General features: G+C 69.4%; 35 protein-coding genes and 2 pseudogenes. 9 read left to right on the top strand and 28 right to left on the bottom strand.

Annotated features, from left to right (window positions below; genetic code table 11):
* The coding region (locus tag FFS10_RS16560; protein WP_137895578.1) for a sigma-54-dependent Fis family transcriptional regulator at positions 1-1,838 on the bottom strand (1,838 nt) is incomplete at its 3' end.
* 283 nt (positions 1,839-2,121) lie between these two features.
* Here FFS10_RS16560 and pedF point away from each other — a divergent pair.
* Positions 2,122-2,601 (top strand): cytochrome c-550 PedF, encoded by a 480-nt coding sequence (pedF, locus tag FFS10_RS16555; protein ID WP_137895577.1) that lies wholly within the window; start codon positions 2,122-2,124, stop codon positions 2,599-2,601.
* 51 nt (positions 2,602-2,652) lie between these two features.
* Positions 2,653-3,537: a substrate-binding periplasmic protein gene (locus FFS10_RS16550; RefSeq protein ID WP_137895576.1), complete on the top strand. Its 885-nt coding sequence runs from the start codon at positions 2,653-2,655 to the stop codon at positions 3,535-3,537.
* A gap of 12 nt (positions 3,538-3,549) precedes the next feature.
* On the opposite strand, the gene FFS10_RS16545 is transcribed toward FFS10_RS16550, so the two are convergent.
* The 3 genes from FFS10_RS16545 to mutS all read right to left on the bottom strand — a co-directional run bounded on the left by FFS10_RS16545 (position 3,550) and on the right by mutS (position 8,023).
* On the bottom strand, positions 3,550-4,353 hold the full coding sequence (locus tag FFS10_RS16545; RefSeq protein WP_137895575.1) for an alpha/beta hydrolase: 804 nt from the start codon (positions 4,351-4,353) through the stop codon (positions 3,550-3,552).
* A 185-nt stretch (positions 4,354-4,538) separates the two neighbouring features.
* Entirely contained in the window at positions 4,539-5,366 is an 828-nt protein-coding gene (locus tag FFS10_RS16540) for a proteasome-type protease (protein ID WP_137895574.1), read from the bottom strand.
* A 5-nt stretch (positions 5,367-5,371) separates the two neighbouring features.
* Positions 5,372-8,023 (bottom strand): DNA mismatch repair protein MutS, encoded by a 2,652-nt coding sequence (gene mutS / locus FFS10_RS16535; RefSeq protein WP_249931325.1) that lies wholly within the window; start codon positions 8,021-8,023, stop codon positions 5,372-5,374.
* A gap of 169 nt (positions 8,024-8,192) precedes the next feature.
* Here mutS and FFS10_RS23865 point away from each other — a divergent pair.
* Together FFS10_RS23865 and FFS10_RS16515 are read left to right on the top strand one after the other, a co-directional pair.
* Positions 8,193-10,127: pseudogene (locus tag FFS10_RS23865) on the top strand (MASE4 domain-containing protein); the annotation flags it as partial.
* A 133-nt stretch (positions 10,128-10,260) separates the two neighbouring features.
* Positions 10,261-11,304 carry a response regulator gene (locus FFS10_RS16515; RefSeq protein WP_137895573.1) on the top strand — a complete coding sequence of 348 codons (1,044 nt, stop codon included), beginning with the start codon at positions 10,261-10,263 and terminating at the stop codon, positions 11,302-11,304.
* Positions 11,305-11,321: 17 nt separating this feature from the next.
* Here FFS10_RS16515 and FFS10_RS16510 read toward each other — a convergent pair whose 3' ends face one another.
* Positions 11,322-12,215 carry an inositol monophosphatase family protein gene (locus FFS10_RS16510; protein WP_137895572.1) on the bottom strand — a complete coding sequence of 298 codons (894 nt, stop codon included), beginning with the start codon at positions 12,213-12,215 and terminating at the stop codon, positions 11,322-11,324.
* Between the two features lie 108 nt (positions 12,216-12,323).
* Between FFS10_RS16510 and FFS10_RS16505 the strand changes: the two are divergent.
* Both FFS10_RS16505 and cysE read left to right on the top strand, forming a co-directional pair.
* Positions 12,324-13,047, top strand: a pseudogene (locus tag FFS10_RS16505) (RNA methyltransferase).
* A 31-nt stretch (positions 13,048-13,078) separates the two neighbouring features.
* Complete coding sequence (gene cysE / locus FFS10_RS16500) at positions 13,079-13,852, top strand: serine O-acetyltransferase (RefSeq protein WP_137895571.1); 774 nt, start codon at positions 13,079-13,081, stop codon at positions 13,850-13,852.
* 29 nt (positions 13,853-13,881) lie between these two features.
* On the opposite strand, the gene mog is transcribed toward cysE, so the two are convergent.
* Positions 13,882-14,487 (bottom strand): molybdopterin adenylyltransferase, encoded by a 606-nt coding sequence (gene mog / locus FFS10_RS16495; protein ID WP_137895570.1) that lies wholly within the window; start codon positions 14,485-14,487, stop codon positions 13,882-13,884.
* Entirely contained in the window at positions 14,480-15,136 is a 657-nt protein-coding gene (yjgA, locus tag FFS10_RS16490; RefSeq protein ID WP_137895569.1) for a ribosome biogenesis factor YjgA, read from the bottom strand. The genes mog and yjgA overlap by 8 nt, the downstream gene beginning before the upstream one ends.
* 53 nt (positions 15,137-15,189) lie before the next feature.
* Here yjgA and pmbA point away from each other — a divergent pair, with 53 nt between their 5' ends.
* Positions 15,190-16,560, top strand: coding sequence for a metalloprotease PmbA (gene pmbA, locus FFS10_RS16485; protein WP_137895568.1), 1,371 nt, complete (start codon positions 15,190-15,192; stop codon positions 16,558-16,560).
* 33 nt (positions 16,561-16,593) lie between these two features.
* Here pmbA and FFS10_RS16480 read toward each other — a convergent pair whose 3' ends face one another.
* The 12 genes from FFS10_RS16480 to nirB all read right to left on the bottom strand — a co-directional run bounded on the left by FFS10_RS16480 (position 16,594) and on the right by nirB (position 32,052).
* Positions 16,594-17,055 (bottom strand): GatB/YqeY domain-containing protein, encoded by a 462-nt coding sequence (locus FFS10_RS16480; RefSeq protein ID WP_137895567.1) that lies wholly within the window; start codon positions 17,053-17,055, stop codon positions 16,594-16,596.
* 92 nt (positions 17,056-17,147) lie between these two features.
* Positions 17,148-17,360 carry a 30S ribosomal protein S21 gene (gene rpsU / locus FFS10_RS16475; RefSeq protein WP_007833691.1) on the bottom strand — a complete coding sequence of 71 codons (213 nt, stop codon included), beginning with the start codon at positions 17,358-17,360 and terminating at the stop codon, positions 17,148-17,150.
* 181 nt (positions 17,361-17,541) lie between these two features.
* Complete coding sequence (locus FFS10_RS16470) at positions 17,542-18,774, bottom strand: BaiN/RdsA family NAD(P)/FAD-dependent oxidoreductase (RefSeq protein WP_137895566.1); 1,233 nt, start codon at positions 18,772-18,774, stop codon at positions 17,542-17,544.
* Positions 18,775-18,840: 66 nt separating this feature from the next.
* Positions 18,841-19,527, bottom strand: a complete 687-nt coding sequence (locus FFS10_RS16465; protein ID WP_137895565.1) for a methyl-accepting chemotaxis protein — start codon at positions 19,525-19,527, stop codon at positions 18,841-18,843.
* Positions 19,528-19,615: 88 nt separating this feature from the next.
* Positions 19,616-20,410: a uroporphyrinogen-III C-methyltransferase gene (cobA, locus tag FFS10_RS16460; RefSeq protein ID WP_171016139.1), complete on the bottom strand. Its 795-nt coding sequence runs from the start codon at positions 20,408-20,410 to the stop codon at positions 19,616-19,618.
* Complete coding sequence (ybiB, locus tag FFS10_RS16455; protein WP_137895564.1) at positions 20,407-21,312, bottom strand: DNA-binding protein YbiB; 906 nt, start codon at positions 21,310-21,312, stop codon at positions 20,407-20,409. The genes cobA and ybiB overlap by 4 nt, the downstream gene beginning before the upstream one ends.
* Before the next feature lie 74 nt (positions 21,313-21,386).
* Positions 21,387-21,716 (bottom strand): thioredoxin family protein, encoded by a 330-nt coding sequence (locus FFS10_RS16450; RefSeq protein ID WP_171016138.1) that lies wholly within the window; start codon positions 21,714-21,716, stop codon positions 21,387-21,389.
* Between the two features lie 74 nt (positions 21,717-21,790).
* Complete coding sequence (locus tag FFS10_RS16445; RefSeq protein ID WP_137895562.1) at positions 21,791-24,682, bottom strand: nitrate reductase; 2,892 nt, start codon at positions 24,680-24,682, stop codon at positions 21,791-21,793.
* A 182-nt stretch (positions 24,683-24,864) separates the two neighbouring features.
* Entirely contained in the window at positions 24,865-26,868 is a 2,004-nt protein-coding gene (locus tag FFS10_RS16440) for a DmsC/YnfH family molybdoenzyme membrane anchor subunit (protein WP_137895561.1), read from the bottom strand.
* 11 nt (positions 26,869-26,879) lie between these two features.
* On the bottom strand, positions 26,880-29,126 hold the full coding sequence (locus tag FFS10_RS16435; protein WP_137895560.1) for a molybdopterin oxidoreductase family protein: 2,247 nt from the start codon (positions 29,124-29,126) through the stop codon (positions 26,880-26,882).
* A 28-nt stretch (positions 29,127-29,154) separates the two neighbouring features.
* Positions 29,155-29,532 (bottom strand): nitrite reductase small subunit NirD, encoded by a 378-nt coding sequence (gene nirD / locus FFS10_RS16430; RefSeq protein WP_137895559.1) that lies wholly within the window; start codon positions 29,530-29,532, stop codon positions 29,155-29,157.
* Positions 29,533-29,592: 60 nt separating this feature from the next.
* A complete protein-coding gene (nirB, locus tag FFS10_RS16425) occupies positions 29,593-32,052 on the bottom strand; it encodes a nitrite reductase large subunit NirB (protein WP_137895558.1) in 2,460 nt (819 codons plus the stop codon).
* A 237-nt stretch (positions 32,053-32,289) separates the two neighbouring features.
* Here nirB and FFS10_RS16420 point away from each other — a divergent pair, with 237 nt between their 5' ends.
* Positions 32,290-34,056: a bifunctional protein-serine/threonine kinase/phosphatase gene (locus FFS10_RS16420; RefSeq protein WP_137895557.1), complete on the top strand. Its 1,767-nt coding sequence runs from the start codon at positions 32,290-32,292 to the stop codon at positions 34,054-34,056.
* Positions 34,057-34,069: 13 nt separating this feature from the next.
* Here FFS10_RS16420 and FFS10_RS16415 read toward each other — a convergent pair whose 3' ends face one another.
* Genes FFS10_RS16415 through FFS10_RS16400 form a run of 4 tightly spaced genes read right to left on the bottom strand, consistent with a single transcriptional unit; the run spans position 34,070 to position 37,439 of the window.
* Positions 34,070-35,089: a TRAP transporter substrate-binding protein gene (locus FFS10_RS16415; protein WP_137895556.1), complete on the bottom strand. Its 1,020-nt coding sequence runs from the start codon at positions 35,087-35,089 to the stop codon at positions 34,070-34,072.
* 48 nt (positions 35,090-35,137) lie between these two features.
* Positions 35,138-36,430: a TRAP transporter large permease gene (locus FFS10_RS16410; RefSeq protein ID WP_137895555.1), complete on the bottom strand. Its 1,293-nt coding sequence runs from the start codon at positions 36,428-36,430 to the stop codon at positions 35,138-35,140.
* A 5-nt stretch (positions 36,431-36,435) separates the two neighbouring features.
* Positions 36,436-36,936, bottom strand: a complete 501-nt coding sequence (locus FFS10_RS16405; protein ID WP_137895554.1) for a TRAP transporter small permease subunit — start codon at positions 36,934-36,936, stop codon at positions 36,436-36,438.
* On the bottom strand, positions 36,933-37,439 hold the full coding sequence (locus FFS10_RS16400) for a gluconokinase (protein WP_137895553.1): 507 nt from the start codon (positions 37,437-37,439) through the stop codon (positions 36,933-36,935). The genes FFS10_RS16405 and FFS10_RS16400 overlap by 4 nt, the downstream gene beginning before the upstream one ends.
* 175 nt (positions 37,440-37,614) lie before the next feature.
* Between FFS10_RS16400 and gntR the strand changes: the two genes are divergently transcribed.
* The gene (gene gntR, locus FFS10_RS16395; RefSeq protein ID WP_137895552.1) at positions 37,615-38,640 is read left to right on the top strand and encodes an HTH-type transcriptional regulator GntR; all 1,026 of its coding nucleotides are present in this window, start codon (positions 37,615-37,617) and stop codon (positions 38,638-38,640) included.
* A 68-nt stretch (positions 38,641-38,708) separates the two neighbouring features.
* Here gntR and FFS10_RS16390 read toward each other — a convergent pair whose 3' ends face one another.
* From FFS10_RS16390 to FFS10_RS23695, 5 genes are all read right to left on the bottom strand, one after another.
* Positions 38,709-39,959, bottom strand: a complete 1,251-nt coding sequence (locus tag FFS10_RS16390; protein WP_137895551.1) for an MFS transporter — start codon at positions 39,957-39,959, stop codon at positions 38,709-38,711.
* Between the two features lie 85 nt (positions 39,960-40,044).
* Entirely contained in the window at positions 40,045-41,313 is a 1,269-nt protein-coding gene (locus tag FFS10_RS16385; RefSeq protein ID WP_137895550.1) for an MFS transporter, read from the bottom strand.
* A 148-nt stretch (positions 41,314-41,461) separates the two neighbouring features.
* Positions 41,462-41,920, bottom strand: a complete 459-nt coding sequence (locus FFS10_RS16380) for a chemotaxis protein CheX (protein WP_137895549.1) — start codon at positions 41,918-41,920, stop codon at positions 41,462-41,464.
* Positions 41,921-42,013: 93 nt separating this feature from the next.
* Positions 42,014-42,385: a response regulator transcription factor gene (locus tag FFS10_RS16375; protein ID WP_137895548.1), complete on the bottom strand. Its 372-nt coding sequence runs from the start codon at positions 42,383-42,385 to the stop codon at positions 42,014-42,016.
* A gap of 23 nt (positions 42,386-42,408) precedes the next feature.
* Positions 42,409-44,517, bottom strand: a 2,109-nt coding sequence (locus FFS10_RS23695; RefSeq protein WP_137895547.1) for an ATP-binding protein, incomplete at its 5' end; no start/stop codon positions are given.

The following is a 44,517-nucleotide window of genomic DNA, read 5'->3' as shown; positions in this document are numbered from 1 at the left end:
GGCGCCGCGGGTGCGGAGGGCGCCTGGGCCGGGCGGGCCGGTTCGGCCTGCAGGTCGGCCATCTCGACGAAGTCGTCGGGCAGGTGCTCGAGCCGGATCAGGGCTTCGTTGCCCGAGAGCACGCAGGCCGTACGCAGCACATTGCTCAGCTGGCGCACGTTGCCGGGCCAGGGGTAGCACGCGAACAGGCGCTGCACCTCCTCGGACAGGCGCTTGCCGGCGCCGCCCTCGCAGCCCGAGCTCATCACATGCTTGACGATGGCGTCCAGGTCCGTGCGCTCGCGCAGCGCGGGCAGGCGCACCGCCAGGCCGTTGAGGCGGTAATAGAGGTCCTCGCGGAACTGGCCCGCGGCGATCATCTGCCGCAGGTTGCGGTGGGTGGCGCTGATCAGGGCGAAGTTGACCGGGATGCTGCGGTTGGAGCCCAGCGGCGAGATCACGCGCTCCTGCAGCGCGCGCAGCAGGCGGGTCTGCAGCGTCAGCGGCATGTCGCCGATCTCGTCGAGGAACAGCGTGCCGCCGTTGGCCATCTGCACCTTGCCCGCGGCGCCCTTGCGCCGGGCGCCGGTGAACGCGCCTTCCTCGTAGCCGAACAGCTCGGCCTCGATCAGGTTCTCGGGGATGGAGGCGCAGTTCACCGCGACGAAGGGGTGGCGCGCGCGGGCGGAGTCGTTGTGGATGGCCTTGGCCAGCAGCTCCTTGCCGACACCGGTCTCGCCGAGGATCAGGATGGGAATGTCGCAGCCCTGCACGCGGCGCAGCTTCTGCAGCGTCGCGGCCACCTGCGGATCGCCGGTGTCGAGGTAGCGCAGGCTGGACATCTGCTCGCGCCGCTGCGCGGCAACCGACGACGCGGAGGCGGCGTCCGCCGTCGGCGCCGACGGGTTCTGGCCGGGGCCGGAGGACAGGCCTTGCACCTGCCACAGCAGCTGCGGCCGGATGTCGGCGCGTGCGCGCACCGTGACACCGTTGGGCAGCGCCAGCGACAGCAGTTGCGGCGAGGCGGAGCGGCAACGGTCGATCAGCTCGTCCATCGACATGCCGAACAGCGAGGACAGGCTGTGGCGCTGCAGGCCCGCGGGGTCCTGGCCCAGCTGGAACAGCGCGCCCCGGTTCGCCGCCAGAAAGCGCCCGCCCTGGGAAAAGGCCACCAGCCCCTCGAACAGCGTGCCTATGAATTCCGGCCGCGAATGGAAATGCAGGCGCACGGTGTCCTGGAAGGTCTCGGAGAAGATCTGGTTCTCGATGATCTGGGCCGACATGCGGGCCAGCGCCATGGTGTGGCGGTGGTAGCCGCGCGCGTCGCCGGTCACGTCGAGCACGCCGACGATGGTGCCGCGGGGGCTGAAGATGGGCGTGCTGGAGCAGGTCAGGAAGTGGTTGGCCTTGAGGTAATGCTGGTCGGCATGGACGGTCACCGGGCTGCCCAGTGCGATCGCCGTGCCGATGGCGTTCGTGCCCTTGGCGGCCTCGGACCAGTCCACGCCCGGCTTGAGCGCCACCTTCTCGGCCTGGGCGAGGAAGCTGTCGTCGCCCAGCGAATGCAGGATGCGGCCCTCGCCATCGGTCAGCACCACCATGCTGTGGGTGTTGGCGATCTGCTCGTACAGCGCCTCCAGCACGGGGTAGGCCAGGGTGCCGAGTTGGTGGCTCTCGTCCAGCAGCGACTTCACGTGGCTGGGGCTGGCGCCCGTGAAGTCGGGGTCCATGCCGGGCTGCAGGCCGGCCTTGCGCGAGCGCTGCCAGGAGGCCTCGATCAGTCCCTGGTGCTCGTCCGAAACCGGCTCGGCCGCAGGCCAGGCGGCCCGCTCACCGATGGCTTTCGGTGTCTCTATCATGTCGTCTCCTCTGGTCGCCCCCTGCTCGCCGTCCGCCAGCCAGTCGGGCAACTGCAGGCGTTCGTTGAGCGGTGCTTGGGTCCATTCGGACGCCAACGGCGACGGTGATGCATCCCCTGGGGTGGAACCCGTGTCATTGCTCATTTTTGCATCACATGTTAAGTCGTATGTCACAGACGGAGCAATATCTTTGCCAGCCGGCGGGGCATTGCGCGCCGGGCAGCGCGGGCACGGCAATTGCAGAGAAGGGGCATCTGTGTCAACTCTCAACATACGGTGCCCCATGTCCCAGACCTCAACCAAGCGCCTTCATCGACTGCTGACCGCCCTGGTCCTCGCCGCGCCCCTGCTCGCGCAGGCCCACGGCGATGTCACGCCACAAGCGGTGGACACCCACACGCTGCCGCAGTTGGGCAGCCAGTGGCGCGAGAGCAACCCTTATGCGGAAGGCCCGGCCCAGGCGGAAGCCAGGCGCATCGGGTCCTCGGCCTACAACCAGAACTGCGCGCGCTGCCACGGCCTGGAAGCGATATCGGGCGGTGTCGCGCCCGACCTGCGCAAGTTCGACACGGATTGCGTGGGCATGGCCGACGCGGCCAAGAAGAAGGCCTGCTACGCCGAGATGCAGGACTACTTCGCGGCCACGGTGCGCCATGGGCGCACGCGCGACGGCCGGGTCTACATGCCGCCTTTCGACGGCGTGCTGTCGCAGGAGGCCGTGTGGGCCATCAAGACCTACCTCGAATCGCGCCGCGAGCCCTGAACCTGCCCGGGCTGCGCAGACCCTGAAGACAAGACCAGCGAAGGAGACGACATGAAGCCATCGATACAGACCACCGGCACGCTGCCGCGCGCGGCGGGGCTGGCGCGCCGGCAGCTGCTGCTGGCCGGCGCCGCAGCGGCCTTGACCGCGGGCCGGGCCAGGGCCGAACTGCCCGAGGTCCGCGAGCGCGGCAGCCTCAAGGTCGCGCTGTACCGCCACCACGCGCCGTTCTCGGACGGTGGCGCGCAGGGCGTGCGCGGCATCGACGCGGCCCTGGCCCAGGCCCTGGCCGAGCGCATGCGCCTGTCCGTGCAGTGGCTGCCCTTCGATGCCGGGGAGAACATGGGCGACGACCTGCGCAACATGGTCTGGCGCGGCCACTACCTCGGCTACGGACCGGCCGACCTGATGATGCAGGTGCCGATCGATCGCCAGCTGATCGCGCAGACGCGGCAGGTCGAGTTCCTGATGCCTTACTACCGCCACCGGCTGGTGTGGCTCAGCCGTGGCACGCCCTCGCGTGCCGATCTCGGCGCCATGGCGCTGGACGGGCTGCCCCTGGCTGCCGAGACCGGCACTGCCGCGGCGGGCGCGCTGCTCGGCTACGGCGGCGGGCGCTTTCGCGCCGCGGTCCGGCTCCTGCCCTCGGGCCTGGAGGCGGCGCGCGGCGTGGTCGCCGGCAGCTGGCCGGCGGCCTACGTGACCCAGGCCCAGGCCGAGTTCGCGCTCAAGGGCCTGGCTGACGCCGGCGACTACCTGGTCGAGCCCGCCGCGCTGCCCGGCACCCCGCCCAAGGGCTGGGCCGTGGGCCTGGCCATCAAGTCCGGCCAGCCCCAGCTCTCGCAGGCCCTGGCGCTGGCGATGAAGGGCTTGCAGGAGGACGGCACCCTGGCCGGCATCTGGCGCGAACACGGGCTCACGCCGCTCGCGCCCTGAGCCCGGAGCCGCTCAGGCCCCGAGGTTGCGCAGCGCTGCCTCGATCGCGGCTGCGGTGGCCAGCGGCTGCTCCATGGGGAACAGGTGGCTGCCGTCGAGCATGCTGATGCGGCCCTGCGTGATCTTCTGGGTCATCGCCATGCCGACCTGCCCGATTTCCGCCGACTGCAGTCCGCCGATGAAGGCCGCCGGGCACTTGAGCGGATGGCGGGCGAGCAGGCGGTCCAGGTTGTGCGGCAGGCTGTTGTAGATCGCGGTCTCTATGTCGCGGTCGAAGCTCAGCACGCGCCGGCCGTCGGCGTCGTGCGTGCCGTGCGCTATGTAGTCGGCCAGCACCTGCGGGTCCCAGCGCGCGAAGGCCTTCTTGTGGCGGAAATGCTCGAGTGCGGCCTCGGCGCTGGGCCAGGCGTTCCTGCGCTTGCGGCTCACCGCGCCGGGCGAGAGCGCGCCCACCAGCTGGGTGCGCTTGGCCATGCCGAGCGCCGTGGCGCGCCAGCCGCCCAGCAGCGGCGAGTCGATCAGCAGCACGCCGCGCGCCAGGGCCGGGTGGCGCGCCGCGCACATCAGGCTCAGGAAGCCGCCCAGCGAATGACCGACCAGGAAGGCCGGCTCGCCGGCGCGCGCGGTCTCGCGCTCGGCGAACTCGGCCAGCTGCTGCACCAGTTGCGGCCAGTTGCTGGTGACGGGCAGGCGAGGATCGTGGCCGAACTTGTCCAGCGCGCGCAGCTGGAAGCCGCGCCTCCTCAGCTGCTCGAACAGGACGCGGTAGGTGCCGGCGGGGAAGCTGTTGGCGTGCGAGAAGACGATCAGGGCCATGGGGTTGAGCGCCGCCGGGCCGCCCGTAGCCGTTGGTCTGCGAAGCGAACCAGGCGAAGGGCGGCATTGACGCTGCTGCACTGTACAGCTGCGCGCACCACGCTGCGCAGCGTCGCCCCAAGGTGCGAAGGCCCCCTAGGGGGGCAGCGAGGACACGAACGTGCCGAGCGTGGGGGCGACATGCGTCAGATCAGTTTTTCTTTGGGGTTGGTGATCTTCTTCAGCGGCCGGCAGGCCGGCGAGTCGATGCACAGCGGCACCTGGGTCGCGCCGCCTTCCCAGGCCGGGTCCTCGATGCTGTCGAAGACCTCGCGCAGCCGGCGTCCCCAGCTGTTGCGCAGCATCTGGAAATAGGGGTTGTCGTGGTCTATGCAGACCACGCGGTCGGTCTGCAGGCGGTCGGCCTCGTAGACCACCAGGTCCAGCGGCAGGCCGACCGAGAGGTTGGACTTGAGCGTGGAGTCCATCGACACCAGGGCGCATTTGGCGGCCTCGTCCAGCGGCGTGTCGGGCGTGATCACGCGGTCCAGCACCGGCTTGCCGTACTTGGACTCGCCGATCTGGAAGTAGGGCGTCTCGGAGGTGGCCTCGATGAAGTTGCCGGCCGAGTAGACCTGGAACAGGCGCATGCCCTCGCCCTGGATCTGGCCGCCGAAGATCAGCGAGACATTGAACTCCACGCCCGACTGCTTGAGCGCGGCGGCGTCGCGGTGGTGCACATGGCGCACGGCGGCGCCGAGCACGCGCGCCGCGTCGAACATGCTCCTGGCGTTCCAGATCGTGATCGGCTCGCCGCTCTCGGGGTCCTTGACCTGCTCGACCTGCAGGATCTCGCGCACCGACTGCGAGATCGAGAGGTTGCCGGCCGACAGCAGCACCATGAAGCGGTCGCCCGGCTTCTCGTAGACGATCATCTTGCGGAAGGTGTTGATCTGGTCCAGGCCCGCGTTGGTGCGCGAGTCGGACAGGAACACCAGGCCGGCGTTGAGCTTGATGGCGACGCAGTAGGTCATGGCTTTCAGGAGCGCGGGCCCTGGCTGGCCAGCAGTTTCTTCAGGGTGTAGAGGGCGTCCAGCGCGTCGCGCGGACTCAGGGCGTCGGGGTCGATGCCTTCGAGCGCCGATTCTACGAGGCTCGGCCCCGCGCCCTCGGCGGCGGGCGGGGCGGCGAACAGGTCGACCTGGGCCCGGCTCTGGCTGGCGCCGGCTTCCAGCGCGCCGAGCGCGTGGCGCGCATGGTTCAGCACGGCGGCCGGCATGCCGGCCAGGCGCGCCACCTGGATGCCGTAGCTGCGGCTCGCCGGGCCGGGCTGGATCTCGTGCAGGAACACGATGTCGTGGCCCGATTCGGCCGCGCTCACGTGCACGTTCACCGCGGCATGGTGGCTGGCCGGGAACTCGGTGAGCTCGAAGTAGTGGGTGGCGAACAGCGTGAAGGCCTGGGTCCTGTCGTGCAGCTGGGCCGCGATGCCGCTGGCCAGCGCCAGGCCGTCGAAGGTCGAGGTGCCGCGCCCGATCTCGTCCATCAGCACCAGCGAGTGCGGGGTGGCGCCGTGCAGGATCTGCGCGGCCTCGGTCATCTCGAGCATGAAGGTGGACTGCGCATTCGCCAGGTCGTCGGCCGCGCCGATGCGCGTGTGGATGGCGTCGATCGGACCCAGGCGGCAGCTCGCGGCCGGCACGTAGGAGCCGATCGAGGCCAGCAGCACGATCAGCGCGACCTGGCGCATGTAGGTCGACTTGCCGCCCATGTTGGGGCCGGTGATGACCTGCATGCGCTGCCGCTGCCCCAGCACGCAGTCGTTGGCGATGAAGCTGCCGCCCGAGGTCTCGGCCAGGCGCGCCTCGACCACCGGGTGGCGGCCCTGGCGGATCTCGATGCAGGGCTCCAGGGCGAACTGCGGCGCGCACCAGTTGAGCGTCAGCGAACGCTCGGCCAGGGCGCTGAGCGCGTCCAGCGCGGCCAGCGCGCGCGCCAGCTGAGTGAGCCGGGGCACGAAGGGCTGCAGCTGGTCGAGCAGCTGCTCGTACAGCCATTTCTCGCGCGCCAGGGCGCGCTCCTGGGCGGAGAGCGCCTTGTCCTCGAAGGCCTTGAGCTCGGGCGTGATGAAGCGCTCGGCGTTCTTCAGCGTCTGGCGGCGCCGGTAGTCGCCGGGCACCTTGTCGAGCTGGCCCTGGGTGACCTCGATGTAGAAGCCGTGCACTTTGTTGAACTGCACGCGCAGGTTGGCTATTGCCGTGCGCGCCTTCTCGCGCGTCTCCAGGTCGAGCAGGAAGGCGTCGCAGTTGGTCTGGATGGCGCGCAGCTCGTCGAGCTCGGCATCCAGTCCCAGGGCGATCACGCCGCCGTCGCGGACCAGGGCCGCGGGCTCCTCCATGATGGCGCGCTGCAGCAGGGCGGCGCAGCCGGCGGGTGGCTCGAGCTGGCGCGCCAGCTCGCCGAGCAGTCCCTCGGGCCCGGGCAGCTGGGGGGCTAGCTGCTCGGCCCTGAGCAGCGACAGCTGCAGCGCCACGAGCTCGCGCGGCCGCACCTGGCGCAGCGCAATGCGCGCCGTGATGCGCTCCACGTCGCTGCTGCCCTTGAGCTGGCTGCGCAGCCGGTGCCAGGGCCCTGCCCCGCTGTCGCCGCGCAGCGCGGCAATGGCCTGCAGGCGCTGGCGGGCCTGGCTGCGGTCGCGCTGCGGCGCCAGCAGCCAGGCCTTGAGAGCGCGGCTGCCCATGCCGGTCATGCAGCTGTCCAGCAGCGAGAACAGCGTGGGCGCGTCCTCGCCGCGCAGGGTCTGCACCAGCTCCAGGTTGCGCCGCGTGGCCGGCGGCAGCTCGATCAGCTCGTCGCTGCGCTGCACGCGCAGCTGGCGCACATGCGAGAGGGCGCGGCCCTGGGTGTGTTCGGCATAGGCCAGCAGGGCGGCCGCTGCCGCATGGGCCTGCGGCAGGGCCTCGGCGTCCCAGGCGGCCAGGCTGGCGGCCTGCAGCTGTTCGAGCAGCTTGCGCTGGCCCAGGGCTGCGTCGAACTGCCACTCGGGGCGCTGCGTCAGCGCCAGGCCCGCCGCGCGCGAGGAAACACGCAGCGCCTTCAGGCGCTGCTCGAAGGCCGGCGTGACCTCGCTGCTCGCTAGCAGCTCGCTGGGCGCGATGCGCTCGATCCAGTCGGCCAGCTCGTCGGGCGCGCATTCGGCCAGCTGCAGCTCGCCCTGGGTGACGCTGAGCCAGGCCAGGCCGCAGGCGTTGCGCGGTCCCTGGTGCACGGCCAGCAGGATGGACTCGGTCTTGTCGCCGAGCAGCTCGCTGTCGGTCAGCGTGCCGGGCGTGACCACGCGCACCACCTTGCGCTCGACCGGCCCCTTGGCGGTGGCGACATCGCCGACCTGCTCGCAGATCGCGACCGACTCGCCATGCTTGATCAGGCGGGCCAGGTAGCCCTCCATCGAATGGAAGGGCACGCCGGCCATGACCACCGGCTGGCCGGCCGACTGGCCGCGCCGCGTCAGCGTGATGTCCAGCAGCTCGGCGGCTTTTTCTGCGTCGGCGTAGAACAGCTCGTAGAAATCGCCCATGCGGTAGAACAGCAGGGTGTCGGGGTGCCCGGCTTTCAGGGCCAGGTACTGCTGCATCATGGGCGTATGGTCTTTGAGCGATTCAGTCACGGGAGGGGCAAGGTCGGAACGCATGCGGCTATTGTCCCAAAGCCGGCGCGGCGCACCCGGCATCCGTGGCCCTGTTCTTGCGCCGTCCCGGGAAACCCGTTAAATTGTTACAAAACAAGGCCCATCTTGCGGGCAAGAACAAGGGGTACAGGGCGTGACGAGTGAACCGGCGGCCGAACCGGCGCGTGCATCCATGGCATTTTTGTCCACGCTGCCAGCCAGTCCCGGCGTGCGGCGTCTGGCCCTGGCGGTGGTCCTGGTCTCGGCGGCCTTGTTCCTGCTGGCCGTGCCTTTCGCCAAGCTCCCCCTGCTGCCGGTGCCGGCCTTCATCCCCATCTACCAGTCGGCCCTGGTCATCAACGACCTGATCACCGCCGTGCTGCTGTTCGGGCAGTTCGCCATCCTGCGTTCGCGCGCCCTGGTGGTGCTGGCTGCGGCCTACCTGTTCAGTGCGCTGATGGCCGTGGCCCATACGCTGAGCTTTCCTGGCCTGTTCGCGCCGCAGGGCCTGTTGACCGGAGGCCCGCAGACCACGGCCTGGCTGTACTACCTATGGCATGGCGGCTTCCCCGTCCTGGTGATCGGCTACGCCCTGCTCAGCGGCCCCTGGCGCCTGCCCCTGCTCGCGGGGCGGCCTGTGGTCAGCCGGATGTCCACGCGCACCGTGGTGGTCGCGACGGTGGCGACCGTCGCGACCGCGGTCGCAGCGCTGGCCCTGCTGACCACGGCCGGGCACGACGCGCTGCCGGTCATCATGCAGGGCCAGCGCTATGCACCCGGCAAGCTGGTCGTGCAGACCGGCTCCTGGCTGATGGGCGTGCTGGCCCTGTGGCTGCTGTGGCGCCGGCGCGGGCTTTCGGTGCTCGACCTGTGGCTGATGGTCACGCTGTGCGCCTGGACCTTCGACATCGCCCTGGCCGCCGTGCTCAACGGTGGCCGTTTCGACCTGGGGTTCTACGCCGGACGGGCCTATGGACTGGTGGCGGCCAGCCTGGTGCTGGTCGTGCTGCTGCTAGAGAACGGGCGCCTGTACGCAGGGCTCGTGGCGGCGAACGAGAGCGAGCAGCGCGCCAAGCGTGCCGCGCAGGACGCCACGCGCATGAAATCGGAGTTCCTGGCCAACATGAGCCACGAGATACGCACCCCGATGAACGCGCTGTTCGGCATGGCCCAGCTGGTGGCCAAGAGCGCTCTGGACGCGCGCCAGCGCGACTACCTGGACAAGATGCTGCGCGCCGGCCGCCACCTGCTGGGCATCCTGGACGACGTGCTGGACTTCTCCAAGATCGAGGCCGGCAAGCTCAATATAGAGGCGATCGACTTCGAGCTCGAGCAGGTGCTGGCCGGCATCACCGACATGGTCCAGGAAAAGGCCTCGGCCAAGGGTCTGGAGCTGGTGGTCGACGTGGAGGACGCGGTGCCCAAGCGGATGGTCGGTGACCCGCTGCGGCTCGGTCAGATCCTGGTCAACTTTGCCAACAACGCGGTCAAGTTCACCGAGCACGGCGAGATCTCGATCAGCGTGTGCGTGCTGGAGCAGGGGCCGAGCGATGTGCTGCTGCGCTGCGCCGTGCGCGACACCGGCATCGGCTTGTCGACGCAGCAAGTCGCCAGCCTGTTCCATTCGTTCCAGCAGGCCGACAGCTCGACCACGCGCCGCTACGGGGGCACGGGCCTGGGGCTCGCGATTTCCAAGCGCCTGGCGGAGCTGATGGGCGGCAGCGTCGGGGTCGAAAGCACCCCGGGCCAGGGCGCCACCTTCTGGCTCACGCTGCGCCTGCAGAAGTCGACGCGCCAGCCGCGCGCGCTGCTGCCCGCCGCACATCTGCGCGGCAAGCGGGTGCTGGTGGTCGACGACAACGAGCACGCGCGCGCTGCGATCGCCCGCGCGCTGGCGGGCATGAGTTTCCGGGTCGCCGAGGCCGATTGCGGGCCCGTGGCGCTCAATACCTTACGCCGGGCCGACGACGCGGGCCAGGGCTTTGACGCGGTGACGCTGGACTGGCAGATGCCCGAGATGGACGGCATCGAGGTGGCCAGGCGCATCAACGCGATGGCGCTGCGCATCTGGCCCAGGCTGGTGCTGATCACCGGCCGCAGTCGCGAGGACGCGCTGCGCAGCGCCCAGGCGGTGGGCATGTGTCATGTGCTGATCAAACCGGTCAGCCCGTCCATCCTGTTCGACGCCCTGGTCGAGGCACTGAGCCAGCGCAACGGGGGGGGGACCGGCGAATGCGCTGGGGCCGGGCGGCACGCCCACCGTGGACGAATCTGCACGCTTCGCCGGCCTGCGCCTGCTGCTGGTGGAGGACAACGAGCTGAACCAGACCATCGCCAGCGGGCTGCTGGAGGCCGGTGGCGTGGCGGTGGATGTGGCGCCCGATGGCGCCGTGGCGCTGGACATGCTCGACGCGTCGGCCAACGGCTTCTATGCCGCGGTGCTGATGGACATGCAGATGCCGGTGATGGACGGGCTGGCGGCCACGCGCGCGCTGCGGCGCAATCCACGCTTTGCCAAGCTGCCGGTGATCGCCATGACCGCCAACGCGATGCAACACGACCGCGACGCCTGCCTGGCCGCCGGCATGAACGACCACGTCGCCAAGCCGATCGAGGAGGCCGTGCTCTGGGCGACCCTGGGGCGCCATGTCGGCGCGCCGGCGCCACGGCCGTCGCCCCTGGCGGACAAGGGTGCGGCCGACGACGCGGACGTGCTGCCCGAGCTCGGCGGCGTCGACATGGCCGCAGGCTTGCGGCGCTGCCTGGGCAACCGGCAGCGCTACCGACTGCTGCTGCAGCAGTTCGCGCAGACGCAGCGCGGGGTGCCGGACGCCGTGGTGGCGGCGCTCGGGCAGGGCGATGCGGCGGGCGCCGAGCGGGCTGCGCACACCCTCAGGGGGCTGGCGGCCACGATAGGCGCGCCGCAACTCGAGCAGCATGCCCAGGCCGTGGAGACGCTGATCCGCCAGGGACAGTCGCAAGCCGTGCTGCAGCTGCCCCTGGCAGCGCTGCGCGTCACCCTGGGCGAGCTGGTGGCGCAGATCGACGCGGCGATGGCACCTTCGGCCGCCGCGCCCCTCGATCCGTCTCGCGTGGCTTCGCTACAGGCCGCCTGCCGTCGGCTGATGGCGCTGCTGCGCGCAGGCGACACCGATGCGGTGCTGGCCTTCGAGCGCTTCGCGGCGCTGGCTGGCCCGGCCGCGCCGCGCCGGATGCAGGCGCTGGCTGCGGCGGTGCAGGCCCCCGACCATGCCACGGCGGTCAGGCTGCTCGGGGAACTGGCTGGGGAACTGTTTCCGGATTGAGGTCCGGCGGGCGGCGCTCAGGCGTCGCTGCCGTACTCCGGGCCTTCCTCGTCGTCCGCTTCCGTCTCCGCGGCCTGGCGCACGGCGGCCTTGTCGCCGGCGCTGGCGAACTTGCTGTACTTGCCCAGGATGCTCACGAGCTGGCCATAGACGCGCGGATTGCCGGCCAGGCATTCCTTCTGCTCGAGGAAGTCGGCCTCGCCGGTGAAGTTGCCGATCAGGCCGCCGGCCTCGGTGACCAGGAGCGAGCCGGCGGCCACGTCCCAGGGCTGCAGGCCGGTCTCGAAGAAGCCGTCGGTGAAGCCGGCCGCCACATAGGCCAGGTCCAGCGCGGCCGAGCCCGGGCGGCGCAGGCCGGCGGTGCGCTGCATCACGTCGGCCATCATGCGCAGGTAGAGCTTGAAGTTGTCGCCCTTGCGGAACGGGAAGCCCGTGGAGACCAGGCTCTCGTTCAGCTGGGTGCGCTTGCTCACACGGATGCGCCGCTCGTTGAGGTAGGCGCCGCGGCCCTTGGTCGCGGTGAACAGGTCGTTGCGGCTGGGGTCGTAGATCACGGCCTGCTCGATCTTGCCGCGCACGGCCAGCGCGATGCTCACGCAGTAGACCGGGAAGCCGTGGATGAAGTTGGTCGTGCCGTCCAGCGGGTCGATGATCCAGACATGGTCGGACTTGGGGTCGCCGTGGGTGCGACCCGACTCCTCGGCATGGATGCCATGGCCGGGGTAGGCGGTGAGCAGGGTCTCGATGATGGTCTGCTCGCTCGCGTGGTCCACCTCGGTGACGAAATCGTTGACCTGCTTCTGCGACACGCGCACGGCCTCCACGTCCAGCGCGGCGCGGTTGATGATGGCGCCGGCGGCGCGGGCGGCCTTGATGGCCACGTTGAGCATGGGGTGCAGATTGGACGACATTTTGTAGGGAAGAGCAGGCCGCAGGGTTCGGGGGCCGTCCCGGCGATGCGGGCGGCGACAATCGGGGGATTTTACCCGCCCGGCCTTCCTTGTGGCCCATTCAGACCGATGCAGACCCGCTTCATCCTGATCAACACCAGCCATGCCGGCAACGTGGGCGCCGCCGCGCGCGCCATGAAGGTCATGGGTTTCGACGACCTGGTGCTGGTGGCGCCGCGCTGGCCCGACGTGCTGACGCGTGAGGAGACCATGCAGCGCGCCAGCGGCGCCGAGGACCTGCTGGCGCGCGCGCGTGGTCGCGACCCTGGACGAGGCGCTGGACGGCGTCACCCACCTGTGCGCCACGGCCATGACGCCGCGCGACTTCGGCCCGCCCACGGTGGCGCCGCGCCCGCATTTCGAGGCGCTGGCCGCAGGCGAACACTCGGTGGCCTTCCTGTTCGGTTCGGAGCGCTTCGGCATGGCCAACGAGGACGTCTACCGCTGCCATGTGGCGCTCAGCATCCCGACCCATCCCCAGTTTGGCTCGCTGAACCTGGGCGCGGCGATCCAGGTGATCGCCTACGAATGGCGCATGGCGCTGGGCGGTTTCGCCGTGCAGCCGGCCAGGGCCGTGCCGCGGCTGGCCGACGCCCAGCAGCTGGCCGGCATGCTGGCGCACTGGGAGAGCGCGCTGACCGAGATCGGTTTTCTCGATCCGGCGGCGCCCAAGAAGCTGATGCCGCGGCTGAACCAGCTGTTCAACCGCGCCCAGCTCACGCAGGAGGAAATCCACATCCTCAGAGGTGTCGCCAAGGCCATGAGCGAGGCGGCCCGGCGGCCAAACCGATAGACTGCAGCCCCAGCAGATACAAGAAGCAACCATGTTCGCCCGCCTCCGCTCCGACATCCAGTGCATCCTCGACCGCGACCCCGCCGCGCGCAGCGCCTGGGAGGTGGTCACCTGTTACCCGGGGCTGCACGCGATCTGGTTGCACCGGCCGGCGCACTGGTGCTGGACGCACGGCCTCAAATGGCTGGGGCGATTCATCTCCCATGTCTCGCGCTGGCTCACCGGCATCGAGCTGCACCCCGGCGCGAAGATCGGCGAGCGCGTGTTCTTCGACCACGCCATGGGCGTGGTGGTCGGCGAAACGGCCGAGATCGGCGACGGCTGCACCATCTACCAGGGCGTCACGCTGGGCGGTACCTCGCTCTACAAGGGCGCCAAGCGCCACCCGACCCTGGGCCGCGACGTGGTGATTGGAGCCGGCGCCAAGGTGCTGGGCGGCTTCACCGTGGGCGACGGGGCCAAGGTCGGCTCCAATGCGGTCGTGACCAAACCGGTGCCGGCCGGCGCCACGGCGGTGGGCAATCCGGCGCGCATCATCGAGGCCGAAGCCGACGCCAAGCGCGAGGTTGCGGCCTCGCGCATGGGCTTCTCGGCCTATGGCGTGACGCAGAACGACGACCCGCTGTCCCAGGCCATGCGCGGCCTGATCGACAACGCGGCCAGCCAGGAGCACCAGATCGCATTGCTGTGGCAGGCCATAGAGAAGCTGTCGACGGGTCAGCCGCAGGCGGAATGCGTGCCGCGCGACGCGGCGCGCGAGGAGCATTTCGAGGCCGCCAAGCTGAACCAGCTGGTCGGCAAGTAGGCCGGCGGGCGCGCCGGTCCCTGGCGCTCTCAGCTGGACTTGGGCGCGCGCACGGCGCTCTTGGGCCGGAAGGCCTGGCAGACCGCGTCGTGGGTCTCCAGGTAGGGCCCGCCTATCAGGTCGATGCAGTAGGGCACGGCGGCGAAGATGCCGTGCACCAGGGGCTGGCCCGCGGCGTCCTTCAGGCCCTCCAGCGTCTCGGCGATGGACTTGGGCTGGCCGGGCAGGTTGATGATCAGGCTCTTGTCCCGGATCACCGCCACCTGGCGCGACAGGATGGCCGAGGGCACGAAGCGCAGGCTGATCTGGCGCATCTGCTCACCGAAGCCCGGCATTTCCTTGTGCGCCACGGCCAGCGTGGCCTCGGGCGTCACGTCGCGCGGCGCCGGGCCGGTGCCGCCGGTGGTCAGCACCAGGGCGCAGCCGGCGTCCACCAGCTCGATCAGCGTGGCGCTGATGCGCCCCTGCTCGTCGGGGATCAGGCGCGGCTCGAACTGGATCGGGTTCTTGAGCGCGCGCGTGAGCCAGTCCTGCAACGCGGGCAGGCCCTGGTCGGGGTAGATACCGCTGGAGGCGCGGTCGCTGATCGAGACGATGCCGATCTTGACCGCATCGAAGCTCGTGGTCTCATTCATCGCTGGGCTCCTGGTCGTCGTTCGCGGTGCTGCCCGTTGCGCCGAGCTGCGCCTTGACCAGCTGGAACAACTCGCGGTAGGCGCGGCCCTGGCGCGGCGCCAGGCCCTTGGATTCGGCCGCCCGGTCGGGTGCCGGCGCGTCCTTGCGCGCCTGGCGGACCAGGGCGCGCAGCTGCTGGCTGTCGGTGCCGGGGAAGGCCTGCATCCAATCGCTGAAGGCCTCCTCCTGCGCGATCAGGCGGTCGCGCCACTGCTCGGCCTGGTGCAGGGCCAGGGTATCGCGTGCCGAGCCCAGGCGCTGCTCGTCGAGCGCGGCGCGCACCGCGGCGATGGCCTCGGGATCGAGCTGGCGCATCAGCTTGCCGATGAACTGCATCTGGCGGCGCTTGCCCTCGAAGTTGCTGATGCGCCGCGCCTCGGCCAGGGCCTCGGTCAGCTTGTCGGAAAGTTGAAGCCGCGCCATCAGGTCGGCGCGCAGGGCCAGCAGCTCCTCGCCCAGCGCCTGCAGCTCGGCGCTCTCGCGCTTGAGGTCGGTCTTGCTGGGCTCGTCGCTGCCCTTGAGCTCGCGCTTGAGCTCCAGGTCGAGTTCACTGCCCTCGGCCACGAAGTGGCCTCGGACGTAATAGCCTTTTTTGGGTTTTCGGGACATGGAGATGGTCGGGGCAGACGGGTCGCGGGACGGCAAGTATCATAGCCGGCACCATGACGCAAATTGCCTCCCGTGCCCAAAGCGGCTTCAGCTACAGCCGCGCCTTTTTCGAAGACCTGGTCGACCGCGCGCTCGCGCATGCGAAGAAGCTGGGCGCGAGCGACGCCGGCGCCGAGGCCTCCGAGGGCTGCGGCCTCTCGGTCAGCGTGCGCTGCGGCGAGCTCGAGACGGTGGAGCGCAACCGCGACAAGTCGCTGGGCGTGACGGTCTACCTGGGCCAGCGCCGCGGCAATGCCAGCACCTCCGATTTCTCGCGCGCCGCGATCGAGCAGACCGTGCAGGCGGCCTACGACATCGCGCGCTTCACTGCCGAAGACCCGGTGGCCGGCCTGCCCGAGGCCGAGGACATCGCGACCGAGCACCAAGACCTGGACCTGTTCCACCCCTGGCCGATCACCAGCGAGGAGGCGGCGCGCCTGGCCAAGACCTGCGAGGCCGCGGCCTTCGCCACCGACCGGCGCATCACCAACAGCGAGGGCGCGGGCGTCTCGGCCCAGCAAAGCCATTTCTTCAGCGCCCACACCCGCGGTTTCCGCGGCGGCTACGCGAGCTCGCGCCACAGCCTGTCGGTGGCGCCGATCGCGGGCAAGGGCGAGGACATGCAGCGCGACGCCTGGTACAGCTCGATGCGCAGCGCCGACGAGCTGGCCTCGGCCGAGGCCGTGGGCCGCTACGCGGCCGAGCGCGCGCTCAGTCGCCTCAAGAGCCGCAAGATTCCCACCACCGAATGCCCGGTGCTGTTCGAGTCGCCGCTGGCCGCCGGCCTGCTGGGCGGCTTCGTGCAGGCCACCAGTGGCGGCGCGCTCTACCGCAAGAGCAGCTTCCTGCTCGATTCGCTGGGCAAGCAGGTCTTTCCCAAGCACATCGACATTGCCGAGGACCCGTTCGTCAAGCGCGGCAAGGGCAGCTCCCCGTTCGACGAGGAAGGCGTGCGCACGCGCGCGCGCAAGGTGGTCGAGGCCGGCCGGGTGGAAGGCTACTTCCTGTCCAGCTATTCGGCGCGCAAGCTCGGCATGAAGACCACGGGCAATGCCGGCGGATCGCACAACCTCACACTGCGCTCGCGCCTGACCCGCGCCGGCGACAACCTGGACGAGATGCTGAAGAAGCTAGGCACCGGCCTGTTCGTGATCGAGCTCATGGGCCAGGGCGTCAATTACGTGACCGGCGACTACTCGCGCGGCGCGAGCGGCTTCTGGGTCGAGAACGGCCGCATTGCCTACCCGGTGCACGAGATCACCATCGCCGGCAACCTCAAGGCCATGTTCAAGGGCATAGCGGCCGTCGGCGCAGACGCCTACAACTACGGCGCCAAGACCGTGGGCTCGGTGCTGGTCAACCGCATGACGGTCGCCGGCAGCTGAGGTCCCGGGGGCAAGTCAGGCCCGCAGGCGGGTTCAGCCGGCGAGCGCGGCCTTGACGGCGGCCGAGACCTGGCCCATGTCGGCCTTGCCCGCCAGGCGGGTCTTGACCAGGCCCATGACCTTGCCCATGTCGCCCGGTCCGGCCGTGCGTCCCAGCTCAGCGCCGAGCTCGGCCACGATGGCCTTGACCTCGGCTGCCACTTCCTCGGCCGACAGGCGCGCGGGCAGGTAGGCCTGCAGCACCGCGAGCTCGGCGCCTTCCTTGTCGGCCAGGTCCTGGCGGCCGGCCTGGGTGAAGGCGGCGATGCTGTCCTTGCGCTGCTTGATCAGCTTGTCGACCACGGCGACCACGGCGGCATCGTCGAGTGTGATGCGTTCGTCGACTTCCTTCTGCTTGATCGCCGCCTGCAGCAGGCGGATGGTGCCCAGGCGCTCGCTGTCCTTGGCGCGCATCGCGGCTTTCATGTCTTCGGTGATCTGGTCCTTGAGGCTCATGGCTTGCTCCTTGGGGGCGTTGGAGGGCAGGAAAAAACAAAAACCCGCGCGAGGCGTCCCTGGCGCGGGCTGAGGGGCCGAAGCCGCTGCGATCAGTACAGCTTCTTGGGCAGCTGCATGCTGCGCACGCGCTTGTAGTGGCGCTTGACGGCGGCAGCCTTCTTGCGCTTGCGCTCGGCGGTGGGCTTCTCGTAGAACTCGCGGGCACGCAGGTCGGTCAGCAGGCCGAGCTTCTCGATGGTGCGCTTGAAGCGACGCAGGGCGACGTCAAACGGCTCGTTTTCTTTCACGCGGATGGTGGTCATTAGCGAATGTTTTCCAAATTGTGCCGCCAGAGGGTCGCAGGGAAGATCGGGCCCTGGGCCATACGCGGCGGATTTTCCCCGTCTATATCGACTTTAACTAGTATTTGGCCGACGGGGCAATGCCACAAAGCCCAAGATTATAGCCTTACTGCGCCTGTGTTCAAGGCGCCGCCACGCGGCGTCAGTGCCGCAGCCGCGCCGCTAGCCCCTGCGCGCAGGCTTGGCCGCTGGCCCAGGCCCACTGGAAGTTGTAGCCGCCCAGCCAGCCGGTCACGTCGACCACTTCGCCGATGAAGTACAGGCCCGGTTGCCTGGACTCCATGGTCTGCGAGGACAGCTCGCGCGTGTCCACCCCGCCCAGCGTGACCTCGGCTTTGCGCCAGCCCTCGGTGCCGGTGGGCGTGAGCTCCCAGCGTGCCAGGCGCTCGGCCAGCAGGTTCAGCGCCTTGTCCGAGGCCTCGGCGATAGTGCGCTGCCAGCCGGCTTCCTGCTGCACCCAGGCCTCGGCCAGGCGCGCCGGCACCAGGCCGGCCAGCTCGTTGACGATCAGCTTGCGCGAGCTGGCCTTGGCGCGCGCCAGGGCCTGGGGCAGGTCGACGTCGGGGGCGAGGTTGAGTCGGATCGGCTGCTGCTCGCGCCAGTAGCTCGAGATCTGCAGCACGGCGGGGCCGGACAGGCCGCGGTGGGTGAACAGCAGGTCCTCGAGGAAGCTGGCGCGCCCCTTTTTGGTGCCTGTTTCCATGGCCACCGGCAGCGAGAGGCCGGCCAGGGCTGCGTAGGGCGCCCAGGCCTCGCCGTCGAAGCTCAGGGGCACCAGGCCGGGGCGCGGCTCGACCAGGCGCAGCCCGAACTGGCGGGCGATGCGGTAGCCGAAGTCGCTGGCGCCTATCTTGGGGATGGACAGGCCGCCGGTGGCGACGACCACGGCGCGACTGTGGACCGGGCCGCGGTCGCTGTCGAGCAGGTAGCCCTCGCTGCCGTCGGGGCCAGCGCCGGTGCGCAGGGCCCGCACGGCGCAGGGTTGCCAGTGCTGCACGCCGCCGGCCGCGCATTCGGCCAGCAGCATGCGGATGATGTCTTCGGACGAGCGGTCGCAGAACAGCTGGCCCTTGTGCTTCTCGTGGAAGGCGATGCCGTGGCGCTGCACCAGGGCGATGAAATCCTGCGGTGTGTAGCGCGCCAGGGCCGAGCGGCAGAAATGCGGGTTCTCGCCCAGGAAATGCCGCTGCGGCGCGGCCGGGTCGAGCAGGCGGTTGGTGAAGTTGCAGCGGCCGCCGCCCGAGATGCGGATCTTCTCGGCCACCTTCTCGCTGTGGTCCAGCAACAGCACCTTGAGGCCGAGCTGGCCCGCCACTCCCGCGCAAAACAGGCCGGCCGCGCCGGCCCCCACGATCACCACGTCAAATGCTTGCATGGCCCGCAGTGTAGGGGCTGGTCCGCCGCGGGACCGCTCGTGGCGCCGGCTTCTTCCGGTCGACCTTCAGCCTGCCAGCCGGCTGCGGCCGGCCAGCGACACGGCCTTGAGCGAGAGGCCGTCGATCTCGCTGGTGATGCCGGACAGCACATTCGCCACCACGGCGAATTCGCGCCCGTGCTGGCCGGCGCGCGCCGCCATCACCTGGGCATTGAAGCTCACCACCTTGGCCTCGCGCGCCACGGTCTGGATCGACGAAACGATCTGGCTCAGCTCGCGCATCAGCGACTCGGACTGGGCCTTGGTGACGTGGTCGAAGGCCGAGGTGGCGGTGTTCAGGGCCTCGAGCACCTGGTCGGTGCTGGCGACCAGGGTGGCCACTGACGCCCCGACGCGCGGGCTATTCCGGTCGATCAGGTCCAGGGTGCTGCGGACCTGTTCGGCGAAGGCGTCGATGGTGGCGCTGACGCCCTCGGGGCCGCGGTAGGCCTGGCGGATATGGTCGGCGCTGCCGGTCTCCAGGGTGCGCGGTGTGTCCACGAGGCGGGCCTGGCTGTCGCTGAACAGGGCCAGCGTGCGCCGGGCTGCCTCCAGTTGCTGGGCGCTGCCCTGGGCAGCCAGCACCGTCTGCAGAACCAGGCGTTGCGAGAGCATGCGCTGGCGCGCGGCCAGGTTCAGCAGGGAGATGTCGGCGCTGCGCGGGCGGCTTGGCGCCAGGCTCGGCTTGCTCGGGGGAGAGGTCAGGACAGCCATGAAAACACCCATAGTTTCGGGAACACAGGCGGCTTGAAAGCAATACCTGCGCCAGAGTTTCCCCGGGCGATCCGCCGGGGCGGGGGCGTCAGGCGGTCCGGGCCTGCGCCGTCGGGGCCTGCGCCACGGCGGCCACGCCCTGCACCACGTCGCCGACGACGATGACCGAGGGACTGGCCAGGCCTTCGCGCGCGATGGTCGCCTGCAACTCGCCCAGGGTGGTCACGGCATGGCGCTGGCTGGGCAGGCTGGCGCGCTGGATCACGGCCACCGGGGTGCGGGCCGGCAGGCCGGTCAGCAGTTCGCTCTGGATCTGGGCGGCGCTGCTCACGCCCATGTAGATCACCAGGGTGAGCTTGGCGTCGCGCGCGGTGGCGGCGAGCTGGCGCCAGTCGGTGCCGGCGTCGCCCGGCTTGGCATGGCCGGTGATGAAGACCACGCCGTGGGCATGCTCGCGATGGGTCAGCGGCGCGCCCAGCGAACTCAGGGCGGCGAGGCCGGCCGTGATGCCGTTGACCACCTCGACCTCGATGCCGGCTTCGCGCAGGTGCTCCACCTCCTCGCCGCCACGGCCGAAGATGAAGGGGTCGCCGCCCTTGAGGCGCACCACCCGGTCGCCTTCGCGCGCGGCCATGATCATGAGCTTCTCGATGAAGGCCTGCGGCGTGCTCTTGCAGCCGCCGCGCTTGCCGACATGGACGATGCGCGCGCCGGGGGCGGCATAGGCGAGGATGTCGTCGCCGACCAGGTCGTCGACCAGCAGCACGGTCGCGGCCTGGATCGCCTTGACGGCCTTGAGCGTGAGCAGCTCCGGGTCGCCGGGGCCTGCGCCAACCAGGGTGACCTTGCCGGTCATGCCGGGGGTGGAAGGGCTGTGTTTCATGATGCCGACACCTCATGCAAGATGTGTTCCACCTGCAGGGCGATTGGCGCCGGCAGCGGCAGGCTGCCCTCCAGCACCGCCTGGATGTAGGTGGCGGTGCTGGCCGCGTCGATGGCCTTGGGCAGTTCCGGAAGGTTGGCCAGGGAGCCACCCTGGGCTTCCTGCACGCAGATGCGCCGGCCGTCGCGGAAGACGTCCATCTGCGGCGTGCGGCGCGCGTCCGCCACCGGCTCGCCCTCGGTGCCGCGCAACAGCAGGGCATGAGCGCCCACCAGCTCGAAGGTGGCGGTCATGGACAGGGCGTATTCGGGGTGGGTGTAGCTGCCGACGATCAGGCTGGGCCCGGCGCAGGGGTTCATGAGCTTGACCAGGCTGTGGGCCGAGTTGCGCAGGCCCACGGCGCGCCGAACGTCCAGCAGGCGCTTGAGGCCGGGGTGGAGCAGCTCGGTCGGCGCGTAGGCCAGTTGCCCTGGCGCGAGTTGGGGCAGGGCGGTCTCGGGCCGGATGCCCAGGGCCTCGAACACCTCGGACGAGCACACGCGCCGGGTCTCGGTGGGCGTGCCGTGCACCAGCACGGGCAGGCCATGGCGCGCCAGCAGCAGGGCCAGCAGCGGGGTCAGCACCGGCAGCTTGCGCGCGCCGTTGTAGCTGGGCAGCACGACCGCCGGCCGCTCGGTCGCCGGCAGCCGGTTCAGCCGCGCATGCGTGGCGTCGAGGAAGCCGGCCATCTCCTCGGGCGTCTCGCCCTTGATCCGCATGGCCAGGCAGAAACCGCCGATCTCCAGGTCGCTCACGCTGCCGTCGAGCACCTGGCCGAACAGGTCGGCCGCCTGCTCGCGCGTGAGGGCGCGCGCCCCGTCCTTGCCTCGGCCGATTTCCCGGATGTACTGGCTGATTCCCATGGCGCGATTGTCCGTGAACTTTGATGACTTATGGTTATATGGAAAAAGAGGCGGCGCCGGCACCGGCGCGGCGCTCAGGCCGGCACGCTGCGCAGCAGGCGCTCGAGCTGTACCAGCTGCGGCACCACCGGCCCGGCGAAACGCAGCGCCTCGCCCTCGGAGATCACGAGGGAGGGGAAAGTCTCGATGTCGAGGTCGCCGAGCTGCTCGGCCTCGTCCTCGACATCCAGCCAGCGGAAGGCCAGCTCGGGGTGGGCCTGGCGCAACTGCTCGTACAAGGCCTTGAACTCGCGGCAGACGCCGCACCATTCGGCGCACAGGCAGACCACCGCGCCCGCAGGGCGGGCGCCGGCGGCCTCACGCAGGGTTTGCGCGATCAGCTGGCGGTAGATGTCGGAACTCAAGATGGCACACCAGGGTCAGGGGCTCAGCGCCCCGCAACCGCTAGTGTGCATCATCTTGGCGGCGCGATGCTTGCTCAGGCTAGCGCGGCCGTGGCCTGCGCGCGCACCAGCCGCTTGAGCTCGGGGATGCAGGAGCCGCAGTTGGTGCCGCACTTGAGGCTGCCCTGCAGGGCGGCCAGGCGCTCGTCCTCGCTGCCGCGGCAGTCCTGCAGCTTCGCGGTGATCGCTTCGTCGGTCACGTTGAAGCAGGTGCAGACCTGGCGGCCGCGCGACTGGATCGCCACCGGCGCCTTGGCGCCCGGCACCAGCAGCAACCGGCCGTAGGCCTGGGCCGGCAGCTCGTCCTGCAGCAGGGTCTTGATCCAGGCCTCGGCGCTGGTGTCGCCGGCCAGCACGAAGCCTTCCAGCCGCGTGTCTTGGCCTTCGCGCACCAGGCGCACGGCGCGCCGCTGGCCGCGCTTGCGGTCGGCGTAGCGCAGGGTGTCGGCGCTGTCGAGCGCCAGCAGGGCCTCGATGCGGGCCAGCAGCTCGTCGGGCGGTGCCTCATAGGCGGCCGCGCGCAGCAGCACGCCGTGGCGCTCGCGCTGCCGGGCCTCGGCCAGCGGCGCGTTGTTCGAGAACGGCACGCAGGCGGCGAAGCTGAACCGGGCCATCAGGGGCTTGAGCGCCTCGCGCGCGGCCAGCGCCCGCTCGGGCGGCAGCCAGGCCACGGCCAGCAGCGACCAGGGCAGCTCGGCCTTGAGGATCTTCACGGCCGCGTGCTTGAGCTCGGGCTGCTTGGAGCTGGGGCAGAAGGCGGAGGTGGTGAGGGCGTTCACGCCGGCCAGGCGCTCGCCGGTGCTGCTCAGGCCGCTCAGAACCTCGGGTCCCCAGTGCATGGCCATGAAGGCCTGGCTGAGGCCGATCTCGCGCGAGCCCTGGACCGGCACGACGATGGAGCCGCGCTTGCTGGTCACGTGGACCAGGTCGCCGTCCTTGAAGCCGCGCCGCAGCATGTCCTGCGGGTGCATCTGGATCGACGGTTCGGCCACATGGCCGAACAAACGGCCCAGGGTGCCGGTGCGCGTCATGCCGTGCCACTGGTCGCGCAGGCGGCCGGTGGTCAGCGAGAACGGATAGCGCGACTCGCGCGGCTCGGCCACGGGCCGGTAGGCCTGGGCGGCGAAGCGGGCGCGGCCGTCGGCCGTGGGGAAGACGCCGTCCTCGTAGAGACGGACCCGACCGAAGTTCTTGTAGCCGGAGCCCGAACCCGGCAACGCGGTCGCGTTGCCGTCGTCATTGCCGCCGCTGGCCGCGCCCGCAGGGCACGGCCACTGCTGCGGGCCCTGGGCTTCGAGCATGGCGTAGCTCAGGCCCGTGATGTCGAGGTCACGGCCGCGCGTGGACTCGCGGTGCTCGTTCCAGACCGACTCGGGAGTCTGGTAGGGGAACAGCGTTGGCTGGCCGGGGCGCAACAGGGGTTCGAGGCGCAGCGCCAGGTCGGCGGCGATGCGCCAGTCGTGGCGCGGGCCCGCGTCCGCCGGCCCCGGCGGGGCGACGGCCACGCGCACGCGCGAGATGCGGCGCTCGCTGTTGGTCACCGTGCCTTCCTTCTCGCCCCAGGTGGTGGCGGGCAGCAGCAGGTCGGCGTATTCGCAGGTGGCGGCGGTGGCAAAGGCCTCCTGCACCACCACCAGCTCGGCGCGCTGCAGGGCGCGGCGCACCGTGGCCTGGTCGGGCATGGACTGGGCCGGGTTGGTACAGGCTATCCACAGCGCCTTGATCTCGCCGTCGGCCGCGGCCTGGAACATCTCGACCGCGGTCTTGCCGGGCTTGTCGGGCACCGAGGGCAGGCCCCAGAGCGCGGCGACTTCGGCGCGGTGCTGGGGGTTGGCCAGGTCGCGGTGGGCCGACAGCAGGTTGGCCAGGCCGCCGACCTCGCGCCCGCCCATGGCATTGGGCTGGCCGGTCAGCGAGAAGGGGCCGGCACCGGGCTTGCCGATCTGGGCCGTGGCCAGGTGCAGGTTGATCAGCGCCGCGTTCTTGGCCGTGCCGCTGCTGGACTGGTTCAGGCCCTGGCAGTACAGGCTCAGCGTCGCTGGCGAGGTGGCGAACCAGCGCGTGGCCGTGAGCAGGTCTTCCTTGCTGATGCCGCAGATCTGCGTCACCTTGTCGGGCGTGGCCTCGCGCACCAGGGCCTTGAGCTCGTCGAAGCCGGTGGTGTGGGCGGCGATGTAGTCGGGCCGCGTCCAGCCCTCCCACAGCATGAGGTGCAGCATGCCGTGGAACAGCATGACGTCGGTGCCGGGCTGGATGGGCAGGTAGAGGTCGGCGATCTCGGCGGTGTCGGTGCGGCGCGGGTCGCAGAAGATGATCTTGAGCGCCGGGTTGGCCGCCTTGGCGTCCTCGATGCGGCGAAACAGGATGGGGTGCGCGTAGGCCGTGTTGCTGCCGACGATGAACAGGCATTGCGCGTGGCGCAGGTCCTCGTAGCTGGCCGGCGGCGCGTCGGCGCCCAGCGTGAGCTTGTAGCCGGCCACGGCGCTGCTCATGCACAGGCGCGAGTTGGTGTCGATGTTGTTGGTGCCGATCAGGCCCTTGACCAGCTTGTTGAAGACATAGTAGTCCTCGGTCAGCAGCTGACCCGAGACGTAGAAGCCCACGGCATCGGGGCCGTGCTCGCGCACGATGCGGGCCAGGCCCTCGCTGGCGAAGCCCAGGGCCGCGTCCCAGGCCAAGGGCTGGGGCGCCTCGCCGCGTTGCGCGCGGCGCATCGGCTGCAGCAGCCGGGCTTGGCGCGCGATGGCGGGCGAGGCCGTGAGGTGCAGCGTCGAGCCCTTGGTGCACAGGCGCCCGAAGTTGGCGGGGTGCTCGGGGTCGCCGCGCACGCCCGTGATCTGGCTGCCATCGCTTTCGATGATGACGCCGCAGCCCACGCCGCAGTATGGGCAGGTGGATCTGGTTTCCTGGTTGGCACTCTCTTGCATAAGGGGGAGGTTAGCAAGGAGGGTGCCAGTTGTCAGTGAGGAGCCCCTGGCGGCCGCGAGGTCTCACGCGGCTTTTCGATCAGGAATCGGGTGCGCCGCACAGCACGCAAGCAGGTGGCTATTGCCGGTGTGCTGCGCAACGCAAAGATTCGAGCACCTTGAAAAGGATGCCTCACAGGTATTCAGTGGCGCAGAGGGGCGACGCCGACCTGCGGCATCCGGGCCAGGCCGATGTCGCGTGCGTGTTCCTCGAAGCCCTTGTTCTTCCAGAAGAAGGCGCCGGGCATGGTGGTGGGAATCACCAGCACGTAGAACAGGGCGCGGCTGACCAGGCTGGAGGCCAGCACGGCGACGCCGATCGCCGTGAAGGCAGCGACGGGCAGCAGCGAGGCCGGCTGCGAGGGCAGCAGCGCCAGCAGCAAGGCGGTGGCGAGCAGACTGGTGCCCAGCAGGGCATTGCGCAGCATGAAGGTCTTGCCGAAGGTCGTGCTCTGCACGTAGTACGACGCACCACCCTCGTGCTCGGCGCGCCCCATGTCGTGCGCATGCGCCCAGTGACCGATGGCCTCGGCCGCCAGGCCCAGGGCCAGCAGGCTGGCGCAGCCGGCGAGCACGGGCTGGACGCTGACTCCGGCAAGCAGCAGGGTGGGCAGCATCACGGCCGCCGCCAGCAGGCTGCCCAGGGACAGGGCGGTGCCGAAGAAGGCGGTCCCGACCTGCCAGTGGTTCCAGAACGGCCTGGCCTTGATGCGGTAGCAGCGGGTCATGTAGTACAGGCCCACCGCGCTGGCGGCGACGGCGAGCAGGCCGGTGGCCGTGGCCAGCGTGCCCAAGGCAGCGGAGCCAGCCAGGGCCGCCACGCGTTCCGCCCCGAGAATCCGGCCGGCGACGGTCTGGAACCAGGCGTTGGCCGGCAGGCTGGACAGCACGTGCAGGCCCAGCATGGCCTGGAACACAGCGATGCCCAGGCCCTCGCGCGAGACCGGCGAATGGCGCAGGTTGTTGAAGCCGCGGTAGAAGCGCTTGGGCTTGCCCAGGTGCAGGGTGGACATGAACAGCCCGAAGCCCACCAGCGCCAGCGCCAGCAGTGCCAGGACCGCGTACAGGGGCGAGCGCGCGAACTCGGCAAAACCGGGCAGGCCGGCCAGTCCGGCCAGGAACTGCAGGGCGAACGCGCCGGCCGCGGCCTGCGCGGCAAGGGTGAACAGCACCAGCGGGTTTTCGCGCGAGGACAGGCGGGCCAGGTTCCAATGGGGCTCCTGGCCCTGCTTCTGGTCGATGGCCGGGCGGTAGCGGCCTTGCTCGTCCTTGTGGTACTTCACCGGCATCGAGTCGGTGCGCTTCATCTCGTCGGGCAGCTGGCGGATCTGCTGGAAGCGGATGTTGGGGTGAGTGATCTCGGGCGAGGGGAAGCCGGGGATCTCGACGCGCGCCTGTTCGCGCCTGTCGGGCACGGTCTCGATCACGCCGAAGTCCAGCGCGTTGCCGACGCAGGCGGAGACGCAGGCGGGCTTGAGGCCCACTTCGAGCCGGTCCACGCACATGTTGCACTTGCTGACCTGACCCTTCACGGGGTCGAGCTGCGGCGCGTTGTACGGGCACACCCAGGTGCAATAGCCGCAGCCGAAGCAGGTCTCGGGGTCCTGCAGCACCGCCCCGTACTCGGTGTGCTTGGTGTAGGCGCGCGTCGGGCAGCCCTTGAGGCACACCGGGTCATCGCAATGGTTGCAGGCCATCGAGATGTTCAGGCGCTTGAAGTCGGGGTAGCTGCCGCCTTCGACATAGCCCACCGAGCGGAAGGCCAGATGCGGCGGATTCTCATTTTTCTCGCTGCAGGCGGCCTCGCAGGCGTGGCAGCCTATGCAGTTGTCGGCGGTGAAGAAGAAGCCGTGCTGCTTGTTGCGATTCGGGTTGGAGCCGACCGCCGGGTTCTCGTTGATGTACATCGAGCGGCCGACGGGCAGCTTGTGATCGGCCAGTGCGATCAGGTCGATCTGCTGTCCGTAGCGGTTGGTATCGGGGATTTCCTTGTCCGGCAGGAAGGCATAGGGCTGCTCCTCGGTGCGGATTTCCCAGATCTTGCGCTCGGCGCCGTTCTTGGAGCCGCAGCCCGTGGTGCCGCACCCCGGTTTGCCGCAGCCACCTGCCGCATCGGGCGAGCCCGTCTTGTTCTCGTCTAACAGCATCTTGTGCTCCCTTAGAAGGCGCGACGTTCCATGTTCAGGCGCGCGGCCTCTTGCTGGTCTATCTTTTCCACGCGGGCGGCGTTCTGCTTGAAGGCCGGCTGGCGCGAATAGGGGTCGAGCAGGCCCAGGGTCAGGCGGTTCACGCAGTCGTGGAAATGGAAGGGGATGAACAGCATGTTGCGCGGCACGCGGTGCGTGCACTGCACCATCACCACGGCGTCGCCGCGCCGGCTGACCACGCGCACATAGCTCTGGTGGTCTATGCCCAGCTCGGCCGCTGCGTCGGGGTTCATCTCCATGTAGGGCGTGGGGCTGAACTTGTTGCAGTTGCCGATCTTGCCGGTACGGGTGCGCGTGTGGAAATGCTCGACCACGCGGCCCGAGTTGAGCCAGAACGGGTAGTCGGGGTCCGGGCGCTCGTTGTTGTCGATGAAGGGCAGCGCAATCAGGTTGGCGCGGCCCGAGTCGGTCTGGAACACGCCGTCGGCGTACAGGCGCGGGTTGCCCTTGAAGTCGAGGCGGTGCAACATGTCGGCCGCGCTGGCCGACCCGACGCGTGCCTCGTCGGCCTGCGCCTGCGCCTCGCTATAGGGCCACTGGATGCCGCGCGCGGCCTCGATGCGGTCGTAGCTCATGCCCGAGATGTCCAGCGTGCGGCCGGTGCCCACCGAGAGCTTCTTCATCTCTTCGAACGCGCCCTCGGGCTTGTCTGGGAAGTGGATGGGGTTGCGGTCCTGGAAGCGCCTGGCCATCTGGTTGAAGACCCAGAAGTCGGGCTTGGCGTCGGCATAGGCCGGCAGCACGTTGCGCGTGAGGTTCACGCGCCGCTCGGTGTTGGTGTGGCAGCCTTCCTTCTCGGCCCAGACCGCGGCCGGCAGGTAGACATGCGAGTACTTGTTGGTCTCGACGTCCTCGTACACGTCCTGCACGACGAGGAACTCGAGCTGCTGCATGGCCTTGATGATGCGCGGCTGGTTGGGCATCGAGGTCATGGGGTTGGTCGCGACCAGCCACAGGCCCTTGATCTGGCCCGATTCGATGGCCGGGAAGATGTCGGTCTGCGTCAGGCCGCGTTTGGGCGGGAAGAAGCCCTGGTCTATGCCCCAGAAGTCGGCGATGAGCTTGCGGTCCTTCTCCTTCTCCAGCAGCCGGTAGCCGGGCAGGCCCGAGCAGGAGGACCATTCGCGCGTGCCCATGGCGTTGCACTGGCCGGTGATGGACAGGCTGGTGCCGCCGGGCTTGCCGATGTTGCCGGTGATGAGGTTGAGGTTGTTGATGTTGACCACGCCGTCCGAGCCATGGGTGGACTGGTTGATGCCCATGGTCCAGATGCTCATCGCGGCCGGCGCCTTGGCGTACAGGCGCGCCACCTGGCGGATGCGGTCCTCGTCGATGCCGCAGACATGCTGGGCCTGCACCGGGTCGTAGTCGGCCACCAGGGCGCGCAGCGCCTCGATGCCCTGGGTGTGGCGCTCGATGTACTCGCGATCCTCCAGGCCTTCCTTGAGGATCACGTGCATCATCGCGTTGATCAGCACCACGTCGGTGCCCGGCGTTACGGCCAAGTGGATGTCGGCGAACTGCGCCAGCATGGTCACGCGCGGGTCCACCACGATGAGAGGGAACTTGCGCTTTTCCAGCGCCTCCTTCAGTCGCCAGTAGATGATGGGGTGCTGCTCAGGCAGGTTGGAGCCGAAGGCCATCAGGCAATGGGTGTGCTCGAAGTCCTCGTAGCAGCCGGGCGGGCCGTCTGAGCCGAAGCTGCGCTTGTAGCCCGACACGGCCGAGGCCATGCACAGCGTGGTGTTGCCGTCGTAGTTGTTGGTGCCGATCTGGCCGCGCACCAGCTTGCCCAGGGTGTAGAACTCCTCGGTCAACAGCTGGCCGGTGGACACCACGGCAAAGGCATCGCGCCCGTAGCTGGCCTGGATGCGCTTGATCTCGGCGGCGGTCCGGTCCAGGGCGCTGTCCCAGCTGGCCGGCGCAAACGGCAGGTGCGCCTTGTCGCGCATCAGCGGCACCTTGCCGCGCCCGGGCGAGTCGAACAGCTCGTGCTCGAGCAGGCCCTTGATGCACAGCTTGCCGCGGTTCACGTCGGCCCCGGCATGGCCCCGACTGGTGACGATGCGGCCGCTCTCGTTCAGTCCGATCTCGATGGCACAGCCGGTGGAGCAGTAGTTGCAGGTGGTGTACTTCCATTCCTTGACGTCCTTGACCGGAATGGAGATGGGTTTGCGACGCTTGCGGCCGAAGAGCATGGTATAGGCTGCCGGGGGGTTGGGGCGGTCAGGCCGCCTGCTGGCAGGGGCCGGCAAGCGGCCGCACCAGGTCGGTCGCGTGGCTGGCGAGTTCCTGGGTGTCAAGCGAGACCAGGCCGTTTTCCACCTTGACGGCAAAGCGCGGGGTGCAGCCCTCGTCGGGCGCCTTGGCGCAGCCATCATGAAGGCCGATGGTCCAGTTGTGCAGCGGGCAGGCCACGCTGGTGCCGAACACGATGCCCTGGCTCAGCGGCCCGCCCTTGTGCGGGCAGCGGTCGAGCAGGGCGAACACTTCACCCTGTTCGTTGCGGAACACGGCCACGTCCAGGCCCTTCTCGCGCGCCACGCGGCGCGAACCCAGCACGGGGATGTCCTCCACCCGGCAAATCACTTTCCAGTTGCTCATTTTCCAGTCTCTTTCATCGCTGAGCGCGCCGCGTCGCGGCGCGCGTTGAGGGTCCGTTTTTCAGGCCGGCAGAGGCGTGAATTGCCGCGTGTCCACCGCCGCCTGCTCGGACTCGAGCCAGGGGTCGGGCGCGCCGTCCAGGCTGAACTGCAGGCGCTCCCACAGCGCCTTGCGGCCCTCGGCGTCGTCCAGGATCTTCTTCTTGACATGGTCCAGGCCGACGCGGTGGATGTAGTGCACGGTGCGCTCGAGGTACCAGCCCTCCTCGCGGTACAGCTGCAGGAAAGCACCAGCGAATTCCATGACCTCGGCCGAGGTCTTGACCTTGACCAGGAAATGCGCGACCTCGGTCTTGATGCCGCCGTTGCCGCCCACGTAGATCTCCCAGCCCGAGTCCACGCCGATCACGCCCACGTCCTTGATGCCGGACTCGGCGCAGTTGCGCGGGCAGCCGCTGACGGCCAGCTTGACCTTGTGCGGCGAGTACATGGCCCACAGCGCGTGCTCGAGGTCCTTGCCCATCTGGGTGCTGTCCTGGGTGCCGAAGCGGCACCACTCGCTGCCCACGCAGGTCTTGACCGTGCGCGTCGCCTTGGCGTAGGCCAGGCCGCTGGGCATGCCCAGGTCCTTCCAGACGCCCTGCAGGTCTTCCTTCTTCACGCCCAGCAGGTCGATGCGCTGGCCGCCCGTGACCTTGACGGTGGGGATCTGGTACTTGTCGGCCACGTCGGCGATGCGGCGCAGGTCGTTCGGCGTGGTGTGGCCGCCCCACATGCGCGGGATCACCGAGTAGGTGCCGTCCTTCTGGATGTTGGCGTGGCTGCGCTCGTTGATGAAACGGCTCTGCGGATCGTCCTTGGCCTCGTGCGGCCAGGTGCTGATCAGGTAGTAGTTGACGGCCGGGCGGCAGGTGGCGCAGCCGTTGGGCGTGCGCCAGTCCAGGTACTTGAACACGTCCTGCGTGGTCAGCAGCTTGCCGCCGTCGGGCAGCGGGGTGCGGATCGCGTCGCGCACCGCCTGGTGGCCATGGTCGGTGCAGCCGCAGATGGCCTTCATCTTGGGCGTGGCCGAGTAGTCGCCGCCCGCGGTGAACATCAGGATCTGCTCGACCAGGCCGGTGCAGGAGCCGCAGGAGGCGCTGGCCTTGGTGTGCTTCTTGACCTCGTCCAGCGTGAACAGGCCCTTGTCCTTGATGGCCTTGCAGATGGCGCCCTTGGTCACGCCGTTGCAGCCGCAGACCTCGTCGCTGTCGGCCATGGCGGCGGCCTTGGTGTTGCCCTCGTGGCCGGTGTCGCCGATGTTGGACTCGCCGAACATCAGGCGGTCGCGGATGTCGTGCACGCTGCGGCCGTCGCGCAGCAGCTTGAAGTACCAGCTGCCGTCCACCGTGTCGCCGTACAGGCAGGCGCCGACCAGCTTGTCGTCCTTGATCACCAGCTTCTTGTAGACCCCGCCGAAGGGGTCGCTCATCACGATCTCCTCGGTGCCCTCGCCGCCCATGAACTCGCCGGCCGAGAACAGGTCGATGCCGGTGACCTTGAGCTTGGTCGAGGTCAGCGAGCCGGTGTAGCGGCCGATGCCGAACTGCGCCAGGTGGTTGGCGACCACCTTGCCCTGCTCGAACAGCGGCGCCACCAGGCCGTAGGCGATGCCGCGGTGAGCCGCGCATTCGCCGACGGCGTAGATGCGCGCGTCGGTGGTGGTCTGCATGGTGTCGCTGACCACGATGCCGCGGTTGCAGTGCAGGCGCATCTTCTCGGCCAGCTCGGTGTTGGGGCGTATGCCCACGGCCATCACCACCAGGTCGGCAGGCACTTCGGTGCCGTCCTTGAATTTCACGGACTTGACACGGCCATCCTCGCCGCCGACCAGTTCCTGGGTCTGGGCGCCGATCAGGAACTTGAGGCCGCGGTCCTCCAGCGACTTCTGCAGCAGCTTGCCGGCCACGTCGTCGAGCTGGCGCTCCATCAGCCAGGGCATCACATGCACCACACTGACGCTCATGCCGCGCTTCATCAGGCCGTTGGCAGCCTCCAGGCCCAGCAGGCCGCCGCCGATCACGACGGCGTGCTTGTACTTGGCCGCGGCGTCTATCATGGCCTGGGTGTCGGCGATGTCGCGGTAGGCCAGCACGCCCTGCAACTCCTTGCCGGGGATGGGCAGGATGAAGGGGTTGGAGCCGGTGGCCATCAGCAGGCGGTCGTACTCGGCGCTGAGCTTCTCGCCGGCGGCGTTCTCGGCGTGCACCACCCGGCGCACGCGGTCCACTTGCGTGACCTTCCAGCCCGCGTGCAGGGTGATGCCGTTGTCCTTGTACCAGGCCCAGTCGTTGAGCACGATCTCGTCCAGCGTCTGCTCGCCGGCCAGCACCGGCGACAGCAGGATGCGGTTGTAGTTGGGGTGCGGCTCGGCGCCGAACACCGTGATGTCATAGAGGTCGGGGGCGATCTTCAGCAGCTCTTCCAGCGTGCGAACGCCCGCCATGCCGTTGCCGATCATCACCAGTCTGGATTTCTTCACGCTGCATCTCCGTTGCGAATGCCGTAGCAGTGCAATCCCCATGCCAGCCATTCGCCGCGCCGGTGCATGGCGCCCCATTTCCCGGCATCCCGGGGCTGGAATCGTTGGAAAATAGCCACGAAAAGCTATGAATAAGATAGCAATCGGGCCCTTTGGCCATGGTTCCGGTGGGGGCTTAGGCAGGCTTGGCGCCTTGGGTGCACCATCCTGGGCACGAAACCTGCTTTCCCTTGGTGCATGAGTTTTGAACTGGACATCGGCCTGAACTCGCTGGCCGGCAAGAAGGAAGTCAACGAGGACTTCTGCGCCGCCATGCTGCCCGACCCGGGCGCAGAGGCCATGGGCGCGATCGCGGCGATCGCGGACGGCGTGAGCACGGGCGGCATGGGGCGCGAGGCGGCGCAAACCACGGTCACCAGTTTGGTGCGTGACTACTTCGGAACGCCCGAAACCTGGGACACCACGGTGGCGCTGGACCGCGTCATCGGCGCCCAGAACCAGTGGCTGGCCGGCCTGAACCAGCGGCGCCGGCCGGCCCTGGGCCTGACCACGCTGACGGCCCTGGTGCTGCGCGGCCAGTCCTGGTCGCTGGCCCATGTGGGCGACACGCGCGCCTACCTGCTGCGCGAGGGCCAGATCAGCCAGCTCACGCACGACCACGTGGTCGCGCACCCCGACTTGAGCCACCAGCTGCTGCGCTCCATCGGCGCCGAGGACCGGGTGCTGGTGGACTACAGCCAGGGCGAGCTGCAGGTCGGCGACCTGTTCCTGCTGCTCAGCGACGGGGTGCACAACGTGCTCAACGAGCGGCGCCTGCTGGGTTTTGCAGATACCGTCGACGCGCAGGCCATGAGCGAGGCGCTGACCGCCGCCGCGCTGCAGCGCGGCAGCCACGACAACGTGACGGCGCTGGTGGTGCGCGTCAAGGGCCTGCAGGCGGCCACGCTGCAGGACCAGAACCTGCGCGCGCAGGCGCTGCCCATGCCGCCCAGGCTCAAGGTCGGCGACCAGCTCGACGGCCTGACCGTGACGGCCGTGGTGGCGGACAACGGCATCAACATCCTCTACCAGGTGCGGGCGGATGCCCCCACGCCCGGCACCGGCCGGCTGTACGCGCTCAAGACCCTGCACCCGCTGCGTGCGCACGACGCGCAGGAGCGCGCCATGCTGGCGCACGAGGCCTGGCTGGCCAAGCGCATGCAGTCCAGCCGCGCGGCCGACCATCTGGTCGCGCTGCACGAAGGGCCGCCGAGCGGCCAGGCGCCCAGCGCCTTCTACCTGCTCTACGACTGGCATGGCGGCGAAACCCTGCAGCAGATGCTGGACCGCGGCCTCAGGTTCGGCCCGGCCCAGGCGGTGAGCGCGGCCACGCAGGCGGCCCGGTCGCTGGGCCTGCTGCACCGCCAGAGCGTGATCCACCGCGACGTCAAGCCGGCCAACCTGCACCAGGGCGAGGACGGGGTGCTGCGCCTGCTGGACCTGGGCGTGGCTTTGAGCGGGCGCGAGCCCGAGTCCACGCGCCTGCTGCACGCCGGCACGCCGAGCTACATCAATCCCGAGCAATGGGGGTTCAGCATACGCGCCGGCGGCGCGGACGCGCAGGCCGCCGAGGAGCCGCCCGACGCGCAGAGCGACCTGTTTGCGCTGGGCGTCACGCTCTACCAACTGCTGAGCGGCGGGCGCCTGCCCTACGGCGAGGTCGTGCCCTACCAGGTGGGACGCTACTGGCGCGACCCGATACCGCCGAGCCGCCACAACCCCGAGGTGCCGATCTGGCTGGACCACGTGGTGCTCAAAGCCGTGGCGCGCGACAAGCGCCAGCGTTTCGAGACGGCCGAGGAGCTGCTGCTGGCGCTGGAGCGCGGCGCCTCGCGGCCGCTCACCGCGCCGCCCGCCACCCCGCTGATCCAGCGCGACCCCACCATGCTGTGGAAGCTGCTGCTGGCCTTCAGCCTGCTGTTCAACCTGCTGCTGGTCTACTGGCTGCTGTTCCTGCCCAAGTAGCCAGGGGCCGGCTTCACTTCTTGGCGCGGATCCTGGCCAGTTCGGCCTGGGCCTCGTTCCACAGGTCCATGCCGATCTCGGAGCCTATCGTGGCGTAGACGCGCGTGAGCTTGCTGCGCATGCGCGCCGCTTCGGCCGGCGAGAGCTCGTTGACCTGCATGCCCTTGGCCTTGAGGTCGGTGATGGCGCGTGCGGCTTCCTCGCGCGTGTCCTTGCGCTCGAAGTCGCGGCTGGCCCTGGCGGCGTCCAGCAGCACCTTCTGCTCGGCGGCGGACAGCTGGTCCCACCACTTCTTGCTGGCCAGCACGATCCAGGGGCTGTAGACATGGTTGGTCACCGTCAGGTACTTCTGCACCTCGTAGAACTTGCTCGACAGGATGGTGTTGAACGGGTTTTCCTGGCCGTCCACGGTGTTGGTCTCGAGGGCGCTGAACAGCTCGGAGAAGGCCATGGGCACGGCGTTGGTGCCCAGGGTCTTGAAGCTCTCCAGGAACACGTTGTTCTGCATCACGCGCAGCTTGATGCCCGAGAGGTCTTCCATCTTGACCACGGGGCGCTTGCTGTTGGTGAGGTTGCGGAAGCCGTTCTCCCAGTAGACCAGGCCGACCAGGCCCTTTTCCTGCAGCTTGGCCTTGATCTTGTCGCCGATCGGGCCGTCCAGCAGGGCGTCGGCCTCCTTGGCGTTGCTGATCAGGAAAGGCGTGTCCCACAGCGCCATTTCCTTGGTGATGCCGACCAGGGTGGCGGTGGAGCCGACCATCATTTCCTGGGCGCCGCCGATCAGCGCCTGCTGCATCTGGGTGTCGGGGCCGAGCGCGGCGGCGCCGATGGCGCGCAGCTTCATCTTGCCGCCCGAGGCCTTCTCGACCTGCTCGGCGAAGACCTTGGCCGCGCGGCCCTGGTTGCTCTGCTCGTTCAGGCCGTAGCCGAAGCGGATCAGGCGCGGCTTGAAGTCCTGGGCGATGCTGGTGAAGGGGGCGGCCAGGGCCAGCGCGGCGGCCGTGGCGACGAGGGTGCGGCGAACGAGGTTCATGAGGGTCTCCGGAAAAAAAGAAAGTGTTGAGGTCGGAAGGGCAGGGCGTCAGCGCATCCAGGCCACCGGCGCGGTGACGATCTGGGGGAACACGACGAACAGCGCGAGGATCAGCATGTAGGTGACGAGGAAGGGGTTCACGCCCTTGATCACCTGGTGCAAAGGCAGCCGGCCGACGCCGGCCACCACGTTGAGCACCGTGCCCACGGGCGGCGTGATCAGGCCGATCGCGCCGTTGAGCACGAACATCAGGCCGAAATACACCGGGTCTATGCCGGCCTTGACGGCGATCGGCAGCATCACGGGCGCGAAGATCAGGATGGTCGGCGTGAGGTCCAGCGCGGTGCCGATCAGCACCAGGGCCAGCATCATCACGGTCATCAGAAGGCGCGGGCTCTCGACCAGCGGGCCCAGCCAGCCGCTCAGCACGCCGGGCAGGTCGGCCAGGGTGATCATGTAGCTCGCGACCTGGGCGCCGGCGCACAGGAACATCACGATGGCCGTGGTCTTGGCGGCGCGCACCAGCACGCCCTCGATTTCGGCCAGCTTCATCTCGCGGTGGATCAGCAGGGCGACGACCAGGGCGTAGAAGGCCGCCACCACCGCCGCCTCGGTGGGCGTGAAGAAGCCGGTCTTCATGCCCCCGATGATGATCAGGGGCATCAGCAGGGCCCAGAAGGCCTTGGCCGTGGCGCGCAGCCGCTCGCGCAGCGGCAGTGGCGCGCCGGCCGGCAGGTCGATGCGGCGCAGCACCAGCTTCCAGGCCACGATCAGGCCGGCGCCCATGATCAGGCCCGGCACGATGCCCGACAGGAACAGCGCCGAGATCGAGGTGTTGGTGGTCACGCCGTAGATCACGAAGGGCATGGACGGCGGGATGATGGGCGCGATGATGCCGCCCGAGGCCAGCAGGCCGGCCGAGGTGTTCATCGGATAGCCCTGCTGGCGCATCATGGGCAGCAGGATGGTGGCCAGGGCCGCGGTGTCGGCCAGGGCCGAGCCGCTCATGCTGGCCATCAGCACCGCGGCGCCGATGGCCACGAAACCCAGGCCGCCGTGGATATGCCCCACCCAGGCCTGGGCCATGGTGATGATGCGGCGGCTGATGCCGCCCGAGTTCATCAGCTCGCCGGCCAGGATGAAGAAGGGCACGGCCAGCAGGGGGAAGCTGTCCACGCCGGCCACCAGGTTCTGCGCCAGCAGCTGGGTGTCCCAGAAGTCCAGCACCCAGGCCATGCCGGCGCCGGTGAGCACCAGGGCCAGCGCCATGTTCATGCCCAGGCCCATCAGGCCCAGCATGCCGCCGACGAAAACGATGAAGGACAAGGCTTCGCTGCTCATGGGGCTCACTCCACTTCCATGCCGTGGCCCAGGTCCAGCGGCTTTCGTTTGATCAGTTCCACCAGCGCCATCAAGGCGATGGCCAGGGCGCTCAGCAGGGCCGGCAGCGGCAGCAGGGCCGTGGGATAGCCCAGCACCACCGAATGGCTGTCCAGGCCCACCACCACCTGCTGCCAGGCGCCGTGGCCGATCAGCGCACAGCCCAGCAGCACCAGCAGGCGGATCAGCAGCGTCACGGCCGCCATCAGGGCCGGCCGGCCTTTGAGCAGGCCGATCAGGCTGGTGAAGGCCATGTGCTCGCCGGCCGGATAGGCCGCGGTCGCGCCTATGAACACCATCCAGACGAACAGCAGGCGCGACAGCTCCTCGCTGGCGGCGACGCCGCTGCCGAAGCCGTAGCGCAGCACCACGTTGATGAACACCGCGACGGCCATCACGCCCAGGCAGGCTGCCATGGCGGCATGGACCAGACGCTGCAGGCGTCCTTCGGAAACTTCAGAGCTCATGCGGATTCTCCGGCGTGCAGCCAGGCGCTGACCTCGGCTTGCAGTTGCGGCAACGGGGCCTGGGCGTCGACGGGCAGCACGCCCGGCTCACCCAGGGGCGGCTCCAGCGTCGCGAACTGGCTGTCGACCAGGCTGGCCGAGAAGAAATGCTGGGGCGCGCGTGCCGACACGCGCGCCAGGGCCTGTTCGCGGGTGATGGCCAGGAACACGAAGCGCAGGCCCGGCGCGGCCGCACGCAGGCGATCGCGGTAGCTGCGCTTGAGCGCCGAGCAGGTCAGCACCACGCCTTGCGGATGGGCGCGCAGCTGCTCGCCCAGGCGGAGCAGCCAGCCGTCGCGGTCGGCGTCGGTGAGGGCGATGCCCTGGCTCATCTTGGCCCGGCTTTCGGCACTGTGGTGGTCGTCGCCTTCCACCAGCGGCAGGCCTTCGGCCTCGGCCAGGGCCGCCCCCAGGCTGGACTTGCCGCAACCGGCCACGCCCATGATGACGATGGATGAAGTCATTTGGATAGCGCTATCCGAGTAAGATCAAAGAAATGGCGATCGATGGCCCCGGTTATCCTGTTGGCAAGGAATTTTTCCAGCCTAGGGAATGCCCGCGGTTCGATCGCCGTTGGATAGCGCTATCCTAACGGTTTCGGAAATCCCCTTGTCTAAGTAGTTTCCCTAGACGTCTGTCATGAGCTTCTCTCCCGCCCGTTCCCGCGCCACCGGACGCGTCACGCTCGCCGACGTGGCCCAGCTCGCCGGCGTCAGCCCGATCACGGTCTCGCGCGCCCTGCGCGGCGAACGCGCGGTCGATCCGGAGCTGGTGGCGCGCGTGCGGGCCGCGGCGCTCAAGCTCGGCTATGTGCCCGACCCGGCCGCCCGGGCCCTGGCCTCGCGCCACAGCAGCCATGTGGCGGTGCTGATCCCGCTGCTGTCGAACGCCTTGTTCGTCGACTTGCTCGAGGCCGTGCAGCGCACGCTGCGGCCGGCCGGCTACCAGACGCTGATCGGCATCACGCATTACGACGCCAGCGAGGAGGAGCTGCTGCTGCGCGAGCAGCTGCTGCACCGCCCGGCCGGCCTGCTGGTGACTGGCCTGGAGCGCAGCGAGGCCACGCGCGCCCTGATCGCCCAGAGCGGCGTGCCCTGCGTGCACCTGATGGAGGCGGCGGGCCAGCCGGGCATCCACAGCGTGGGCTTTTCCCAGGTCGATGCCAGCGCGGCGCTGACACGCCACCTGCTCGAGCGCGGCCGTCGCCGCATCGCCTTTGCCGCGGCCCAGCTCGACCCGCGCACCATGCAGCGCCTGCAGGGCTGGCGGCGCGAGCTCGGTGCGGCCGGTCTTTACGATCCCAAGCTCGAATGGCTGAACCCCGAGCCCTCGTCGCTGGCGCTGGGCGGGCGCATGTTCGAGCAGATCATGGCGCAGAAGCCGGGCGTGGACGCGGTGTTCTTCTGCAACGACGACCTGGCGCAGGGGGCCTTGCTGACCGCGCTGAGGTTGCACATCGCCGTGCCGCGGCGCGTGGCCATTGCCGGCTTCAACGACCTCACCGGCAGCGACCAGATGCTGCCGCCGCTGACCACGGTGCGCACGCCGCGTGCCGAGATCGGCAGCGCGGCGGCTCGCATGCTGCTGTCGCTGATGCACGGCGAGCCGGTGGCGACGCCCTGTGTGGACGTGGGTTACGAGCTGGTGGTGCGCGGCAGCACCTGAGCTGGCGCTCAGGCGGTAACCAAACGCGCCCGCCCGCCTTTTTGTCTTCGGCCGTCCGCTGCGCGGACTTAACTTCGCTGCGCGAAGTTAGCCTGCGACGAAAGGGTGGCCGTGCCCTTGGCACGGCCACCCTTTTCCGCCCAGGTACGGGTCCAGCGGATCTGCATGACGCGCAGCATGAACAGCATGACCACGGCCAGCAGCGCGAAGGCGACGAAACCCCAGAGGTAGGTGCCGGCGTACTGCTTGGACAGGCCCATGGCGTTGGGGATGAAGCCGCCGCCCAGGGCGCCGACCTCGCCGATCATGGAGCCGGCCACGGCCGTGGTCACCGGCCAGCGCAGCGGCACCAGCTGGAACAGGGCGCCGTTGCCCGCGCCCAGCGCCGCGAAGCAGAGCATGAAGAGCAGGGTGGTGGCCGTCAGCGAGCCGCCGGCCAGGCCGCACAGCACCAGGGTGATCGCGACCACGACCAGCACGCCGCTCAAGGTGTTGATGCCGCCCACGCGGTCGGAGATGTAGCCGCCCACCACGCGCACGGCCGAACCCATCAGGGCGGCCAGCATGGTCAGCTGGCCGGCCTCCACCTTGGTCACGCCGAACTGGTCGTGGAAGTAGGTGGGCAGGAAGCTCGCCAGGCCGATGAAGCCGCCGAAGGTCACCACGTAGATCAGGCTGAAGGCCCAGCCGTCCTTCTCGAACAGGCAGGCGATGTGCTGGCGGAAGGTCTGGTGCTCGACGTCCGGCGGCTCCTTGGCGAAGACCACCATCACTACCATGGGGATCAGCATGAAGAAGGCCGCCAGGCCGTACACCGTCTGCCAGCCGTAGGCCGTGGCCAGGGGCGGCGCGAACAGCACGGCCAGCACGGTGCCCGAGTTGCCGGCGCCGGCGATGCCCATGGCCAGGCCCTTGTACTTGGGCGGGAACCAGCCCGAGCCCAGCGACAGCGCCACGCCGAAGCTGGCGCCGGCGATGCCCAGCAGCACGCCCATGGCCAGCACATGGTCATAGCTGCTGATGAAGAAATAGCCGTAGGCCAGGGCCAGCACGATCAGGCCCATCTCGACCAGGGCGGCGTTCTTGCGGCCGATGTACTGGGCCAGGATGCCCAGCGGAAAGCGCATCAGTGCGCCGGCCAGGATGGGCACCGAGATCATGAAGCCCTTCTGCGCGGCCGTCAGCTGGAAGGCCTCGCTGATGAAGGGCGCCATGGCGCCGTTGAGCACCCAGACCGCGAAGCAGAAGTCGAAGTACAGGAAGGCTGCGAACAGCGTCGGAGCGTGCCCCGACTTCAGAAAGGTGCGGAATCCCGCCATGGTGCAATCCTCTGTGAAGGTAAAAGAAAGTTCACAGAACCAGTGCGAGAAACGTGCCAACCCAGGGCGGGTTGGCGGCTTCGCTTCACTCGGCGCTGGTCGCGCGGGCTCCTGGCGTGGGCTGTGCGGGGGGCGTGTGGGCCACGGGGCGCGCGCGCCCACCCTTTTCCGCCCAGGTGCGGGTCCAGCGGATCTGCATCACGCGCAGCATGCCCAGCACGATCACGGCGCAGACGGCGAAGCCGACGAAGCCCCAGAGGTAGGTGCCGGTGTACTGCTTGGACAGGCCCATGGCGTTGGGCACCAGGCCGCCGCCCAGGGCGCCGGCTTCGCCGATCATGGAGCCGGCGACGGCCGTGGTCAGCGGCCAGCGCAGCGGCACCAGCTGGAACAGGGCGCCGTTGCCCGCGCCCAGGGCGGCGAAGCACAGCATCAGCAGCAGCGTGGTGGCGACCAGCGAGCCGCTCGCCAGACCGCTGAGCACCAAGGTGATGGCGACGGTGACCAGCACGGCGGTCAGCGTGTTCACGCCGCCCCAGTGGTCGGAAATCCAGCCGCCGAACACCCGCACCGCGGCGCCCATGAAGGCGGCCAGCATGGCCAGCTGGCCGGCCTGCACCTTGCTGACGCCGAACTGGTCGTAGTAGTAGGAGGGCAGGAAGGTGGTGAGGCCGATGAAGCCGCCGAAGGTCACGGCGTAGATCAGGCTGAAGGCCCAGCCGTCCTTCTCGAACAGGCAGGCGGCGTGTTCGCGCAGCGAGGCGTGGCTGTCGACGTCATCCGGCTCGCGGCCGAACAGGATCATGGCCGCCATCGGCAACAGCATGGCCAGGGCGGCGATGCCGTAGACGGTCTGCCAGCCCCAGCGCTGGGCCAGGGCCGGCGCCACCAGCACCGAGACCGCCGTGCCCACGTTGCCCGCGCCGACCAGGCCCATGGCCAGGCCCTTGTAGCGCGGCGGGAACGAGCCCGAGCCCAGGCTCAGGGCCACGCCGAAGCTGGCGCCTGCGATGCCCAGCAGCACGCCCATGGCCAGCAGGCTGTCGTAGGAGCTGACGTAGAAGTAGCCGAACAGCAGGGCCACGATGATCATGCCCATCTCGACCAGGGTGGCGTTCTTGCGGCCGATGTACTGCGCCAGCACGCCGAGCGGAAAGCGCATGAAGGCGCCGGCGATGATGGGAATCGAGAGCATCAGGCCCTTCTGGGCCGGCGAGAGCTGGTAGGTCTCGGAGATGAACGGCGCCATGGCCCCGTTCATCACCCAGATGCAGCAGGAGAAGGCGAAATAGAAGAAGGAGGCGAACAGGGTCGGGGAGTGCCCTGACTTGAGAAAGCTGCGAAAGCCCACCATGGTGCAAATCCTCTGTGAAGCGGGAAGGGAGATTCACAGATTCAGTGCGAAAAACATGCCAAGCTGGGGTGGGCACAAACGCACCCATCCGGCTCAAATGGCCGGTTTGGATGATGCGTTTTGGTGCGGTGCACAGCTTTGGTGTGTTTCAGATCCTCCTGGACAGGTCCACGCAGACCAGGGCCGGCTGGCGGTTCCAGCGCAGCGTGATCACGTAGGGGTGGCGGCGCACACGGGCCTTAACGCCCGAGGCGCCCTGCAGCTTGACCGGTACCGAGATGTTGAGGCCGCTGCCCAGCAGCCGGCGCGCATTGCCGGCCAGGGTGTTGGCGACTTCGCCGACCGCGTCGAGCAGGTTGCCGTCGGCCAGGTCGGTCTCGCCCTGCAGCAACAGGAGCTCGCGCAGCAGCGGGGCCGGCATGGACACGAGCACATGGCCGTTGTAGCTGCCGGAAAAGCTGACCAGGCCATTGAAGTCGTGGCCCTGCAGGTCGCCCGTGGCCAGGAAGGCCGAGGTGATCTGAGGCTCCTGCGAGGTCGTGACCTGGAAGTAGCGCCGCACCGAGTCGACGAACAGCTTGAGCTCGGCTTCGTTGAGGGTGGTCATGGTCAGGCCTCCTGCCGGGCCGCCCCAAAGGAGGCCTGGGCCCCCTCGGGGGGCAGCGAATACACGAAGTGATAAGCGTGGGGGCGTTTCATCTCAATGGCTGTCGGTGACGTCGAGCAGGGCCAGGCGCAGCTCGTCGTCGCTGAAGGGCTTGGCCACGAAGCCGCGCGCGCCCAGCTTGAGCGCGGCGATCGCGGTGGCCTTGTCGCTGAGGGCGCTCACGACCAGGATGTTGACCCTGGGCAGCAGGCGCAGCAGCTGGCGTATGCATTCCACGCCGTCCATCTCGGGCATGGTCAGGTCCATGGTCACGACCTCGGGCTGCGCGGCCCGCGCGATGCGCAGCGCTTCGGCGCCGTTGCGCGCCAGTCCGACGATGGAGATGCCCGAGATCCCGCCGTCCTGCACCACGCGCGAGATCCGGGTGCGGATCATGTTGGAGTCGTCGACGATCATCATGCGCATGGCGGGCCCCCTTGCTCTTCCTGTCAGGCTGCGAACCGGATCCTGAACTCGGTGAAGCGGCCCGGCGTGGCGCTGAGCTTGATGCGCGCTCCCAGCTGCTGCACATGGGTCTGCACCAGGTCCAGGCCGACGCCGCGGCCGGCGTGCAGGGACAGGCCATCGGCGGTCGAGAAGCCGGGCCTGAAGATGTGTGCGATGACCTGCCGGTCGTCCAGCTGCTCGAGCTGCAGCGGGCTGTACCAGCCCAGGGCCAGCAGCTTCTGGCGCACCAGCGGCGCGCTCAGGCCGGCGCCGTCGTCGCGCACGCTGAGCTGCCACTCGGCCCCTGCGCGCTGCAGCTGCAGCTCGACGCAGCCCTCGGCGTCCTTGCCGGCGCTGCGGCGCAGCGCCGGCGCCTCGATGCCGTGCACTACCGCGTTGCGCAGCAGCTGCACGGCGATCTCGTGCACCCGGTCGCGGGTCTCGGCGGCGAGCGCGTTCAGGCCGTCCAGGCTCACCTGCGCGCGCACGCGCTTGCCCTGGTCGGACGCAACCTGCTGCGCCAGCCGCGCCAGCGCCTCCTCGCTGGCCTCGCCGGCCACCGGCTTGGCCTCGCTGCCGCGCGGGCGCTCGGCCAGGCCCTTGAGCGCCGCCACCTGGCCCAGCAGTTCCTCCAGCGGCAGGGGCAGGGCCAGCAGGGCCTCGCCCAGGTCGCCGCTGCCGCCCGACTCGCGGATGCGCTGCAGTCCGGTCTCGAACGCATGAGCCAGGCCGGCCAGCGTCTCCAGGCCCAGCGTGGCGGCGTCGCCCTTGAGCGCGTGGACGCGGCGCGCCGCCTGGTCCAGGGCCGCGAGGACGGCCGCCTCGCCGCGCGCCGAGGCCGTGCCGCGCAGCAGCTCGTTGACCTCGAGCAGGCCGGCCTCGGCCCTGGTCACGAACTGGTGCAGCAGCGCCGGGTCGGCGTCCAGGGCCTTGAGCAGCATGGACAGTTCCTTCTGCGAGCGCTGGCGCTCGGCCTGCAGCTTGTGCGCCAGCTCCATGCGCGCCGTGATGTCCTGCACGGTGACCAGCAGGTGGCGCACCGCGCCGTCCTCCTGGACGCGGTTGAAGTGGAACGAGAGGTGGCGCCGCTGGTCCTGGCCGAGCCGGTTCTTCACCATCAGCTCGACCTCGGACAGCGGGTTGATGTCCTGCACCAGCGCCTCCTTCACGTGGGGCGAGAACAGCAGCTCCACATAGTCGCGCGCGTCGCGCAGCACCTTCTCGGAGACCAAAGGCGACAGCAGCTCGAAGAAGGGGTCGCCGGGCTTGAGCGCCCGGCCGAACAACTGGCGGGCGGACTGCGAGAGCTGGGAGCCGAGCCGGAAGTCCGGCGTCATCAGGAACAGGCCTTCGCGCACGCTGGCCAGGATTTCGCGGTTTTCCTCGTTGGCGGCCTCGATGGCCGCGTCCGAGCTGCGCAGCCGGCGCAGGAACTTGAACAGGATGAAGGCGAAGTTCAAGAGCGCCAGCACGATGCCGCCGGTCTGCACCAGGCGCAGCGTGGTGGCGCGCTGCGCGGCCACGGCCTCGAGCGCGGTGGTCAGCTCGTTCATCAGGCCCAGCAACTGCAGGTTGTGGGTCTTGGCGTAGTCGGCGGCGGCCTGCAGCTCGGCCTCGGTCGGGGCCCCGGCGAGCACCGGCGCCAGCCGCTGCTGGTAGGGCGTCCACAGCGCCTGGGCCTTGGCCAGGATCTCGGCCGCGCGCGCACCCTGCGCCGCCGGCAGGAACACCGGATGGCCGTCGCCGCCGGGCACGGTGGCGCCGGCCTGGAAGCCCTTGAGCGAGACGTCGAACAGCCGCACCGCGTTCCCGAGCTCGTCGAGTTCCTGGCGCGCGGGCAGGCCCTGGCTGCGCGCGGCCTGCACCGACAGCAGGGCCTTGGCCGTGCGCTGCGAGAGCATGCGCTGGCGGCCGGCGAGGTTGATGCCGACCGCGTCTTCGGCGATCTGGAACGAGGTGTAGAAGTTCAGCACCAGCACGCCGAGGTCGAACAGCAGGAAGAAGGCCACCGCGACCACGATCTCGCGGTACTTGCCCAGCGCGAAGCGCCCCCCGGCCGGCCCGCCGCGACCGGCGCCGGGCCGGCCGGGGGCGAGGGGGGCGGGCAGGAC

This window comes from Ramlibacter sp. 2FC, assembly GCF_005503345.1.
Classification (GTDB): domain Bacteria; phylum Pseudomonadota; class Gammaproteobacteria; order Burkholderiales; family Burkholderiaceae_C; genus SCMQ01.
The sequence above is the reverse complement of the archived record's forward strand: the minus strand, read 5'-3'. Positions and strand labels throughout refer to the sequence as shown.

Excerpts from the sequence above, each read along its gene's own strand:
- pedF (WP_137895577.1), top strand. The coding sequence starts at position 2,122 with ATGTCCCAGACCTCAACCAAGCGCCTTCATCGACTGCTGACCGCCCTG.
- FFS10_RS16550 (WP_137895576.1), top strand. The coding sequence starts at position 2,653 with ATGAAGCCATCGATACAGACCACCGGCACGCTGCCGCGCGCGGCGGGG.
- FFS10_RS16545 (WP_137895575.1), bottom strand. The coding sequence starts at position 4,353 with ATGGCCCTGATCGTCTTCTCGCACGCCAACAGCTTCCCCGCCGGCACC.
- FFS10_RS16540 (WP_137895574.1), bottom strand. The coding sequence starts at position 5,366 with ATGACCTACTGCGTCGCCATCAAGCTCAACGCCGGCCTGGTGTTCCTG.
- mutS (WP_249931325.1), bottom strand. The coding sequence starts at position 8,023 with ATGCGTTCCGACCTTGCCCCTCCCGTGACTGAATCGCTCAAAGACCAT.
- FFS10_RS16510 (WP_137895572.1), bottom strand. The coding sequence starts at position 12,215 with ATGTCGTCCAATCTGCACCCCATGCTCAACGTGGCCATCAAGGCCGCC.
- cysE (WP_137895571.1), top strand. The coding sequence starts at position 13,079 with ATGTTCGCCCGCCTCCGCTCCGACATCCAGTGCATCCTCGACCGCGAC.
- mog (WP_137895570.1), bottom strand. The coding sequence starts at position 14,487 with ATGAATGAGACCACGAGCTTCGATGCGGTCAAGATCGGCATCGTCTCG.
- yjgA (WP_137895569.1), bottom strand. The coding sequence starts at position 15,136 with ATGTCCCGAAAACCCAAAAAAGGCTATTACGTCCGAGGCCACTTCGTG.
- pmbA (WP_137895568.1), top strand. The coding sequence starts at position 15,190 with ATGACGCAAATTGCCTCCCGTGCCCAAAGCGGCTTCAGCTACAGCCGC.
- FFS10_RS16480 (WP_137895567.1), bottom strand. The coding sequence starts at position 17,055 with ATGAGCCTCAAGGACCAGATCACCGAAGACATGAAAGCCGCGATGCGC.
- rpsU (WP_007833691.1), bottom strand. The coding sequence starts at position 17,360 with ATGACCACCATCCGCGTGAAAGAAAACGAGCCGTTTGACGTCGCCCTG.
- FFS10_RS16470 (WP_137895566.1), bottom strand. The coding sequence starts at position 18,774 with ATGCAAGCATTTGACGTGGTGATCGTGGGGGCCGGCGCGGCCGGCCTG.
- FFS10_RS16465 (WP_137895565.1), bottom strand. The coding sequence starts at position 19,527 with ATGGCTGTCCTGACCTCTCCCCCGAGCAAGCCGAGCCTGGCGCCAAGC.
- cobA (WP_171016139.1), bottom strand. The coding sequence starts at position 20,410 with ATGAAACACAGCCCTTCCACCCCCGGCATGACCGGCAAGGTCACCCTG.
- ybiB (WP_137895564.1), bottom strand. The coding sequence starts at position 21,312 with ATGGGAATCAGCCAGTACATCCGGGAAATCGGCCGAGGCAAGGACGGG.
- FFS10_RS16445 (WP_137895562.1), bottom strand. The coding sequence starts at position 24,682 with ATGCAAGAGAGTGCCAACCAGGAAACCAGATCCACCTGCCCATACTGC.
- FFS10_RS16440 (WP_137895561.1), bottom strand. The coding sequence starts at position 26,868 with ATGCTGTTAGACGAGAACAAGACGGGCTCGCCCGATGCGGCAGGTGGC.
- FFS10_RS16435 (WP_137895560.1), bottom strand. The coding sequence starts at position 29,126 with ATGCTCTTCGGCCGCAAGCGTCGCAAACCCATCTCCATTCCGGTCAAG.
- nirD (WP_137895559.1), bottom strand. The coding sequence starts at position 29,532 with ATGAGCAACTGGAAAGTGATTTGCCGGGTGGAGGACATCCCCGTGCTG.
- FFS10_RS16420 (WP_137895557.1), top strand. The coding sequence starts at position 32,290 with ATGAGTTTTGAACTGGACATCGGCCTGAACTCGCTGGCCGGCAAGAAG.
- FFS10_RS16415 (WP_137895556.1), bottom strand. The coding sequence starts at position 35,089 with ATGAACCTCGTTCGCCGCACCCTCGTCGCCACGGCCGCCGCGCTGGCC.
- FFS10_RS16410 (WP_137895555.1), bottom strand. The coding sequence starts at position 36,430 with ATGAGCAGCGAAGCCTTGTCCTTCATCGTTTTCGTCGGCGGCATGCTG.
- FFS10_RS16405 (WP_137895554.1), bottom strand. The coding sequence starts at position 36,936 with ATGAGCTCTGAAGTTTCCGAAGGACGCCTGCAGCGTCTGGTCCATGCC.
- FFS10_RS16400 (WP_137895553.1), bottom strand. The coding sequence starts at position 37,439 with ATGACTTCATCCATCGTCATCATGGGCGTGGCCGGTTGCGGCAAGTCC.
- gntR (WP_137895552.1), top strand. The coding sequence starts at position 37,615 with ATGAGCTTCTCTCCCGCCCGTTCCCGCGCCACCGGACGCGTCACGCTC.
- FFS10_RS16390 (WP_137895551.1), bottom strand. The coding sequence starts at position 39,959 with ATGGCGGGATTCCGCACCTTTCTGAAGTCGGGGCACGCTCCGACGCTG.
- FFS10_RS16385 (WP_137895550.1), bottom strand. The coding sequence starts at position 41,313 with ATGGTGGGCTTTCGCAGCTTTCTCAAGTCAGGGCACTCCCCGACCCTG.
- FFS10_RS16380 (WP_137895549.1), bottom strand. The coding sequence starts at position 41,920 with ATGACCACCCTCAACGAAGCCGAGCTCAAGCTGTTCGTCGACTCGGTG.
- FFS10_RS16375 (WP_137895548.1), bottom strand. The coding sequence starts at position 42,385 with ATGCGCATGATGATCGTCGACGACTCCAACATGATCCGCACCCGGATC.